This is a genomic window from Streptomyces sp. NPDC005963 (assembly GCF_040638655.1).
Classification (GTDB): domain Bacteria; phylum Actinomycetota; class Actinomycetes; order Streptomycetales; family Streptomycetaceae; genus Streptomyces.
Genome location: NZ_JBEXVD010000010.1, coordinates 113,805 through 170,623, shown reverse-complemented (window position 1 = coordinate 170,623; position 56,819 = coordinate 113,805). Strand labels below are relative to the sequence as shown.

The 56,819-nt window shown below is 70.5% G+C and carries 48 protein-coding genes and 1 pseudogene (2 of these 49 cut by a window edge); 27 read left to right on the top strand and 22 right to left on the bottom strand.

What is annotated here, in order from left to right:
• On the top strand, positions 1-339 hold the 3' portion of the coding sequence (locus ABZ348_RS16720; RefSeq protein ID WP_358933605.1) for an alpha/beta fold hydrolase. The gene continues 495 nt to the left of window position 1, outside the view; only the last 339 of its 834 coding nucleotides appear in the window; the start codon falls outside the window, past its left edge; its stop codon occupies positions 337-339.
• 78 nt (positions 340-417) lie between these two features.
• Here the strand turns inward: ABZ348_RS16720 and ABZ348_RS16715 are convergent, their stop codons facing one another.
• Positions 418-1,398, bottom strand: coding sequence for a DMT family transporter (locus ABZ348_RS16715; protein WP_358933604.1), 981 nt, complete (start codon positions 1,396-1,398; stop codon positions 418-420).
• A 231-nt stretch (positions 1,399-1,629) separates the two neighbouring features.
• On the opposite strand from ABZ348_RS16715, the gene ABZ348_RS16710 reads away from it, so the two are divergent.
• The 4 genes and pseudogenes from ABZ348_RS16710 to ABZ348_RS16695 form a co-directional block, all read left to right on the top strand.
• The gene (locus ABZ348_RS16710) at positions 1,630-3,189 is read left to right on the top strand and encodes a PLP-dependent aminotransferase family protein (RefSeq protein WP_358933603.1); all 1,560 of its coding nucleotides are present in this window, start codon (positions 1,630-1,632) and stop codon (positions 3,187-3,189) included.
• 195 nt (positions 3,190-3,384) lie between these two features.
• A complete protein-coding gene (locus ABZ348_RS16705) occupies positions 3,385-4,791 on the top strand; it encodes an SWIM zinc finger family protein (RefSeq protein ID WP_358933602.1) in 1,407 nt (468 codons plus the stop codon).
• Positions 4,788-7,820, top strand: a complete 3,033-nt coding sequence (locus ABZ348_RS16700) for a DUF6493 family protein (protein WP_358933600.1) — start codon at positions 4,788-4,790, stop codon at positions 7,818-7,820. Before ABZ348_RS16705 ends, ABZ348_RS16700 begins: the two co-directional genes overlap by 4 nt.
• 125 nt (positions 7,821-7,945) lie before the next feature.
• Positions 7,946-9,577 (top strand): annotated as a pseudogene (locus tag ABZ348_RS16695) (GNAT family N-acetyltransferase); the annotation flags it as partial.
• Here ABZ348_RS16695 and ABZ348_RS16690 read toward each other — a convergent pair.
• The gene (locus ABZ348_RS16690; protein ID WP_358933598.1) at positions 9,564-10,811 is read right to left on the bottom strand and encodes a PLP-dependent transferase; all 1,248 of its coding nucleotides are present in this window, start codon (positions 10,809-10,811) and stop codon (positions 9,564-9,566) included. The pseudogene ABZ348_RS16695 and the gene ABZ348_RS16690 overlap by 14 nt on opposite strands.
• A 59-nt stretch (positions 10,812-10,870) precedes the next feature.
• Between ABZ348_RS16690 and ABZ348_RS16685 the strand changes: the two genes are divergently transcribed.
• Together ABZ348_RS16685 and ABZ348_RS16680 are read left to right on the top strand one after the other, a co-directional pair.
• Positions 10,871-11,371, top strand: coding sequence for an Lrp/AsnC family transcriptional regulator (locus ABZ348_RS16685; protein WP_358933596.1), 501 nt, complete (start codon positions 10,871-10,873; stop codon positions 11,369-11,371).
• Between the two features lie 512 nt (positions 11,372-11,883).
• On the top strand, positions 11,884-13,566 hold the full coding sequence (locus tag ABZ348_RS16680; protein ID WP_358933594.1) for a DUF885 domain-containing protein: 1,683 nt from the start codon (positions 11,884-11,886) through the stop codon (positions 13,564-13,566).
• Positions 13,567-13,730: 164 nt separating this feature from the next.
• Here ABZ348_RS16680 and ABZ348_RS16675 read toward each other — a convergent pair whose 3' ends face one another.
• The 3 genes from ABZ348_RS16675 to ABZ348_RS16665 form a co-directional block, all read right to left on the bottom strand.
• The gene (locus tag ABZ348_RS16675; protein ID WP_358933592.1) at positions 13,731-14,582 is read right to left on the bottom strand and encodes an SDR family oxidoreductase; all 852 of its coding nucleotides are present in this window, start codon (positions 14,580-14,582) and stop codon (positions 13,731-13,733) included.
• A gap of 104 nt (positions 14,583-14,686) precedes the next feature.
• Complete coding sequence (locus tag ABZ348_RS16670) at positions 14,687-17,749, bottom strand: SMC family ATPase (protein ID WP_358933591.1); 3,063 nt, start codon at positions 17,747-17,749, stop codon at positions 14,687-14,689.
• Complete coding sequence (locus ABZ348_RS16665; RefSeq protein WP_358933589.1) at positions 17,746-18,984, bottom strand: exonuclease SbcCD subunit D; 1,239 nt, start codon at positions 18,982-18,984, stop codon at positions 17,746-17,748. Before ABZ348_RS16665 ends, ABZ348_RS16670 begins: the two co-directional genes overlap by 4 nt.
• Before the next feature lie 898 nt (positions 18,985-19,882).
• On the opposite strand from ABZ348_RS16665, the gene ABZ348_RS16660 reads away from it, so the two are divergent.
• Positions 19,883-20,911, top strand: a complete 1,029-nt coding sequence (locus ABZ348_RS16660; protein ID WP_358933709.1) for a YncE family protein — start codon at positions 19,883-19,885, stop codon at positions 20,909-20,911.
• A gap of 68 nt (positions 20,912-20,979) precedes the next feature.
• Here the strand turns inward: ABZ348_RS16660 and ABZ348_RS16655 are convergent, their stop codons facing one another.
• Positions 20,980-21,606: a YigZ family protein gene (locus ABZ348_RS16655; RefSeq protein ID WP_358933587.1), complete on the bottom strand. Its 627-nt coding sequence runs from the start codon at positions 21,604-21,606 to the stop codon at positions 20,980-20,982.
• A gap of 62 nt (positions 21,607-21,668) precedes the next feature.
• Between ABZ348_RS16655 and ABZ348_RS16650 the strand changes: the two genes are divergently transcribed.
• Entirely contained in the window at positions 21,669-22,076 is a 408-nt protein-coding gene (locus tag ABZ348_RS16650; protein ID WP_358933585.1) for a CoA-binding protein, read from the top strand.
• 72 nt (positions 22,077-22,148) lie between these two features.
• Here ABZ348_RS16650 and ABZ348_RS16645 read toward each other — a convergent pair whose 3' ends face one another.
• A complete protein-coding gene (locus ABZ348_RS16645; RefSeq protein ID WP_358933584.1) occupies positions 22,149-22,703 on the bottom strand; it encodes a YbaK/EbsC family protein in 555 nt (184 codons plus the stop codon).
• A gap of 99 nt (positions 22,704-22,802) precedes the next feature.
• Positions 22,803-23,375 (bottom strand): XRE family transcriptional regulator, encoded by a 573-nt coding sequence (locus tag ABZ348_RS16640; RefSeq protein WP_358933582.1) that lies wholly within the window; start codon positions 23,373-23,375, stop codon positions 22,803-22,805.
• A gap of 92 nt (positions 23,376-23,467) precedes the next feature.
• Here ABZ348_RS16640 and ABZ348_RS16635 point away from each other — a divergent pair, with 92 nt between their 5' ends.
• Positions 23,468-24,334: a DMT family transporter gene (locus tag ABZ348_RS16635; protein WP_358933580.1), complete on the top strand. Its 867-nt coding sequence runs from the start codon at positions 23,468-23,470 to the stop codon at positions 24,332-24,334.
• A gap of 79 nt (positions 24,335-24,413) precedes the next feature.
• Here the strand turns inward: ABZ348_RS16635 and ABZ348_RS16630 are convergent, their stop codons facing one another.
• Complete coding sequence (locus ABZ348_RS16630) at positions 24,414-25,166, bottom strand: acyltransferase (protein WP_358933578.1); 753 nt, start codon at positions 25,164-25,166, stop codon at positions 24,414-24,416.
• 560 nt (positions 25,167-25,726) lie between these two features.
• Here ABZ348_RS16630 and ABZ348_RS16625 point away from each other — a divergent pair.
• The 5 genes from ABZ348_RS16625 to ABZ348_RS16605 all read left to right on the top strand — a co-directional run bounded on the left by ABZ348_RS16625 (position 25,727) and on the right by ABZ348_RS16605 (position 30,208).
• Positions 25,727-27,394 (top strand): ATP-binding protein, encoded by a 1,668-nt coding sequence (locus tag ABZ348_RS16625; protein WP_358933576.1) that lies wholly within the window; start codon positions 25,727-25,729, stop codon positions 27,392-27,394.
• A gap of 157 nt (positions 27,395-27,551) precedes the next feature.
• Positions 27,552-27,971: a roadblock/LC7 domain-containing protein gene (locus tag ABZ348_RS16620; protein ID WP_358933707.1), complete on the top strand. Its 420-nt coding sequence runs from the start codon at positions 27,552-27,554 to the stop codon at positions 27,969-27,971.
• On the top strand, positions 27,968-28,327 hold the full coding sequence (locus ABZ348_RS16615; RefSeq protein WP_329015293.1) for a DUF742 domain-containing protein: 360 nt from the start codon (positions 27,968-27,970) through the stop codon (positions 28,325-28,327). Before ABZ348_RS16620 ends, ABZ348_RS16615 begins: the two co-directional genes overlap by 4 nt.
• Entirely contained in the window at positions 28,308-28,922 is a 615-nt protein-coding gene (locus tag ABZ348_RS16610; protein ID WP_358933574.1) for an ATP/GTP-binding protein, read from the top strand. Before ABZ348_RS16615 ends, ABZ348_RS16610 begins: the two co-directional genes overlap by 20 nt.
• Complete coding sequence (locus ABZ348_RS16605) at positions 28,919-30,208, top strand: cytochrome P450 (protein WP_358933572.1); 1,290 nt, start codon at positions 28,919-28,921, stop codon at positions 30,206-30,208. The genes ABZ348_RS16610 and ABZ348_RS16605 overlap by 4 nt, the downstream gene beginning before the upstream one ends.
• 112 nt (positions 30,209-30,320) lie before the next feature.
• Here ABZ348_RS16605 and ABZ348_RS16600 read toward each other — a convergent pair whose 3' ends face one another.
• Positions 30,321-31,547: a cytochrome P450 gene (locus tag ABZ348_RS16600; protein WP_358933570.1), complete on the bottom strand. Its 1,227-nt coding sequence runs from the start codon at positions 31,545-31,547 to the stop codon at positions 30,321-30,323.
• 212 nt (positions 31,548-31,759) lie between these two features.
• Entirely contained in the window at positions 31,760-34,831 is a 3,072-nt protein-coding gene (locus tag ABZ348_RS16595; protein WP_358933568.1) for a LuxR C-terminal-related transcriptional regulator, read from the bottom strand.
• A gap of 109 nt (positions 34,832-34,940) precedes the next feature.
• On the opposite strand from ABZ348_RS16595, the gene ABZ348_RS16590 reads away from it, so the two are divergent.
• Entirely contained in the window at positions 34,941-35,546 is a 606-nt protein-coding gene (locus ABZ348_RS16590) for an ATP-binding protein (RefSeq protein WP_358933566.1), read from the top strand.
• On the opposite strand, the gene ABZ348_RS16585 is transcribed toward ABZ348_RS16590, so the two are convergent.
• On the bottom strand, positions 35,485-36,018 hold the full coding sequence (locus tag ABZ348_RS16585; RefSeq protein WP_358933565.1) for a gamma carbonic anhydrase family protein: 534 nt from the start codon (positions 36,016-36,018) through the stop codon (positions 35,485-35,487). The two genes, ABZ348_RS16590 and ABZ348_RS16585, sit on opposite strands and share 62 nt — an antisense overlap.
• Positions 36,019-36,087: 69 nt before the next feature.
• Complete coding sequence (locus ABZ348_RS16580) at positions 36,088-36,540, bottom strand: DUF4442 domain-containing protein (RefSeq protein ID WP_358933563.1); 453 nt, start codon at positions 36,538-36,540, stop codon at positions 36,088-36,090.
• 94 nt (positions 36,541-36,634) lie between these two features.
• Here ABZ348_RS16580 and ABZ348_RS16575 point away from each other — a divergent pair, with 94 nt between their 5' ends.
• Together ABZ348_RS16575 and ABZ348_RS16570 are read left to right on the top strand one after the other, a co-directional pair.
• On the top strand, positions 36,635-37,651 hold the full coding sequence (locus ABZ348_RS16575) for a hypothetical protein (RefSeq protein ID WP_358933561.1): 1,017 nt from the start codon (positions 36,635-36,637) through the stop codon (positions 37,649-37,651).
• A 60-nt stretch (positions 37,652-37,711) separates the two neighbouring features.
• Positions 37,712-39,061 carry an MFS transporter gene (locus tag ABZ348_RS16570; RefSeq protein WP_358933560.1) on the top strand — a complete coding sequence of 450 codons (1,350 nt, stop codon included), beginning with the start codon at positions 37,712-37,714 and terminating at the stop codon, positions 39,059-39,061.
• Between the two features lie 60 nt (positions 39,062-39,121).
• Here the strand turns inward: ABZ348_RS16570 and ABZ348_RS16565 are convergent, their stop codons facing one another.
• Genes ABZ348_RS16565 through ABZ348_RS16555 form a run of 3 tightly spaced genes read right to left on the bottom strand, consistent with a single transcriptional unit; the run spans position 39,122 to position 42,279 of the window.
• Complete coding sequence (locus tag ABZ348_RS16565; RefSeq protein WP_358933558.1) at positions 39,122-40,108, bottom strand: NAD(P)-dependent oxidoreductase; 987 nt, start codon at positions 40,106-40,108, stop codon at positions 39,122-39,124.
• Between the two features lie 16 nt (positions 40,109-40,124).
• Entirely contained in the window at positions 40,125-41,438 is a 1,314-nt protein-coding gene (locus tag ABZ348_RS16560) for an activator-dependent family glycosyltransferase (protein WP_358933556.1), read from the bottom strand.
• 4 nt (positions 41,439-41,442) lie between these two features.
• Complete coding sequence (locus tag ABZ348_RS16555; protein WP_358933554.1) at positions 41,443-42,279, bottom strand: SDR family NAD(P)-dependent oxidoreductase; 837 nt, start codon at positions 42,277-42,279, stop codon at positions 41,443-41,445.
• 224 nt (positions 42,280-42,503) lie between these two features.
• Here ABZ348_RS16555 and ABZ348_RS16550 point away from each other — a divergent pair, with 224 nt between their 5' ends.
• A complete protein-coding gene (locus tag ABZ348_RS16550; protein ID WP_358933552.1) occupies positions 42,504-43,760 on the top strand; it encodes a cytochrome P450 in 1,257 nt (418 codons plus the stop codon).
• A gap of 66 nt (positions 43,761-43,826) precedes the next feature.
• On the opposite strand, the gene ABZ348_RS16545 is transcribed toward ABZ348_RS16550, so the two are convergent.
• Entirely contained in the window at positions 43,827-44,240 is a 414-nt protein-coding gene (locus tag ABZ348_RS16545; RefSeq protein WP_358933550.1) for a nuclear transport factor 2 family protein, read from the bottom strand.
• Between the two features lie 165 nt (positions 44,241-44,405).
• Between ABZ348_RS16545 and ABZ348_RS16540 the strand changes: the two genes are divergently transcribed.
• The 4 genes from ABZ348_RS16540 (at position 44,406) to rfbA (ending at position 48,218) form a co-directional block, all read left to right on the top strand.
• Positions 44,406-45,185, top strand: a complete 780-nt coding sequence (locus ABZ348_RS16540; protein WP_358933548.1) for a cyclase family protein — start codon at positions 44,406-44,408, stop codon at positions 45,183-45,185.
• A gap of 103 nt (positions 45,186-45,288) precedes the next feature.
• Positions 45,289-45,999, top strand: a complete 711-nt coding sequence (locus ABZ348_RS16535; protein ID WP_358933546.1) for a class I SAM-dependent methyltransferase — start codon at positions 45,289-45,291, stop codon at positions 45,997-45,999.
• Between the two features lie 88 nt (positions 46,000-46,087).
• A complete protein-coding gene (locus ABZ348_RS16530; RefSeq protein WP_358933544.1) occupies positions 46,088-47,197 on the top strand; it encodes a DegT/DnrJ/EryC1/StrS family aminotransferase in 1,110 nt (369 codons plus the stop codon).
• A 130-nt stretch (positions 47,198-47,327) separates the two neighbouring features.
• Positions 47,328-48,218, top strand: coding sequence for a glucose-1-phosphate thymidylyltransferase RfbA (gene rfbA, locus ABZ348_RS16525; protein WP_358933542.1), 891 nt, complete (start codon positions 47,328-47,330; stop codon positions 48,216-48,218).
• Positions 48,219-48,383: 165 nt separating this feature from the next.
• Here rfbA and rfbB read toward each other — a convergent pair whose 3' ends face one another.
• Both rfbB and ABZ348_RS16515 read right to left on the bottom strand, forming a co-directional pair.
• Positions 48,384-49,418, bottom strand: a complete 1,035-nt coding sequence (gene rfbB / locus ABZ348_RS16520; RefSeq protein WP_358933540.1) for a dTDP-glucose 4,6-dehydratase — start codon at positions 49,416-49,418, stop codon at positions 48,384-48,386.
• A gap of 110 nt (positions 49,419-49,528) precedes the next feature.
• Complete coding sequence (locus ABZ348_RS16515; RefSeq protein ID WP_358933538.1) at positions 49,529-49,963, bottom strand: ester cyclase; 435 nt, start codon at positions 49,961-49,963, stop codon at positions 49,529-49,531.
• A gap of 171 nt (positions 49,964-50,134) precedes the next feature.
• On the opposite strand from ABZ348_RS16515, the gene ABZ348_RS16510 reads away from it, so the two are divergent.
• Both ABZ348_RS16510 and ABZ348_RS16505 read left to right on the top strand, forming a co-directional pair.
• Positions 50,135-50,455 carry an antibiotic biosynthesis monooxygenase family protein gene (locus ABZ348_RS16510; protein WP_358933537.1) on the top strand — a complete coding sequence of 107 codons (321 nt, stop codon included), beginning with the start codon at positions 50,135-50,137 and terminating at the stop codon, positions 50,453-50,455.
• 93 nt (positions 50,456-50,548) lie between these two features.
• Positions 50,549-51,316 (top strand): SDR family oxidoreductase, encoded by a 768-nt coding sequence (locus ABZ348_RS16505; RefSeq protein ID WP_358933535.1) that lies wholly within the window; start codon positions 50,549-50,551, stop codon positions 51,314-51,316.
• Here ABZ348_RS16505 and ABZ348_RS16500 read toward each other — a convergent pair.
• The 3 genes from ABZ348_RS16500 to ABZ348_RS16490 form a co-directional block, all read right to left on the bottom strand.
• A complete protein-coding gene (locus ABZ348_RS16500; protein ID WP_358933705.1) occupies positions 51,309-52,622 on the bottom strand; it encodes an activator-dependent family glycosyltransferase in 1,314 nt (437 codons plus the stop codon). The genes ABZ348_RS16505 and ABZ348_RS16500 overlap by 8 nt on opposite strands.
• Positions 52,623-52,719: 97 nt before the next feature.
• Positions 52,720-53,676 carry an NAD(P)H-binding protein gene (locus ABZ348_RS16495; RefSeq protein WP_358933533.1) on the bottom strand — a complete coding sequence of 319 codons (957 nt, stop codon included), beginning with the start codon at positions 53,674-53,676 and terminating at the stop codon, positions 52,720-52,722.
• A 25-nt stretch (positions 53,677-53,701) separates the two neighbouring features.
• Entirely contained in the window at positions 53,702-54,340 is a 639-nt protein-coding gene (locus tag ABZ348_RS16490; protein ID WP_358933531.1) for a TetR/AcrR family transcriptional regulator, read from the bottom strand.
• A 118-nt stretch (positions 54,341-54,458) separates the two neighbouring features.
• Here ABZ348_RS16490 and ABZ348_RS16485 point away from each other — a divergent pair, with 118 nt between their 5' ends.
• Positions 54,459-56,288 (top strand): ABC transporter ATP-binding protein, encoded by a 1,830-nt coding sequence (locus ABZ348_RS16485; RefSeq protein ID WP_358933529.1) that lies wholly within the window; start codon positions 54,459-54,461, stop codon positions 56,286-56,288.
• 85 nt (positions 56,289-56,373) lie between these two features.
• Positions 56,374-56,819, top strand: the 5' end (the start) of a protein-coding gene (locus ABZ348_RS16480) for an activator-dependent family glycosyltransferase (protein ID WP_358933527.1). The gene runs 871 nt beyond the window's last position; 446 of the gene's 1,317 nt are visible here — the first part of the coding sequence; its start codon is at positions 56,374-56,376; its stop codon lies off the right edge, out of view.

Here is a 56,819-nt window from a genome sequence, read left to right as displayed (position 1 = left end):
GCCGGGCGCACGGCCCTGACCGGGACGATCTACGCCCGCCCCGCAAGGCGGGCACCGGATGCGGTCATCGCCGAGACCCTCGCGCTACGCGCGGCGACCGGCTTCCAGCAGACCCTGGCCGCCGGCGGTGGCGTCCGGTTCACGGACGACGTGCCGGACGTGCCCGTGACCATCGCCTGGGGCACCAAGGACCGCCTCCTGCTGCGGCGCCAGGGCGTGCGCGCCAAACGCACCATCCCCGGCGCGCGTCTGGTGCGGCTGCCGGGCTGTGGACACGTACCCATGAACGACGATCCGGCGCTGGTCGCGCGGGTGTTGCTCGACGGCAGCAGCCGCTGAACGCGGACGGGACGGAAGGCGGCGCTCCTGGCGCTCTGCGGCGGGCACACGCACCGCGGATGCGCCAGGAGCGGACGGCTAACGTCCGGTCCGATCGGCTTCCTTCGGCTCCCCCGCGGTGTCCAACGGCCGCTCCGGTGGCACCGCATCCCTTCGGCGTCGGCCGCCGAACACCCCGGACCCGAACACCGCGCCCAATCCGACGAGCACTCCGCCAGCGGCCTGCGCCGGGCCGAAGGTGCCGGCACCCACGAGCGGAGCCGTGAGGGCCGCGGTCACTGGAATCACACCGGTGAAGAGGGTGGCGCGCTCGGTGCCGATGCGCTGGATGCCCATGTACCAGGTCACAAAGCCGATCACGGTGACGACGGCAGCCTGCCAGAGCAGGGCGGCGGCTTCCGCCCCGTCCGGCATCCGAACGAAACCGGAACCATCCAGCACCAGACCGATGATCGTGGATTCGACCGCCGCGACGGCACAGACGCAGGCCGTCAGGAGCCGGGGCCCGAGCGGACGCAGCACCGGTGCGGCGAGGACCGCGAACCCCACCTCCCCGATCAGCGCGGCCACCGACCAGACGATGCCCGCGGTGTCGGTTCGCCCCCATCCCTGGACCGTCAGCGCCCCCACGGCCACCAGCAGTGCTCCCCACAGGACCGGACGGGTGGGTCGTCGACCGTCGACGAGGGGGACGAGGACGGCGACCACCACCGGGGCGCAGCCCACGAACACCCCCGGAACCGCCGGCTCGGCGGTGCGTTCGGCAGCAAGGATGGCCAGGTTGAAGCCGACCATGCCGACCCCCGCGAGCAGGGCGATGCGTCCCCACTGAGCGGGCCTCAACGCGGCCACCGGCCCGAGGGCGGCCCTACCGCCCAGCAGGGGGAGCAGCAGCAGGAAGGCGAGTGCGTACCGTACGGCCTGGCCGCCCGCGTACGGGTACTCCCCGAGCACGCTGTTGGCCGTGAACGAGGCTCCCACAAGGCAGTAGGCAAAGGAGACGAGCAGGACGCCGCGGAGGGCGTCGGAGTGGGAGCGATGCGGGGGTCGGTGGTCCATGCCCCTGACGCTAGGGAGCCGGGCGGTCCCCTTTAAGGGCCACTTTCGTGAGGTCATCGAGGACCAATTCGGGAGCCCGGTCGATCGCCGCGGTCCGTGGTGACTGTGGGGCTCCAACACGGGTCTGGAACCATCCGATGGGCGTGCGGCGTTCGGCGATCAGAGACGGCCGTCGAGGGGCGGGCGGTCTGCGCGGTCCGGAAAGACCCTAGGGAAGCGAGCACCAGCACCATGGCGGAACACCTCGAAGGCCCCGGGGGTGTGCGGTCTCCTCAGCGGGTCCCCACCGGGGACAGGCCCTGGTCGACGGCGTGGGAGCTGCTGCTTCCCGCGGCGGCCGCCCCCGCACGTCAACGCGGGCGGGTGCTCCAGTCCGCCCTGCGCGACGCGGTCAGGGCGGGCCGGCTGGCGGCCGGCACGCGGTTGCCCTCCAGTCGGGACCTCGCGGCCGATCTGGGAGTCTCGCGGGGGCTGGTGACCGAGGCGTACGAGCAGCTCACGGCCGAGGGCTATCTGCGCAGCGACCGGGGCTCGGGCACATGGGTGGGCGAGGCGGCACGCGGGGGCGTCCGTACGGCGCACGAGCCCGCACCCCGGTCCGCTGCCGTACAGATGAACTTTCGCCCGGGCACACCGGACCTCTCCCTCTTTCCTCGAAGCGCCTGGGCTGCGACGCACAAGTCCGTCCTCGCTCGGCTGCCCCACCAGTCCCTCGGCTACCCCGACCCACGGGGGCTGCCTGCCCTGCGCACACAGTTGGCCGCCCTTCTGACCCGGCGGCGCGGCGTCGTGGCGGACCCCGGGTGTCTGGTCGTCTGCTCGGGAGTCACCCAGGCGACGGCGTTGCTCGGTTCCGTGCTGTACGCCCACGGTCTGCGGAGCATGGGCGTCGAAGACCCGGGGAGCCCCAGTCACGGGCCGGTCTTCACCGGCGTCGGACTGGACATGGCGGCGCTGCCCCTGGACGCCGAGGGGTTGGCGATGGGGCCGCTGCGTGCATCGGGCGTACGGGCGGTGATGACGACACCGGCCCATCAGTTCCCCACCGGGATCGCCTACTCGGCGCGGCGGCGCATCGAACTCCTCGACTGGGCGCGCGCCGTGGACGGGTTGATCATCGAGGACGACTACGACGGCGACTTCCGCTACGACCGGGCCCCGGTGGGTGCGCTGCAGGGCCTCGACCCCGATCGGGTCGCCTACAGCGGCTCGGTCAGCAAGTCCTTGGCCCCCGGCCTGCGGCTCGGTTGGGTCGTCGTACCGCAACGGCTCTTGGAGGAGGTCGTGGAACGCAAGCGGACGATGGACCTCGGCAATCCGGCGCTGGATCAGGAACTGTTGGCGGACTTCGTCGACCGCGGAGGCTACGACCGGCAGTTGCGCCGCTGCCAGCGGGCCTACCGGGAGCGGAGGGACACCCTGGTACGGGCTCTTGACCTGCATTTTCCCGGTACTCAGGTGAGCGGTATCGCCGCGGGACTGCACATCATCGCGCGGCTGCCGGCCCGGTACGGACCCGAGGAGGCGTTCCGGGAGCGGGCGGCGCGTGCGGGTGTTGCCGTACGCCTGCTGTCGGACCAACGGATGACCGGAGGTGCCGTGCTGGCCGGGGTCGTGGGGACGGATGCGACACCTGCCCAGCGGCGGGCCGCCGCGGCAGGCACGGACAGCACGGACGGCACGGACGGCACGGACCGTACGGGTGTGGATCTGGTGTTGGGGTATGCCCATCTGTCCCCGTCCGAGATCGCCCGGGGCGTGGGGTTGTTGGCGGGTGCCTGCGCGCCGTGAGCAGCAGCGGAGCCGGAGGTTCCGGGCCCTTCCGGTGCCGTGCCGCTGCGGTCTGAGCGGATCTTGCCATCGGCTCGCGTGCCCTTGTGGATAACTCCCGTCGGTACCGTTGAACTGGGCTTTCCCCGGGTCCGGTCGCAGGTGGGGCGTTCTCATCACGGTCGATTGTCAGTGCCTGCGCCTACGGTCATTTGCATGACGCGATCCATGCAGGCGCTCGCCTACGCACGCCCGTCCACCCTTGAGTCGTCAGCCGGCGGCCCCCTTCTCGGACTGGAGACTTCGGGGGGCCTCACACCGGTCGGCGCGCAAGCGCACCCCCACTTCTTCTCGGGCTTCCTCACCTCTCCCCAGACCGCGGCGCGGGGTCTGTTGGCCGTCGCGGACGTGGCAGCAGCCCGCTATGTGGACCCCACCCCGCGCCCCCTGCTCGACCCGGTCGTGACCGGCAACGGCGATCGGCTGCGGTTCGAGTCCTTCTCGGGGTGCTGCGGGGTCTACGCCCGACTGGATGTGCTGCGCGAGGGGTTGGACGGCAGGGAGACCGGCCGGGGCACGACCAATGTGGACGTCAACAATCCGCTGCGTGAAGCCCTGTCCCGCATGACCGGTGACAGCCCCCTGCATCTGCGGGTGGGTCCCGAAGAGTTGGCCGTGACCACCCTGGAGGGGTCGGTGGTGGAGAAGAAGGTGCCCCTCCCCGACCGTTGGTTGCGGGGTTTCGCAGAAGCCCAGGTGGCGACGGCGGGTTTCGATCTACGAGCTGAACTGCCGGCGGCGGAGGCGGTGCGCTTCCTGCGGTCCCTGCCCACGTCGACGGGGCGTGCGTCCTCGGGCGCGAAGTGGGTGGTGCCCGCGGGCAGGACCTTGCGACCGACGACCCGCCCGGTGGCCGGGGCCGTCTGTCTGCCGGGACCCGAGCGACTGACCGCCCTGCGCCGGGTCCTGCGTCACGCCGTCGCCCTGCGGGTGTACGGACCGGCGACGCCCGGCGGCTCGGGCTCCCCCACCTCAACGGCCTGGGAGGTGGTGCTACCCGGCATGAGGCTGACGCTCACCCTCTCGCCCGACACCCGGCGGGGATTCTCCGGAGAGGGTGGTGTGCTCGAAGCCCTGGCCACCGAGGAGGCCGCCCAGGACGCCGAGTTGATCTCGGTGTTGCTCGCCTGGGAGCCGACCATCGACCCCGCCGATCTGGCGAGCCGCTCCGGTCTGTCGGTGGCACGGGTGCGAGCGGCCCTGGTGCGGCTCGGAACCGCCGGCCGGGTCGGCTACGACGTGACTGACGCGGCGTACTTCCACCGCGAACTCCCCTATGACGCCGACCGGGTCGAGCGACACAATCCGCGTCTGGTGGCGGCACGTCACCTGGTGTCGTCCCGGGCCGTCGCGCTCCACCCGGAAGGTGCGTCGGTGACTTCGGGCGAGCGGGTGTACCAGGTGCGCGAGCAGGACGGCCGGCTGCGGTGCACCTGTGCCTGGTGGTCCGACCACCTGGGCCAGCGCGGACCGTGCAAGCACGCGCTGGCCGTGCGCATCACCCGGCGCGAAGCGACCGTCTCCGCTCCCGCCGGGCGCGCCACGATGGACGGTGTCCGATGAGCAAGGTGCTGGAAGCCGTGGCGGCGGGCCACTTCAAGAAGGTTCCTTCGTTGCTGAAGCCGTTGGGTCCCGCCGAGCGGAAGGCGTGTCTGGCCGAGCTCAAGGCCCTGCGGGTCGAGTTGCGCCAGGACGACCGGAGCCGTTGGCCCAGTTGGCGGGAGCGCAACGACGCAGCCGCCGCACTGCTGGTCGCAGGCGCCGGTTGCCACACCGGTGCCGCAGCCGCGGCCAGTTGGCTGGGCGCCCGGGATCTGCGCACCGTGACCAACCCGCCCCGCGATGTGATCGTCGAAGTGCTCAAGGACCGGGATGCCGACTGGCTCGCCGATGTCGCCCATCGACTGGCCGCACGCGCCTCCACCGCCCAGGAGGACCACTGGCTGATCCGCCGGCTGGTGGAGCTCTCCGGGTGCCCGGTGCCCACCACCGACGGCTATGTGTACGGCTGGGTCGACGAGCTGACCAGGTCGCGGTCCGGCGCCCTGTACCGACTGCGCGATCGACTCGCGGCGGACCCGCACACGCCGCTGCTGGTGCCCCGGCTCTTCGAAACCCCGCAACTGCCCGGTTCGATGGTTTGGTTCACGGATCCCGACACGCCCGCGCACTGGCCCTCGGTGCTGGTCGGTCTCACCGAGGACGGAACCGTCGAACGCACCGTGGTGGTGGACGCTTGTGTTGCGCGGTTGCTGCGTGGGGGCAAGCCGGGCGAACTGCGCTTCTTCCTCGGCCTGCTGCGACGTCTGGAGCTGACACCTGAGGAAGAGGCGTCCCGGGTTCCCGACTGGCAGGGCATGGCCGCCGACGGCTCGACCCCGGTCGCCGCGATCGCTCAATCCGTGCTCGCCCGACTCGCCGAGACCGGAGCCCTGTCGACGCGGTCCCTCGCCGAGGTGTCGAGTGCCGTCTTCTTCCGCACCGAGAAGAAGCTGGTCACGGCTCAGCTGTCACTGCTGGGGAAGGTGTTGCGCCCGCACACCCAGCTGAGGAGGAAGGCAGGCGCCAAGGGCGCGGCGGACAAGGAGTACGCGGAGAGTTCGGCAGCCGTCCATGAGCTCCTGCCGGTGGTCGGCGAAGCCTTCGGTCATGACGACGTGATCGTCCAGGAGCGGGCGTTGAAGCTGGTGTCCCGTCATCTGCTGCCGGCGGACGACGACCTCCGTGGCGAACTGGCCTCGTCGGCAATGCTCCTGAGCCCCGTGCACCGTGCGGCGGCGACCGAACTGTTCGGCGTGGTGGCGGAGGCGTCCGACCCGAGCGACCATGTGGAGCTGCTACCCGTCGTGCCCGAGCCCGTCAGGCTCGCTCCTCCGGCCGTGTCAAGCGCCGAACTCGTGGCGGAGCTGTCCGTCGTGGTGCGGAGCGGACTGGTGGACCCGGGAGCGTTCGAACGGGCGTTGGACGGCTTGGTGCGGCTCGTGCACCGCGAGCGGGAGCCCCTGCTCGCGGAGTTGCGCAGCGCCATGGCGCACCGCTGGTGGGCCCAGCCGCACTTCTCCCGCCTCCCCCACCTCGACACCCACTTCGAACGAGGTGTCCACGGGGTGGACGTGGTCGCCGCCGCCCTGCTGGGAAGGATCTCCGACCGGGCCGTCCAGAACGCCCAGAGCATGACGCCCTCCCCGTCCGGCTGCCCGTACAGCGGCCTGGCGGAGATCACCAGGGCCCGGATCTGGGAAGTGGCCCTGCTGGTCAAGGACGGCACCGTGCCGTTCCTCCTGTCGACACCGACCTGGGAGAACGGCGTGCTCGACCCGGCCGTTCTGGTCGAACGGCTTAGGGAGTACGACCGGCTCGGCATCGAACCGGCTCCGGCGGACTTCACCCAAGCCCTGCTCCGCGCCACCACGGACGACGGCGAATGGGACCCCGGCGTGGTGGCGGAAGCAGCGGCCGGGTTGGGTACAGAGGGGGGCGACCGGCTCGCGCTCTGGCTCACGGGCGAGGGCCCGGTGCTACGGGCTCTCCAACCCGAGTTGGAGGAACAACGGGCGGAGTCCGTGCCAGCCACCGAAGGTGGTCTCCTACGGCATCCCGCCCGGGCGACGCGACGACTGCTGGACCGAGCCCGCGCACGGCGGGCGATCCAACAGGAGCTCCCCGCCGCATTCCGCTGGCTCAGCAAGGAGATCGACCCTCGCCACCAGCACTTCTACGGGTGTTTCAACAGGTACAGCTCGTGGCAGAGCGTGGTGCCGCACTGGCCGGCCGTGGTGCCGCACCATCGGGAAGCCCTCGCGAGCTGGCTGGTGCCGGGCCTGTTGGAGACGATGGTGGCCGACATCCACGGCGATAGCCTGCGCGGTGGCGCCTGGTGTCTGCCGCGGCTCGCCGAGGGCGCAGCTCCGAACGGGCCCGCAGGGTGGGCGATGCACCGGGCACTGGCAGCAGGTCTGGGGGTACGGGTCGCCGACGATCGACTGACCGCAGTGGACGCACTATTGGTGCTCGCGGTACGGGGCCAGCTGGATCCGGCCCTTCTGGGCCGTGAGCTCGGCGACTTGGTCGCCCACGGCCATGTGAAGCCCAACCGCATCACTGACGCCCTGGGGACGGCCGCGGCCACGGGTGCCCATCGCACCGTCTGGTCGGTGCTCGCCGGCGCACTACCGGGGCTGCTCGCGTCACCGAAGGCGGCACGGGCCATGGGTGGTCTCCTCGCGGTCGCCGCGAACTGTGTGGAACAGTGCGGCCCGCAGATCACGACCGCCATGGGAGCGGGACCATCGGCGCCGACCGCCGAACCAGCCGGTGCGTCTGCTGCGTTCGACGGGGAGGGGAGCACCACGATCGCGGCCGGACCGGAGGGTGTCGGTCCATCTCCCCGAGCCGGATCCGGACCGGAAGAGCCGACAGGTTCAGACGCTCAGGCACGTCCGGAAGCTCCAGCGGATCCGGAAGCTCAGGCACGTCGGGCCTCCGTCCACGGGGCCGATGGGCGGATACCGGGGCTGGCCGAGTTGGCCGGTCGAGGGGGTTCGTCCCAGGCGGTCGTCCAAGCGGCGCGGCTGTTGGGGGCGCTGGGGTAGGGAGGGCACGGCGGGCGCCCGGCGGGGTCGACACCACCGTTCGATCAAGCCCTCTCGCACCACTCTTTACCCATCGGTCACACGGCGTTCGCGGAGGAGCAATGCGACTCGGAGAGGGTGGGTGCATGACCGAGATGACGTCCGCGCAGCGCACCCGCCGTCCGCGCCACTGGCGGCGGACCCTCATCGGTCCCACGGCCGCCTTCGCTGCGGTGACGGTGGTCCTCCTCCTGGCGGTCATCAGCGCCATGACCCGCGATGCCACAGCGGAATCCGACGGCACGGCAGACGGCGCCACCGGCCATGTGGTGAGCACGGACGGAGGGGCCGCGGTCACGAGCGGTCCCACGACTGTTCCATCCGGTTCGGTGCCGAGCTTCCCGGAGCCCTCCACCGCGGCCGTGGTGACGACGGCCGTGGTCAGTACCGCTGTGCTGCTGCTCTGGTGGCTCGGCTGGTCCCGGCGTCGCACCCGCACCCGGAGCACTCCCCCGACCGCTGCCGTGGTCCTCGTCGACCGTGCCGGATCCACCACCGGCACGAGCAGGCCGACGACGCCCCTCGGCGCACCGTCCGCCGAGCCGATCCCTGCGTCGGTCCCGGTACCGGCGACGAACGCTGCCCCGGGTCCGGATCCGGTCGCACGGAAGACCGCGCAGAAGGAGGCCTCGGAGTGCCTCGCTCCTCCTGCGCCCGGCCCCACACCTGAGCAGCAGGAAGCGGTCCTCTGGCGGATGCGCACCACCGTGGCGGACTCCCCCGGCTCGCTCGCCGCGCTCTGCACGGCCCTCGCCGGACTCCGCGTGGACATCCTCACCCTCCAGACGCACCCCCTCACCGAGGGGACGGTGGACGAGTTCCTGCTCCGCGCCCCGTTTCGCCTGGAGTCACAGCACCTGGTCCGCGAGGTCACCGCTGCCGGGGGGCGGGACACCTGGATCGAGCGGGCGGATGCCCATGACGTGGTCGACACGCCGACGCGGGTCCTCGCCCTCGCGGCCCGTACCGCCGTGGACTCCGCTGCGCTCCCGCTGTCCTTGCGACGGCTGTTGGGCCGGTGCACGATCAGATCGCGGCCCGCGGTCTCGGCGTCGGGTCACCGTGCCAGGGACCTGCCGCCCGTCGAGGGCGTCCTGGACGGCACGGTGATGCGGCTGAGGGACGGCGACGGGGGCGCCATCACGGTGGAACGGCCCTATCTGGCCTTCACTCCGACCGAGTTCGCCCGGGCGCGGGCCCTGGTGGAGTTGGATGCGGTGCTCGGCGCGCGCATCCCCCGGGGCCAGGAGGTCTGCACCCTCGCCGAGGGCGACGAGATCGTCGTGGGCCGAGCCGGTCTCTCGGACCTGGACGAGGCGACGGCCCTGCACGAGCGGTGCTCCGACCGAGCCCTGCGCCAGCGGTACCACGGCCCGGTCGGCGATGCCCATCGCTATCTCAACCATCTACTGGATCCCCGTTTCGGCCAGACCCTCGCCGCCAGAACCCCTTCGGGACGGATGGTCGCCCTGGGTCACCTGCTGTGGGACGGGGACGAGACCGAGGTGGCGCTGCTCGTCGAGGACGACTGGCAGCGCCGGGGCATCGGTGCCGAAATGCTGCGTCGACTCATCGCCCTGGCCCGGGAGACCCGCTGCCGGAGCGTGTACGCGGTGACCGGTTCGTCCAACACCGGCATGGTGTCCGCCATGCGGGGGCTCGGACTGCCGCTCGACTACCAGTTGGAGCAGGGCACCCTGGTGATCACCGCGCGCCTTGGGGTGACGACAGCCGCTCTCCGTCCACCGGCCGCTCTCCGCTCATCAACCGCTCTCCGTTCATCAGCCGCGGTCCGGGACGCGGCTGCCGGGCGTCGAGGGCCTGGCTGAGGTCGTTCCAGAGGTCGTCGACGTCCTCAAGGCCCACCGACAGCCGCAGGAGTCGATCGCTGACGCCCGCCGCGTGACGGTCGGTTTCGGCCACGATGCGATGGCTGATGGAGGCGGGATGCTGGATCAGGGTGTCCACGCTCCCGAGGCTGACCGCGGGGGTGATCAGCCGGACCGCTGCGATGACGGCCTGGGGATCGCCGTCGACCTCGAAGGAGACCATGCCGCCGCCGAGTCGTGGGTAGTGGACCGCCGTGACCCGAGGGTCGGCGCCGAGTCGGCGCGCGAGTTCGCCGGCCGAAGCGGAGGCCGCTGCCACGCGGACCGGCAGGGTGGCGAGACCTCGTAGCAGGAGGTAGCCGGCCAGGGGATGCAGTACGCCACCGGTCGCGAACCGCACCTGCCGCAGCCGCCCGGCGAACTCCTCGTCGCACGCCACGACCCCGCCGAGCACATCGCCGTGCCCACCGAGGTACTTGGTCGCGCTGTGCAGGACGATCTGGGCGCCCTGCTCAAGTGGCCGTTGGAGCACGGGGGTGGCGAAGGTGTTGTCGACGAGCAGGGGGACGGCGCCGCACGCGTGCCTGACCGCCGCGAGGTCGACTTCGGCGAGCGTGGGATTGGCCGGGGTCTCCACCATCACCAGACCGGTGTCGGGGCGGATCGCCGCCGCGATGCCCGCCGGGTCCGTCCAGGTGACTTCGGTGCCCAGCAGTCCCGCGGCGAGGAGGTGATCACTGCACCCGTACAGCGGGCGCACCGCCACCACATGGCGCAGCCCCATGCTGGCGCGCACCAACAGTACGGCGGTGAGCGCGGCCATTCCGCTGGCGAACGCGACCGCGTCCGCAGCGCCTTCGAGCCGGGCGAGCGCGGTCTCGAACCGTGCCGTGGTCGGATTGTCGAGCCGTGCGTAGACGGGCGGGCCTTCCAGCCGGGCACCGGTGGTGGCGAAAGCGTCGATCCGCTCCGCTTCCCGAGCCGCGTCGTGGGACGGATAGGTGGTGGACAGATCCAGTGGAGGTGCGTGCAGGCCGAGCTGCGCGAGGTCCTCGCGTCCGGCGTGGACTGCTTCGGTGGCCAGGGCCCGGGGTGTCGGGGCGGCGAAGGCTGAGTTCTCCATGGCCGCAGGGTGAACACTTACCGGGAGGCATGGGCATGATCCCGTGTTACGTTCGGCCAATGGCCGAATCTATCGCTCTCGATCCGGTGGATCTCCGCATACTGCGCCTCCTACAGAACGATGCACGGACCACCTATCGCGATCTGGCGGCGGACGTGGGCATCGCCGCATCCACGTGTCTCGACCGCGTGGCCAGGCTGCGCCGTTCGGGCGTGATCCTCGGCCATCGACTCGCGCTCGACCCGGCCCGGCTCGGCCGGGGGCTGCAAGCGCTGCTGTCCGTGCAGGTGCGTCCGCACCGTCGGGATCTGATCAGTACGTTCGTGGAGCGCATCCGTGCCCTGCCCGAGTCCAGGGCCCTGTTCCATCTGACCGGACCCGATGACTATCTGGTCCATGTCGCCGTCGCCGACACGGCGGATCTCCAGCGGCTGGTGATCGACGAGTTCACCTCGCGTCCCGAGGTGGCGCGGGTGGAGACCCGGTTGATCTTCCAGCAGTGGGAGTGCGGACCGCTGCTGCCACCGGCCCGCAGGGATCAGCCGGCCCAGATGCCTTGAGGGTGGGCAGCGACGCCAAGGCGGGCCGAAGCCGTCGAGGCCCCTGCCTCAACCCCCCAACCCGTCACGGAGAGTAGCGTCCAGAGCAGGCGATGCACTGTGCCCGAGCGGCGGTGTCCAACCCCGCTCCCTTGCCTCGGACAGCTGCGTCCGGCCGGCGGAGAAGCGCCCGCCCGGCCGTGGGCGGAGTCTCCGGTCAGCGGCGGGGGTGGTCGTACGATTGCGCCGACTCCAGCGGAACCGACCACCACAGACCATCGGGAACCATCCGGTTTCCCCGCCTCGTGGCGACCGAATCCCAGCCGAATCCCGTCCGGATGAGCCCCCGCCGACCCCTTCCAGCAGGCGTCGGGTAACCATGTCGACTGTGACCGCAGATCGACCGTTGGGCCCGTTACCCATGACCGCTGACCGACCGCTGGCCGGTCAGTTGTGAAGGAATGGCCGGTCAGCGACACTCCCGCGACCAGACGATGGTGACGCGGGCCCCCCACTCGTATGAGGATGTGTGCATGTCAGTAACCCCCAGCAGCCCGCTGCCCCGTCAGGTCGCCGACGCGTACGTCGACGCCCTCATCGAACTGGATCCGACCGTCGGCACCTATCTGGGAGTCAAGGAGAGCTCGCCGTTCCTGCCCGACTACTCACCCGAGGGTCAGCAGGAATTCATCGAACTCGCCCGACAGACCCTGGCCAGACTCGACGACGCCGAGAAGCTTCCGGGCGCCGCAAGCGACGCCGAGAGGCGCTGCGGTCGGTTGCTGCGCGAACGGCTGACGGCCGAACTGGGCGTACGGGAGTCGGACGAGGGACTGCGCACAGTGAGCAACCTCCGCTCCCCGATCCACGAGGTGCGGGAGACGTTCACGGTGACGCCGACGGCGACCGACGAGGACTGGGCAGCGGTCGCCGAGCGGCTGCGGGCGGTGCCGCGCGCCTTCGAGGGGTACCGCGCCTCCCTGGAGCTGGGGTTGGAGCGGAAGCTTCCGGCCGGCCCACGGGCCACCCGGACGATGATCGACCAACTCACCGAGTGGATCGGCACGGACAGCAGCTGGTTCGAGGACTTCGTGGCACCGGGCCCCGCGGCACAGCGCGACGGCCTCGCGTCCGCCGCCCGCAGCGCCACGGACGCGCTGACCGCCCTGCGGGACTGGATGCGCGACGTGTACGCGCCCGCCGTCGCCGACGCTCCCGACACCGTGGGCCGCGAGCGCTACGCCCGCTGGTCCCGCTACTTCAACGGCACCGATCTCGACCTCGACGAGGCGTACGCCTACGGCTGGTCCGAGTACCACCGGCTGCTCGCGGAGATGACGGCGGAAGCGGAGAAGATCCTCCCGGGCGCCGGTCCCTGGGAGGCCCTCGCGCACCTCGATGAGCACGGCGAACACATCGAGGGCGTGGAAGAAGTGCGGAGCTGGCTCCAGGGACTGATGGACGAGGCCATCGACGCCCTGGACGGCACTCACTTCGAACTCGCCGAGCAGGTGCGCAGGGTGGAGTCCCGCATCGCCCCCGCGGGCAGTGCGGCAGCGCCCTACTACACGGCGCCATCGGAGGACTTCTCCCGACCGGGCCAGACCTGGCTGCCGACCATGGGCGCCACCCGCTTCCCCGTGTACGACCTGGTGACCACCTGGTACCACGAGGGCGTCCCCGGCCATCACCTCCAGCTGGCGCAGTGGACACACGTCGCCGACCAGTTGTCCCGTTACCAGGCCACCATCGGCGGCGTCAGTGCAAACCTGGAGGGCTGGGCGCTGTACGCCGAGCGACTCATGGACGAACTCGGCTTCCTGCCGGACCCCGAACGGCGTCTCGGCTATCTGGACGCGCAGATGATGCGCGCCTGCCGGGTGATCGTCGACATCGGCATGCACCTGGAGTTGGAGATCCCCGGGGATTCGCCGTTCCACCCCGGGGAGCGGTGGACCCCCGAACTGGCGCAGGAGTTCTTCGGCCGGCACAGCGGGCGTCCGGAAGACTTCGTGGAGAGCGAACTGACCCGCTATCTCTCCATGCCGGCCCAGGCCATCGGCTACAAGCTCGGCGAACGGGCCTGGCTGCTCGGCCGGGAGAAGGCACGGGAGGCGCACGGCGAGTCCTTCGACGCGAAGGCGTGGCACATGGCCGCCCTGTCACAGGGTTCGCTGGGGTTGGACGACCTCGTGGACGAACTGTCGCGACTGTAGGGCGCGGCTGCCGGGACCGCGCTCGACCGATGGCCCGGTCCCGGCAGGACAAGCCGCGCCTCACCACGGCGCGGCGCTCGTCCACGACGGTCCGCGGCCCGTCGTACGAATGCGGGGGGCGGGACGTTCCCCGACCACCGGTCGGCTCGCCGGGTCGGGTGGCGTCAGCGGCGGAAACCGCCTTCGGAGTCGATGACCTGGCCGGTGATCCACTCTGCTTCATCGGTGGCCAGCCAGGCGATCAACCGGGCGGGATCGTCCGGCATCCCCCACCGCCCGGAGGGAAAGCGTTCCTCCACGTCCCGGTAGTCCTGGCCGACGAGGTAGTCGGTGTCCACCGGCCCCGGGTTGACCGTGTTGACCGTCACCCCGAGGTCAGCCAGACCGGTCGCGAGTGAGCGGGTCACGGATGCCAACGCCCCCTTGGCGAGGGCATAGGCGATCTCATGGGGCATTCCTCCGGCGATGTCCTGCCCGGAGGTCATCATCACCACCCGCCCGCCGCGGGTCCCGGCCGATGCGGCGGTCCGCATCCTGGCGAACGCCTGGACCAGCAGCAGCACCGCGCGGGTGTCGACCGCCCAGTGGGCGTCGAGCATCGCCGCATCGATCTCGTCGAGCGTGCCGTCACCACCACTGAGGGCGTGATTGGCCACGAGGATGTCGATCGTCCCGCCCAGGGCGCCACTCGCGGTGGCGATCAGGGCGCCGGGCGCCGCCGGGTCGGCCAGATCGGCCGGACCGTGGCACACCCGGGCCTCCGGATCGCCGGACACTTCCCTGACGCCTGCCGCCACGGCCTCGGGCCCTCCCGGATCAGCGCCCCAGGGCTGGGTGGCATCGTGCGGAACGTGATGGTGGAGGTAGACGCTCGCGCCCAGCGCGGCCAGTCGACGCCCCACGGCGTAGCCGATGCCACTGCGTCTGCTGGCACCGGTGACGAGGGCGTTGCGCCCCCGCAGGGGCAGCGGGTCGCGGCGCAGGGAGGCGGCTTGGGGAGATGGGTACTTGGGCATGGCACACCATCTTGTGCGAGGCCGCCGGCCTTGTCTCGCGGAATACCGGCCGGCGCGCCTCGACAACCGTCCCGCCCCGGGTGTCCGCAACCGGGGAAAGGCGATCAGCCCCCCAGAGGCGCCGTGAGCAGCCGCACCCCCGAGCCGCCGCGCTGCTTGACCACTTCGAGTTGGGTGGGGATGCGGCGGCGCAGATCGGCGACGTGGCTGACGATGCCGACGCTGCGGTCCTGCTCCCGCAGGGAGTCGAGGACGTCGATGACCTCGTCGAGCGTCTGCTCGTCGAGGCTGCCGAACCCCTCGTCGATGAAGAGGGTGTCGAGCCGCACTCCCCCGGCCTCCTCGGTCACCACATCGGCCAGGCCGAGCGCCAGGGCGAGGCTCGCGAAGAAGGTCTCGCCTCCGGACAGGCTCGCGGTGTCGCGTTCGCTGCCCGTCCAGGAGTCCACGACATGGAGCCCCAGCCCGGCTCGGCGGGCGCCGGAGCGGGCGTCGGAGTGGACGAGGGTGTAGCGGCCCGACGACATGCGCTGCAATCTGGCGCTGGCCGCCGCCGCCACCTGTTCCAACCGGGCGGCCAGTACGTATGACTCCAGTCGCATCTTGCGCTCGTTCTCCGACGAGGTGCCCGAGGTGAGGCCGGCGAGCCGGGCGACCCTCCCGTACTCCTCGCGCAGCGGGCCGAGTCGTCGGACCTCGGTGTGGGCCGTCTGTGACAGGCGGACGAGTTCGGCGCAGCGTTGCCGGTCCGCGGCGAGGCGCGTCGTGGCCTCGCGCAGGGTCCGTTCTGCGCTCTCCCAGGCGGCTTCGGCCGTATGCGGGTCGGCCGGCGGGTGTTGTGCTGCGGCGCGCGTCTCCGGTTCGGCGAGCCGATCGGCCACGGCCGCGGCTTCGGTCTGCCAGGCGTCGATGCGCTGGCGCAGGTCACGCCGTTCGGCCTCGCCCACCAGTGCCGCTGCGGCGTCGCTCGGGGTGTCGAAGCCTGCTCGATAGGCGGCGTCGGCCAGCCGGTCGTCAGCGTCCTTGAGGCGTCTGGCCGTGGCGTCGTGGGCACGGGTGGCGTCGGCCGCTTCGGCGAGCCGGATCACCTGTCGTTCCCATTGGGTGGCCAGTTCGTCGATGCCGACCTGGCCGCCCTGTACCAACGCCAACTCGGCCGAGAGGGTGGTGTGTTCCTCGTCGAGGGACTCCCGCCGAGAGGTCCTGGCGGCGCCCCGCTGCTCCACCTGTTGGCGTACTGCGAGCCGCTCCTGGTGCTCGCGCTCGGCCCGGCCGAGGGCTTCGTGTGCGGCGTGGAGTCCGGAGGCGAGGAGGTGGGCCTGTCGCTGTTCCCGCTCCAACCGCTCCACGTGCGAGGCCAGTTCCGCAACGCCGGGGTGCCCGAGCGCGTCCGCGACGGCCTGGTCAGCCCCTTCGCCGTCCTCGATGGCACCCCGGGCGTCAGAGCGTGCCCTCGCCCAGGACTCGTCCAGAACGGCCAGTTCGCGCTCGGCGGTCGCCTTGGCGGCCTCCGCTGCGGTGTGCACCTCGTACGCGGCGTCCTCGGCGGCCGGTTCAACCCGGTCGTCGTCGCGGGACGCCGGGCGGGGATGCTCGATCGAGCCGCACACGGTGCAGGGCTCTCCCGGGGTGAGGTTCGCGGCCAACTCGGACGCGATGCCGCGCAGCCTGCGTTCCTTGAGGTCGAGCCAGGTCTCCTTCGCCGTCGCCGAACGGTCGCGCGCCAGCCGCAGGGCTCCCGCCGCCCTTTCTCTCAGCGGGGCCAGCCGGTCCCGTTCGCGGGCCGCTTCGAGCCTGCCGCGGACCGGGCCGATCCGGGCGGCCAGTTGCTCGGCGCGGGTGGCGGCCTCCTGCGCTGCGGTGATGCGCTCGCGACAACCGTGTCGCAGCGCCTCCCAGCCGGCGAGCCACTCCCGGGCCTCGGCGAGGACGTCGTCGTCGACCCGTGCCTGTCGGTCCAGTTCGGCCCGTTCCTCGTCGATGACGGCACGGCGGCGTTCCGCCCGGCGCGCGGCTTGCAGACCGCCCAGGTCCTGCCGGAGCCGACGCTCCCGGGCGGACAGTGCCTCCACTCCTGCGTCGCCCAGGTCCTGGGGCAGCCCGGTGCGGGCGTGCTGTCGTGCGGCGCTCGCCTCGGCGTGGTCCCGTTCGGCTTCGTCCCTCAACCGGAGTGCGGGCTCCAGTTGGCCGGCCCGTTCGGCGCGTTCCCAGCGCAGTCGGGCGGCGTCGTGCTCGGGCTGCCGCGCGGTCAGGGCGTCCTGGCGACGGCGGGCGTCGGCGTGGCGCTGCTGTCGCTGGTGCAGGTCCCGCTCGTCGTCCAACAGGGAGCGGGCCGCGCTCTGTCGGCCCTCGGCGATCCGCAGCGAGTGGTGGGCGATGTCGAGCTGCTCGGTGGCCGCGGCCCGTGCGATGGCCGCCCAGGTCAGCACGGACTCGGCCAGTCCAGGATCTCCCGGCTGTCCATCGGGGGCGGGCCAGTCGGCACCCGCCGCACCTGCCGCCTGTTCCATGCGGTGGGCCAGCGAGAGGAGCCGTTCGTCACCGGTCCGCACCCGCGCCTCGGCGGCCCGTCGGCGTTCGGCGAGGCGTTCCTCGACCGCAGCGAAGCGGCTGGTGTCGAACAGTCGACCGAGGAGCTTGCCCCGGGCTTCTGCGTCCGCGCGGAGGAAACGGGCGAAGTCGCCCTGGGGCAGGAGCACCACCTGGCAGAACTGTTCTCGGTTCATGCCGACGAGCTGGGCGATCTCCTCACCGATCTCCTGGTGGGAACGGCTGAGCGCCTGCCACGTGCCCGTGGTGTCGTCGTACTCGCGCAGCCAGCTCTGGGCGCGCTCGGGCGTGAAGCCCTTGCCGTTCTTCTTGGGTCGAAGTTGGGCCGGGCGTCGAACGATCTCCAAGCGCCGATCGGCGACGGTGAGTTCGAGGAGGACCTCGGTCAGGGTGCCGGATTCGGCATGGTCGCTGCGCAACGGTGTGCCGGGGCTCTGGCGGGCGCCGGGCACAGCCCCGTACAGGGCGAAGCACACGGCGTCGAGCACGGAGGTCTTGCCCGCGCCGGTGGGTCCGTGGAGGAGGAAGATCCCCGCCGACGAGAGGGCGTCGAAGTCGATGTGCTGCTCGCCCGAGAAGGGGCCGAAGGCGGTCACGGTGAGTCGGTGGAGCCTCATCCGGTCGCCTCACCGGAAGCGACGGCGGTCGTGCGGCCGGGGGTGGATTGCCGGGGCACCGTACGTACGCCTCCGCTGTCGTGTGCCGCCGTTGCGGCCCGGATGTCGTCGAAAGCGCCGCTCAACACGGCCTTCTCCTGCTCGTCGGGACCCTGGCCGGCGCGGACGTGGGCCACGAAGTCCTCGGCGATCTGCTGGTCGCCGCGCCCCTTGAGCCGCTCGGCGTAGGAGCGTGCGGTGGACTCGTCGGGGCCGCGATCCGGTTCGAAGACCAGGCTGAGGGTGTGCGGGAAGCGCCGGGTGAGTCTGGCCATGGGGTCGGGCGGGCGGGACGCGTCGGTGAGGGTCGCTTCCACGAACGCCTCCGCATGGCGGCTGAGGCTCTCGTCGGTGAGCAGGTCGTCGAGCGTGCCGCGCAGCCTGGCGAGGGGGCGTGGCACCGGCGTTTCGATGCGTTCGGCGTGGATCTCTCCGTGCGCACCGAGGTCGATCAGCCACATCGACTTGCGGTGCTGGGCTTCGGAGAAGGAGTACGGGAGGGGGGAACCGCTGTAGCGCACCCGGTCGGTGATGGTCTGGCAGCCGTGCAGATGTCCGAGCGCCACGTAGTCCACGCCGTGGAAGATGCCGGCCGGCACGGCGGCGACTCCGCCGACGGTGATGTCGCGTTCGCTGTCGCTCGGCTGTCCACCGGCGACGAAGGCATGGGCGAGTACGAGCGAACGGGTGCCGGCGGGTCGACCTGCGAGGTCGGCGCGCACCCGGTCCATGGCTGTGGCCAGGACCGCTTCATGACGGGCGGCGCCGGCCTGGAACTCGTCCTTCACCAGGGCGGGTTCCAGATAGGGCAGCCCGTAGCAGGCGATCTGACCAGCGGAGTCTTCGAGGAGCACGGGCGTGGCGCATCCGGACGGATCGGTTCGGAGGTGGATGCCTGCGCGGTCGATCAGCCCGGCGCCGACTCCGAGACGGCGGGCGGAGTCGTGGTTCCCGGAGATCATCACGGTGGGGACCGAGGCGGCGGCGAGCCGGTGGAGCGCATCGTCGAAGAGTTCCACGGCGGCGAGGGGTGGGACGGCCCGGTCGTAGATGTCACCGGCGACGAGGACCGCGTCGACCTCGCGCTCATGGACGGTGGTGATCAACCTGTCGAGGAAGGTCGCCTGTGCGGACAGCATGGGCACACGGTGGAGCGAGCGCCCCAGATGCCAGTCCGAGGTGTGCAGAAATCTCACGTGGCAGCTCCGACCTGCATGTTTTCTGCTTCCCCCAGATCACCGATGTGTTGTGTCGCCCCGGCATGGCGGCCGGCGCCCCCACGTTATCCCCGGTGGTCGACACACCTGGCACGGACCGGTGTTTTCCTCGCCATCGGGTGGCGAGCGGGACGCGGGCCCGCGCTCGGCCACCGGCCTGGTCCGCTCCTGCGCGGACCGCCGTGTCATGATGTCGGGATGTGTTTGTGTCCTGGTCCGTCGGCATCCATACGCTGTGTACGGCAGGTGGGATGGCTTCGGCGCCTTCTCGACACGAACCCGACCCGGGCAGCACGAACCCGGCCCGGGCAGCGGTCACACCGGGCCGGCCGACGCGGGGCAAGCGCTGACAGAGTCTGACGGGCGCTGACAGGCACAGACGGCGCCGACGGCGCATCGACCGATCGGTTGACCCGTGTGTCCACCGGTCGTCCCGCCCACACCGGCCGATCCGCGGACCGGAGCCGGGGCCCGTCGCCGGCAGGATGGAACGGAACGGCCCAACACCGTCCGGGCACCCCCGGACGCTCACCGTTCCCCGCGGTGCGCCACCTTGTTGTGCACCCGTACAGCCCGAACGCGGAGAGGCGCCATGGACACCGCTCGACACCAGCCACCGGAGCCCGCCCGATCCGGCGACGCGGGCGCAGCGCCGGGCGTCGGAGGTGACCGACCGTGGCGCACGGCGCCAACGGCTTCTTCGGGGCGCCGGACCGGAGTTCGACGGGATAGGCGTTCTGGGGCCAGGCCGCGCGCGGGAACGACAAGGGGTCGCCTGGCCCGTCCGATCGCGGCCCTGCTGTGCTTCGGCGCCCTGGTGGGGTGCTCGACCGGCCCCGACGGCGGACAGGCCGTCGAGCCGACGCCGCCCGTCCCGGTGGCGTCGGCGCCTTCGTCCCCCACGGGGGACACCTCCCGTGCGGGTACCACCGCCCGGGGCACCCTGCTCGTGGCCGACTTCGGCAGTGACACCGTCACCTTCCTGCACCCCCGCACGGGGCCCTTCGCTTCGGTGGAGGTCGGTACGGCGCCCTACGGCCTCGCCGTGGACGCCGAAGGCCGCGCCTGGGTCGCGACCGCGGAGGGGGTCGCAGTCGTGGACACGCTGACCCGGAAGAGCCTGGGTCGCATCCCGTACCGAACGGGCACCGGGCCCGTCACGGAAGGGGAGTACCGCGGCGGCGGAATGGGGATCGCACTGTCTCCCGACGGTTCACGGGTCTACGTGGGGGTGAACGTGCCCGACGGTCCCGGCGTCCTGGAGGTGATCGACACCGGGAAGCGGTCCGTCGTCGACACGGTCCCGATCGGGCGCCGACCCTTCGACGTCGACGTGGCGCGCGACGGACGAGAGGTGTACGTCACCCAGCACGACTCCTTCGACGTGACGGTCGTACGGGCGGACACCCTGGCCCCCCGTCGCTTCGAGGTCGCTCCGTATGGCACCGAGGGCGGGCTCGGCTCGTGGTTGAAGCCCCACTACGCAGCGGTCGCCGCCGACGGACGACTGTTGCTGCCCTTCGAGGGGGAGCGGCTCGCGGTGCTCGATCCGCGCACGGGCCGGGTGACGGTGGAGAGGATGACGGCCAACACCCATCAGCACGGGGCTGCGCTCACCGACGACGGCACCTTGCTGGTGGTCGGTACCGGACCGATCGGGGCCGGCGACCGGGACGCGTCCCTCACCATCAGGTCCGGGGACGGCCGGGAGCGGATCGTCCCGCTGGACGGACCCCATGAGGACGTCGCCGTCTCCCTCGACGGTCGAACCGCCTATGTGACGGGCGGCTTCACCCGGGACGGATACTGGGACGGCATCACCGTCGTCGACCTCGACCGGGGCGAGTCCCGGAAGCTGCCGGGTGGCGAGCGCCCGCTGGGCATCGCGGTCCTGACCGGCGGCTGACACGCCTTCGGGAGGAACGCCGTTCTCCGGGCGACGCGACCTGCGATGCCCTGGTCAACGGGATCGGGTCACAGCTCCCCGTACGCCTCGCCACCGAATTCCCACTTCGCCGTGCCCGCCGTGGCATCCGCCAACCAGCGCACGAAGGCTTCGGTCCGTGCGTCCGGAAGGGCGACCTCCAGGGTGACCTGCTCCGCGTACCGGACGTCCCTGACGGTGTGCCCGGTCGCGCGGAGGTCGTTCTCCAGCTTTCCCGCGCGCTGGTGGTCCACGGTGACGGTGACCAGCCGATAGCGCTGGCGAACGATCGTCCCCAGGGCGTCGAGGGCCTCCCCGACCACACCTGAGTACGCCCGGATGAGCCCGCCCGCGCCGAGTTTGACGCCCCCGTAGTAGCGGGTGACCACGGCCGCGACATAGCGGACGTCACGGCGGAGGAGCATCTGGAGCATGGGGACACCGGCCGTACCGCCCGGCTCACCGTCGTCACTGGCCTTCTGCACCGAGGCATCGGCGCCCAGGACGTAGGCGAAGCAGTTGTGGGTGGCGGTCGGATGCTCCCGCCGGATGCGGGCGACGAACGTCTGCGCCTCCTCCTCGGTGGCGACGGGTGCCAGCGCGCAGATGAAGCGCGATCGATTGATCTCTGTCTCGTGCACGCCCTCGCGGGCGAGGGTCCGGTACTGCTCCTGCATCAGCCCAGCCTATGCGGCCTCCCACGGGGAATGCGGCGTCCGGGTCGCCCGTTGTGCTGGGCATGGACGCAGAGACGGAGACCATCCGCAGGATCTTGACGACCAGCGGTGACACCTGGGCCGTGGTGGGTTTGTCGAACAACGAGTCGCGGGCGGCGTACGGCGTCGCCCGGGTGCTCCAGCGCTTCGGCAAGCGCATCGTGCCGGTCCATCCGAAGGCGGAGGCCGTCCACGGCGAACAGGGGTACGCCAGTCTCGCCGACGTCCCGTTCCCGGTGGACGTCGTCGATGTCTTCGTCAACTCCCAGTGGGCGGGGGCCGTCGCCGACGAGGCGGTGGCGATCGGGGCGAAGGCCGTGTGGTTCCAACTGGGCGTGATCGACGACGAGGCGTACGCACGCACCCGGGAAGCCGGGCTCGACATGGTGATGGACCGCTGCCCCGCCATTGAAATCCCGCAGCTCGGCTGACCCGCCGGGTGGCCACCGAGCGGGCCCGGATGTCGCTCCGGGCCCGAGCTGGATCAAGGCCCGGTGGGCGGGTCAGACTCCTAGACCCTCCAGGACCCGTGCGCCCGGGAGACCTGCGAACACCTTTCCGGGCACGATCAGCTTTCCGCGTCGGCGTCCGCTGCCGACGAGGACCCACGGGAGGTCCACGACGGCCGCGTCCACCAGGAGCGGCCAGTCCGCGGGCAGCCCGATCGGGGTGATGCCCCCGTACTCCATACCGGTCTCACCGGTGGCGGTGTCCCGTGCGGCGAACGACGCCTTGCGGGCGCCCAGCTCCTTGCGGACCAGACCGTTGACGTCGACGCGCGTACGGGAGAGCACCACGCAGGCGGCGAGGGTCGACCCGGTACCCCGTTTGCCCGCGACGACGACGCAGTTGGCCGATTGGTCGAGCAGTTCACGGCCGTGGTGTTCCACGAAGCCTGCGGTGTCCGCGATCGCCGGGTCGGAGTCGACGAAGATCAACTGGTCGACGGGGACGTCTCCGTGCCAACCGCGCAGGGCGTCGGCGACCGGCGGTGTCAGCAACTCCAGCCGGTCGATGGCAGGTCGGGCGTCGTCGAAGGTTCCGATGGGAGCGCGCATGTCGACCACGCTAACAGCGGACGCGCACCCCGCGGACCGGCGCCCGAACGGACGAGCCGTCGCGCCACCACCCCGCCCGCGGGCCATGCGGTTCGCGCGCTAACGCAGGGGAGGGACGCAGACCACCATCGTCATCTCCACGGTCTCGTCGCCCTCGTTGCGATAGCCGTGGGGCACCTGCGCATCGAAGGAGGCCGACGTTCCGGCGGCGACCGGATGGGATTCGCCGTCCACGACGAGGGTGAGTTCACCCGCGGTCACGTGCAGCAGTTCCACCGTCCCCTCCGGATGGGCGTCGGACTCGCTGTGGTCACCGGGCATCAGCCGCCACGACCACATCTCCAACGGACCGGGGCTCTCCGTGCCGATCAGCAGCGTCGTCGAGCTGCCAGTCGACGTGGACCACATGCGTACCGCTGCGTCCGGGGGGACCAGGCGGACCTGGGGGCCCTGTGCGTAGTCGAGGAGGGTGGTGATGCTGATGCCGAGGGCGTCGGCGAGCTTGACCGTGGTGCCCACGCTGGGGTTGGTGCGCGCCTGTTCAATCTGGATGATCATGCCTCGGCTGACGCCGGATCGACTGGCGAGTCCATCGAGCGTGAGGCTCCGCTGACCGCGCCAGTGCTTGAGGTTGCGGGCGAGGGACTGGGTGAGCTGGTCGAGGTCCGACACAATGAGTCCACTATCTTCAATGACAGAGTCGAATATGTTGCACTACGGTGTGCTGCACTGAATCGTTCATCACACCGTACTGCGAGGTTACGATGACGGCTTTGTTGGCCCTGGCCACGAGCCTGCTGTGGGGCCTGGCCGACTTCGGCGGCGGACTGCTGACCCGTCGGATACCCGCGCTGACCGTCGTCGTGACCTCGCAGACCCTGGCCGCGGTGGTGCTCACCGGCGCCGTCCTGGCCACCGGTGCATGGGACGAAGCGGGAGCACGCCTGTGGTACGCGGTGGCGGCGGGGGTCGTGGGCACGGCGGCGATGCTCTGTTTCTACCAGGCCCTCGCTCTGGGCCCCATGGGAGTGGTCTCCCCGCTCGGATCGTTGGGTGTGGCCGTCCCCGTGGGGGTGGGGCTGACCCTCGGCGAACGCCCCGGGCTGTTGCAGTTCGCGGGGATCGCCGTGGCCGTGATGGGCGTGGTCCTCGCCGGTGGGCCCGAGTTGCAGGGCGCATCCGTACGGCGGCGGGCGATCGTCCTGACCTTGCTGGCCGCGGTCGGCTTCGGTGCGGTGATGGCACTGATCGCCGAGGCGTCTACCTCCGTCAGCGGTCTCTTCCTCGCCCTGCTCGTCCAACGCATCACCAATGTGGCCGTGGGGGGCACGGCCCTGTACGTGTCCGTCCGCAGGGGAGGGCGCGTCCTGCCCGAGGAAGGCGGAGCCGGCGTCGTGCGCCGCTCGCTGCCGGCACTCGGCTTCGTGGGCCTCGCCGACGTCGCGGCGAACGGCACCTACTCCCTGGCCGCCCAGAACGGCCCGGTCACCGTGGCGGCGGTGCTGGCCAGCCTCTATCCGGTGGTGACCGTCCTCGCGGCATACGTCTTCCTGCAAGAACGACTGAAGGGGATCCAGGCGGCGGGCGCCGGGCTCGCCCTGGTCGGCACCATCCTGCTGGCCGCCCGCTGACCCGCCCACCGACCCGGCTGCCAACCCCGTCCGGCCGGGGAGCACCCACGATCCGACTCCGCCGGGAGCCGATCCGGAGTCAGCCGTCCTGCGACGATTCCCGTTCGGCGAGCGCCGACAACTGATCGGGGGTGACCCCTTCGGGGATGGGGACCGGGGTGGGCGTGCGCAGCGGAGGTTGCCATCCCCGCTCCGCGTCCCACGTGCGCACCACACGGGCCGGGGCACCGGCGACGACGGAGTGATCGGGCACGTGGCCGCGTACGACGGATCCCGCAGCGACCACGACGTTGCGGCCGAGTCGGGCACCGGGCAGCACGACCGCTCCGGTGCCCAGCCAGCAGCCGGGCCCTATCTCCACCGGCTCGGTGCGCGGCCACTGCTTGCCGACCGGCTGTCCGGGGTCGTCATAGCTGTGATTGGTCGACGTGATGTAGACGTAGGGCCCGCAGTAGGTGTCCGAACCGATGACGACCCGCGTGTCGGCGATGACATGGCTGCCGCGGCCCAGGACGACTCCGTCACCCAGTGTCAGGATTGCGGCCGGTCCAAGATCGAGACCGGGCATCATTCCTGCGGTGAGAGTGACCTGTTCGCCGATGATGCAGTGGTCCCCCAGTTCGATCCAGGGCTCCCCGAACACCGTGCCCTGCGGGAAGGCGAGCCTGGTCCCCCGGCCCAGCGCACGGAAGCGGAGTCGCCCGGGGTGCTCGGCGGTGACGGCTCCCGCCTCCTGCACCCAACGCCAACCGCCGTGGACAGCACGGGTCAGAGCCCGCCGCCACCAGCCGGAAGGCGATCTGGACAAGAACACGTTTCTGTTTCCGGACACCTCCACACGGTAGCCGCAAGGCTGCGGGCCCATCAGATCGCCCTGCTGTGATGTTCACCCCACGGTGGCGCGTCCGCTTCGTCCGGGGGTGCCGGGGATCGCACACCCGAGCCATGTGATGGGTTGGCTGAAAACCGCCCCTTCATCGCACAATCGCACAACCACACATAGCCCTTTCGCCTCATAGATCACAGCGATCACAGAGTCACGGGGGGCGAACGGAGCCGTGAACGGTGCAGGACCCCGTTTTGCCGCCTATCACGTTCATTGGCTCGGAGTGGTGAGTTCGGGACTAAGTACTCCAATCTGCGGGCTGTCGGCGCTGTGCGGACTTCCCCACTGCGGCGCGTGACTAGCATGAGGTCGCATACGTACGGAAGATCACCGTCAACTTTTCGGTGCCCGATCCGTACCGCCGGCCGACCCACAGAGCGGCCGGCCCGTCTGATCTCACCTTGTTCTCCCGGGGCGTCCCCCGGATTCCCCGGACTCAAGCAGCGAGGGACCGAATGTCAGTACCAGTCGCGCCGAAACCGCGCAGGATACGAACACCACAGCCGTTGCCCCTCGTCATCCCCCTGGGGTCGCTCGTGGTGGCCGGAGCGGTCGGTGGCGCCGCGGTTGCGACTGCTCCTCCCGCCGCGCGCAGTTGGGTCGCGGCCACCGTCGCGGTCGGCTGGCTCTGGGTGGCCGCGGTCACCGTCACCACCTTGCTCAACGCCCGGCGGCTACGCACCAAGACGACCGTCGCCGGTGATGAACTGCGCTCCCTCCAGTCACACGCGGCGCAGACGGGGGCGGACTCGGCCCATCTGGTGAACATCACCCTGCCCTCCCTCGTCAAGAGGTTGCGGGACGGCGAGTCGGCCGAGCGGGCGCTCGGCAGCGCCCCGGCCCCCGCGGACCCGCAACTGCGGCGCGCCGTGCAAATCTTCGCCACCGAACTCGCCGCGAGCGAAGAGCGGGCCCGGGTCTCGGGCGCCGACAGCATCACGGCCGTACGACAGTTGGCCCAGGCGGCGGACGATCTGGACCGGCTGACCACCGTCACCCTGCCCGCCGCGATCGAGCGGCTGCGCGGTGGCGCGTCCGCCGGCACCGCCCTGGCCGAACTCGAACATCCGAGCGACGCCCGGCTGCGGGTGATCCTGGACTCGATCGTGCGGGAGTTCGCCTTCAGCGAGCGCCGTGCGGCGGCGGCCCAGGGCGCCAGCGCCAAGGTGCTGAGCCGGGTCCAGGCGAAGGCCGTCAGTATGCTCGCCGACCTCCGGGACATGCAGGATCGTCACGGCGAAGAGGTCTTCGGCGACCTGCTCAAGCTCGACCACAACACCTCCCAACTGGGCCTCCTCACCGACCGGCTGGCCCTCCTCATGGGCGGTCGGGCCAGTCGGGCCTGGAACAAGCCGATCGGGATGGAGAGCATCCTGCGTGGCGCCGTGGGCCGGATCGCCGCCTATCAGCGGGTGCGACTGCACTCCTCCAGCACGGCCGCCGTCGCCGGCTACGCGGCCGAGGGCGTGATGCACCTGTTGGCCGAACTGATGGACAACGCGGCCAACTTCTCGCCCCCGATCGACGAAGTCCACGTCTACGTCGAGGAACGCACCGCGGGACTGGTGATCACCATCGAGGACAGCGGGCTGAAGATGGCCGACGCGGCCATGCGGCGCGCGGAGGAGGCCGTGTCCGGGCGGGGCTCGGATCTGGCCACGCTCCAGAGCACCCGGCTCGGACTCGTCGTCGTCGGAATCCTCGCCGTCAAGTACGGCATGAGCGTCAGCTTCCGGCCGTCGTCACGCGGCGGCACGGGCGTCGTGGTCCTCTTCCCGCCGCAGTTGCTGCACCAGTCGCGCGTGGGCAGCGACGTGCACTCCCCCGTACGTGCTCCCGAGCCGGTGGCGGACCGGTTGCCGCCCACCCCTCACACCCCCTCCGCACCGGCCGAACTCAGGCCCTCCACGGCGTACTCGACACCCCCGGCACCTCCCGCGCCCTCGCTCCCCGCTCAAGGGGGTCCGCGCATGGCGACGCCGAACGGACTGCCCGTACGGCCACCGGGGCGCACGATGGCCGCGGCCGATCGGGGCCGGAACGACAGCTCCACCGCTGACCCGCAGCCCCAGCCGCCCGCGACGCCGGGACGCGACGCCGGAACCCAGTTCGGCGCCTTCCACCGGGCCCGCAAAGCGCGGGAGGGGCAGCAGCCGAAACCGTCGGACCCATAGCTCGACGGGCCGACCCCGGGTCGGCCCGTCCACACAGCTGCCGCATACCCGCCAGCGTGCCGATATGCCGTATGCGTCCCATGCATCACCGAGTTCGGGAGACAGGAGGCACGGGTCGGTGACCGGACCGTCCGGAGACACCGACCCCATCCAGATCATGCAGACCACGGACAACAGCCTGACTTGGCTATTGGAAGGACTCCTCGAACGCACCCCGGGCACCCGCCACGCCCTGGTGCTCTCACGCGATGGCCTCAAGCTCTGCTGGACACCGCACCTCACGCTCGACCAGGCCGACCAGCTCTCGGCGATCTGCTCGGGCATCCAGGCGCTGGCACAGGGCGCGTCGGTCGAGTTCGGCGACGGCAGCGGCGGTGTGCGGCACTCGATGACGGAGTTCCACGGCGGCTTGCTCTTCATCGTGGAGGCCGGTGACGGTGCGCATCTGGCGGTCGTGGCGGCCGACGGCGCGGATCCGGGGGCGGTGGGGCACCAGATGAGCGAGTTGGTCGAGCAGATCGGCGAGCACCTACGAGCCGAGCCACGCATGCCGGCAGCGGAGAGTCCGCGCTCATGACACGCCGCCCCGTCGACATGGGTGATCCGGATCGGCTGTACACCGTCACCGGTGGCCGCAGCCGTACCGACGACGACAACTTCGACCTCGTGACGCTGATCGTCAGTGAGTGCGCGCCGTCTCCGGGCATGCAGTCGGAGCACGTACGGATCCTGGAACTGTGCCGGCATCCCATCGCGGTCGTCGAAGTCTCCGCGGAACTCAAGCTGCCGATCACGGTGGTGCGGATCCTGCTCGGCGATCTCCAGGCGACGGGGCGCATCACGGCACGCCACCCGCGGCGGAGCCGCTCCCTCATCGACCTGCCCGACTCGGCACTCCTGGAGGAGGTGCTCCATGGACTCCGCAACCTCTGAACTCACCGGCCGGACACCGCTGGTCGACTCCGCCGAGACCGGATTGAAGATCGTGATCGTCGGCGGCTTCGGGGTGGGCAAGACCACGCTGGTCAAGTCCGTCAGTGAGATCCGACCGTTGAACACGGAGGAGGTGATGACCCAGGCGGGCGTCGGAGTCGACGATCCGGCCGGGCTCACCACCAAGACCACCACGACGGTCGCCTTCGACTTCGGTCGGATCAGCCTCAACGACCGCATGGTGCTGTACCTGTTCGGCGCGCCGGGCCAGGAACGGTTCTGGTTTCTCTGGGACCGGCTCTTCTCCGGCACGCTCGGCGCTGTCGTCCTGGTCGACACCCGACGCATGAGCGATTCCTGGTACGCCATCGACCGGTTGGAGCACCACAACACGCCCTTCGTCGTGGCGGTCAACCGCTTCGACGGCGACCCGGCCGCCTTCTCGTTGGACGAGATACGTCAGGCCCTGTCGCTGCCCGCCCATGTGCCCCTGCTCGACTGTGACGCCCGGGTCCGCAACTCCGGCAAGCATGTGCTGATCAGCCTCGTCAACCACCTTCATGAACTGGCCATGGCCCGGGAGATGACACCATGAACGAGTTCACGGACCACGTGAGCGGCGGCCCCGGTCCATCCGGCGCCGCGACGGCACCGCCTCCCGGGTGCCCGGCCCACGGGGGCGCCATGCGTCTGAGCGGGCTGGAGTTCCAGCAGACTCCTTCGGAGCTCTACCGGGCCATGCGCCGGGAGTACGGTCCGGTGGCGCCGATCCTGCTGGACGGCGACATTCCGGCGTGGCTGGTGCTCGGATACGCCGAGGTCAGCTATGTGACCGGGCATGACGACCTGTTCGCGCGCGATTCGCGGCGCTGGAACCAGTGGTCCTCGATCCCCGCCGACTGGCCGTTGATGCCGTTCGTGGGCTACCAGCCGTCGGTGCTCTTCACCGAGGGGCCCGAGCACCAACGGCGGGCCGGAGTGATCACCGAGGCGCTGGAGGGCGTGGACCAGTTCGAACTCGCCCACTGGAGCCGGCGGATCGCCCATCAGTTGATCGACGCCTTCGCGGGGAGCGGACGCGCCGAGTTGATGGCCTCGTACTCGCACGCGCTCCCGATGCGGGCCGCCGTCCAGATGTGTGGCATGCCCGCCGGCGGCGACGACACCGAGGAGTTGGTACGCGACCTACGGATCACCCTGGACGCCCACGAGGGCGACGATCCGGTGGCCGCGTACGTCCGGGTGCAGGAGCGCATACAGCAACTGGTCAAGGACAAGCGGTCGGCGCCGGGACCAGACGTCACTTCGCGGATGCTGGTCCACCAGGCCCGGCTGAGCGACGAGGAGATCATCCAGGATCTGATCTCCATCATCGCCGCGGCCCAGCAGCCCACCGCCAACTGGATCGGCAACAGTCTGCGCCTGTTGCTCACCGACGATCGTTTTGCGCTGAACGTCTCGGGCGGGCGGCTCAGCGTCGGTCAGGCGCTGAACGAAGTCCTCTGGCTGGACACGCCGACGCAGAACTTCATCGGGCGCTGGGCGGTCCGTGACACCCAGTTGGGCGGTCGGCAGATCCGAGCGGGTGACTGTGTGGTGCTGGGGCTGGCCGCGGCCAACACCGATCCGCAGATCTGGCCCGAGGGCCACGTCGGCGCGGAGAACTCGGCGCACCTCTCCTTCAGCAACGGCGAGCACCGGTGCCCCTATCCGGCGCCCCTGCTGGCCGACGTCATCGCCCGTACGGCGGTGGAGACGCTCCTCGAACGACTGCCGGACGTGGTGCTCGCCGTCGAGCCTGCGGAGTTGACCTGGCGTCCCTCGATCTGGATGCGCGGGCTGACCTCGCTGCCCGTGCGGTTCACTCCGGTGGTGCGCTGACGCCGCGCATTCCGCAGGGAGCGCCTCGATGCCCTCGGAGCGCACTCGGAGCGCACTCGGCCCGCACTCCGTCCGTTCGACGGAGGGCGGGCCGGGGGCGACCGGAAGGGGTTCAGTCCGTGACCGGAGTAAAGCGGACGGGCAGGGAGCTGGGCCCCCGGGTGAACACGCCCTGTTCCGCGGGCTCGAAGCCGTCGGCGAGTCGCATGTCCGGCATCGCATCGAGGAGTTGGTTGACCCCGATCTCCACCTCGGCCTTGGCGAGCAGGGCTCCCACGCAGAAGTGTCGCCCGAGGGCGAAGGCGAGATGGTCCGCCGCCGCGGAGAACGCGGTGGTCGTGGTGAGGTCGTCCCGGAAGATGTCGAAGCGGTCGGGGTCGCGGTAGCGCTGCTCGTCCCGGTTGGCGGCGCCGATCAGACAGGTCACGGTGGCGCCCGCGGGGATGGTGCCACCCGAGACCGTCACCTCGTCCGAGGTCTGCCGCATGATCATGTGGACGGGCGGCGTGTAGCGCAGGGTCTCGGCGAACGCACGGGCGATCAGCGAGCGGTCCTCGCGGACCGCGGCGAGTTGCTCGGGGTGGGTGAGCAGATTGGCGAAGATGCTGGCGATCGCCTTGTCCGTGGTCTCGCCGCCGGCCGCGAGGAGCAGCGAGCAGAAGGCCTTGATGTCCTCGTCGCTCATCTGTACGCCGTCGACCTCGGCCGCACAGAGCGTGGAGAGCAGATCGTCGCCGAGGTTCTCCCGACGCTGCTGGATGATCGGCACCATGTACTCGGCGAACTCCACGCGGGTGCGTTCGCCCGCGGCGGTGACCTCCGGATCGCCGGACAGATTGCCCAGGAAGGCGATCACCGTGGTGTACCAGCCGTGGAAGCGGGCGTGGTCCGCCTTGTCGAGCCCGAGCATGTCGGCGATGACGTTGACGGGGAAGCGGGTCGCGAAGGAGCCGACGAGGTCGGCTTCGCCGCTGTGCTTGATGGCGTCTATCAGGTCCCGGGCATTGCGTTCGATGACGGGCAGGAACCGCTCCTGGAGGTCCCGGCCGCGGAAGGCGGGGGCGACCAGTGCCCTGCGGACCGCGTGTTCTCGGCCGCTGAGCTGGATGATCGTCCGACCGTGCACGGGTTCGATCTGCCACTCGTAGTTCTTGGTGGTGTAAGCGGATTCCTTGTCCTTGAACGCCCGCTCGACGTCCGCATAGCGCGAGATCAGATAACTCTGTGTGGGCTCGTGCCAGATGAGGGGGGAATGCTCCCGCATGGCGCGGTACGCAGGGTAGGGGTTCTGGGCGAATTCGGCGGACAGGATGTCGGGGACCTGCTGTGCGGTGGCCATGATCGCTCACTCTCAGCGGTAACGGACAATGCACACAAGGTTATTGACCGGTCATCGGCCGAGACAGATAGGTCTTGGCCGAATCCCATGCCTTCTGTCACCCCTTTCGGCCAAGCCATGATCACGAACTGTCCATTGATGAGCGGACATGTCCCTTGCCGATTACTGTCCGTATGCCCTGCAAAAGGTGGGACTACGGATACGCAGGAAAATCAGGTGTCGCGCTGGCCCCGGGGGCGGTTGAGGGGCTGGCGGGACTGCGATTCCAGTTTGCGCCGGGCGCGCGAGATGTGCTGCTCGACCGTCCGTGGCGAGAGGTGGAGGGTGGTGGCGATCTCCCGGTTGGTGAGGCCGCCCGACGCCAGGTCGACGACCTCCTGTTCGCGCGGGGAGAGCTGATCGCCGTAGCTGGGGCGGCCCCGCCTGCGGGAGTCCACGGCCGAGGGGTCGTAGGAGCGCAGGGTGGCCCGTACCCGGGCGGCGTCCCATCCGGCGCCCAGTCGGGTGAGGTGCTCCACACAGGCGGCGAGGGACTCCAGGGCGCCGGTCACGGTCTCGTCGTCGGGCCAGTCCTCGGGCCAGTCGACCGAAGCGGAGGGGGTCGCGGAGGCTTCGGCGGCGCTGTCCGTCGAGGCCGGCTGCCCCTTCGGGGTGGATCGTGCTCCCGCCGACCGGGGCGCTCCCGATGCACCGGAAACTCCCGATGAACCAGATGAGCCCGGGTCCGTGGGTCGATCGGGGCGGCCCTGCCGTTGCGCGGCTGACTTGAGGACGCACTGGTCGGCCGCCTCGGTGGTCAGCAGTGCCTCGTACGGCCGTGGCATGTCCGTAAACGCCCTGGTCGCCCGCCGGTAACAGGCCACGGCGTCGGCCGGTCTCCCGGCGGCCTCCAGCAGGAGACCACGGCACCAGTCCAACGCCGCCGCAGCCGAGGGGGCAGCGGTCCGGTCCAGGGCGCCGAGCCCCGCCTCGAACTCGGCGGTCATCGTCTCCGCCGCCGCTCGTCGATCGGCACGGACCGCGGCTTCGACCGCCCAGGGTGCGAGTTCCGCGGCCCACGCCCATACGCCCTTGTCCCGGAGGCGGTCCCACGTCTTCGCCGCTTCGCCCGACGCGACGTCCAGATCTCCCCGCGCGAGCGCGGTGCGGACCAGTCCGCCGGCCGCCGCCGCGATGTGCGGCAGTGGCGATCCCAGCGGCAGCGGGCGGGCGTCTCCCGCGAACCAGGCGGCCATCTGCTGCCACTCGCCCTGGGCGAGCCCCAGCATTCCCAGCACCAGCCTGGCATCGGCGGCCGGCCCGGGCATCACCGCCGATTCGGCGAGGAAGGCCCTGGCCCGGGCCGCGAGCCCGTCCCAGTGGCCGGTCATCCAGTCGAGCAGGAGGGAGGTTCCACGGCCGTCCTGTTCCACGTAGGCGGCGCCGGCCTTCGCCGCCAGCTCCAATCCCTCGTCCAGGAACTCGCCCACGCGCCCCGGATGCCCCAGCCAGAGAGCGGCATCGGCTGCGTTCACCAGCCCGCGGGCGACATGGGGTGCACGGGCCGGCACACCGGCTTCGCGCCGCAACCCCTCCAACACCTGCCACGCGGACGGATCGCCGGTCTCCAGCAAGATGGCGACGCTGTTGGCGGCGACGGCGGTCCGCACCTCGTCGTCCCCGCTGCGGTCCGCCACCTTCCGCACCCGCTCCAGCCAGTAGGCGTTGCGTTCCAACGGAACCGAGGACATGACGGGCATGGAGAGCGCCGCCATGGCGCGGGCGGCGAGCGCGGGCTGTCCTTCCAGCTCCTCCGCCGCCTGTTCGAGTTCGACCCAGCCCTGGAGGCCCCGGCCCGCCTGGTTGTAGAGCACGAGCCCGAGGTCAAGGCGGATGCGTCCGCGCACGGCGGGCGGCAGCGACTGTTCGTCGAGGATCTGTCGCAGTACGCGAACGGTCTGATCGGTGTGGAGGCCGAGCACCGCACTGTGGGCGAGGAGTCCGGCCAGCCGGGCCCGCGTCTCCGCCGGGACGGCCGGCCGGGAGAGCACCTGTTCGAGCAGGGCGATGGCGGTCTGGTGCTCACCGGCGGCGGCGCTCTGGCGCGCGGCGCGCTCGACCGCCTTGAACCAGCCGCGGATCTGCCCGCCGCGCAGACGATGGGCGGCCAGGCGGACCCAGTCGATCGCTTCGGGGGGCTGTCGGCGGCTGAGCACCTCGGCGGCCCTGGCGTGCATGTCCTGGCGCACCGGACCGGGAACGCGCTGGTAGGCAGCGGCGGCGGCGAGGGGTACGGGGAAGTCATAGCGGCCCTGATCGCGCTCCCGCAGGACGGCCGCACGCAGTGCCGCGAGCAATGCGCTCCGGCCGTGGTCAGCGGAGACACCGGCCACCGCGCTGAGGTCCGCGGCCGATGCCGGGTCGTCGAGGACCGCAGCGGCGAACACGATCAGCCGATCCTGCTCCTGAAGGGTTGCGATGCGTCCGGTGATCAACTCGGCGAGCCGTGGTGGAGTGCCGGTGTCGTCGAGATCGCGTGCGGTGTACCGGTCGCGCCGTCCATGGGCGTCCTGGAGTTGACGGAGCAGGTCGACGACGACCTGCGGCACCCCGGCCGAGCGCTCCTGGAGGCGTGCGATCAGCTCGGGTGGGCAGCGTTCCTCGCCCAGACGATCCTCGGCCAGTTGCCGCACCTGCTCCGCGGTCAGGGGTTCGAGGCGTACGCGCGTGACCGTCAGCCGCGCCGGGTAGTCGACGGGCCGGCCGAGTGCCAGACCGGGGGTACGGAGCTCCTCGGGACGATAGGCGAGCACGGCGGCCAGTCCGGCCGGCGGGCGCTCCAGCAGTTGTCGCACCAGATCGGCGTCGAGGGGGGCGGCCCGTTGGACGTCGTCGGCGATCAGCAGCCATGGCGTCGTGGACCCGGTCAGCCGGGTGAGGTCCCGGGCGAGGGCGGCGGGGTCGCGGTGGAGGCGTTCGGGCTCGGGCGGGCGGGACGGGTCGTTCCCCGGGGCGCCCTGGTCACTCGGTGCCGTGGGGCCATCCCCCACCGAGGTGCTGACCGGGGTACTGGCCACGATCACTCCGGCCGTGGTGAAGGTGAGCACCACAGTGGGTCGACGGGCGGCTGCGCTCTGTTCCCTCAGCTCCTCGATCAGACGGGTCTTGCCTGCTCCCGCGGCACCTTCCAGGAGCAGGAGCGCCGGGTGGGCAAGGGGCTGGTCGAGGGTCCGCCGCAGCCAGCGCGCCCAGATCTCCTCACCGGGTGTGGTCGCCACATCACCCTCCTCGAAGATTCCGGACATGTCTTTTCTTTGCGTATCCGTACTTCAGTCTCCCCAATTGCGCTCGGCACGCAGTGACAGGGAACGTGGCCGTACCGGTCCGGGCTCTCCCCGGGCAGAAGGAGCCGACGTGATCGCATCAGAGGAGACTTCAGGACGCACAGCCCCGCTCTCGGTCGGCCTTGCGCCGAACGGGGGAGCCACGGGGCTCGCCCAGTGTGCGATGTCGGCGACGCCGGAATCCGCTCGGGCCCTCCGCCACTTCGCTCGGACGGTCGCCCGGCGGTGGCGACTGCACAGCGACTGCGACGAAGCGCTTTCGGTGATCGTGACCGAGTTGGTCAGCAATGTGGTGCTGCACAGCGGCAGCTCATGGGTGGCCCTGGCCCTCAAGATGCAGGGCGACACCCTGACGACGGAGGTGCGGGACGGCGGACGGTGGAAGCACCGGATCGGCCGGCGTCAGGAACCGCTGGACGGGGGCGCCGACTGCGGACGTGGTCTGAAGCTGGTGGACGCGTTCGCGATCCACACCGACACCCGCAGGTTTCCCGCGGGCAGCGTGGTGGCGGCGGAGATCCTGGTGCGCCCGCGCGAGGAGGCCGCCCGGAGCATCGGCAGGCAGCCGACGCGCCGCGGTGACGCCGCCGATCTGCACGGCCCTGCCGGGTCCCTCAGTCCTGCCGGGTCGCCGTCCGATGTTGCTTCGCCAGGTCCAGGTACATCGCCGCATTGACCTGAATGCCTTCGCGCTCTTCTGCGGTCAGTTCGCGTCTGACCTTGGCCGGTACGCCCGCGACCAGCGAGCCGGGCGGCACCCGCATCCCCTGCGGTACGAGCGCTTGCGCCGCGACCAGGGAACCCGCGCCGATGTGGGCACCGTTGAGAACGGTGGCGCCCATACCGATCAGGACCCCGTCTTCGACGGTGCAGCCGTGGAGAACGGCGTTGTGACCCACCGACACCCGCTCACCGACCACGACGGGGTGGCCCGGATCCACATGGACGGTGCAGTTGTCCTGGATGTTGGAGTCGGCCCCGATCACGATCGGCCCCAAGTCGGCACGGAGGACCGCGTGGTACCAGACGCTGGCGCCGGCGGCCAGGGTGACGTCTCCGACGACCACGGAGGTGGGGGCGGTGAAGGCGGCCGGGTCGACGTCCGGTTCCTTGCCGCCGACGCCTGCGATCCATGCCTGAGTCGTCATCGCCCACTCCTCCCGGGGCGTCCGGACCGTCCCGCGCCCCGGGCAGCGTACCGAGCGGCTCGGGGCTTCCTAGGAGTGGGGCCGAAGGGTCCACACGATGGACATCTCCCCGGTCACCGCGTCGTCGGCGCGCCGGAGGGCGATGTGGACGGGGAACTCGGGTCGCTCGCCCACGTCTAGTTCGGCGAGGACTTCGGCGACCGGGCGGCCCAGGGTGGCCGTTGCGGTGATCTCCCCCATGGCCAGCTTCCGGTAGTCGATCTCGGCTCGGACGGCGAGGGGCACGGCCCGGTGCAACTGGTCGCCGAATGCGGCGATGACGATCGCGCCGCTGGCCGACTCGGCGAGCGTGAACATCGCACCTGCGTGCGGGCCGCCCACGTGGTTGTGGAAGTCCGGCTGGTCCGGCAGTCGAACGACGGCCCGATCGGCCGTGGTCTCCAAGAACTGCAATCCGAGGGTCCTGGCCATGGGAACGGTGGCGGCGAGCATTTCGCCGACGGACATCTGATCAGCGCTCATGGCGCCGATGTTACCCACGGGTAGAGTGCTTGGCCATCCTCAACGGCGGACGTGCATGGCAGCAGACCAGCCACCCCCCTTATGGTTACTGGCCATGTGGCAAGGACAGCAGCCGCCCGGGGGCGAGAACCCGCACCAGCAGAACCCGTACCAACAGCCGGGTTACCAACAGCCGAACCCCTATCAGCAGCCGGGGTATCAGCAGCCCAACCCGTACCAGCAGCCGACCGTGCCGCAGTACGCCGTCCCCGGGCAGCCGCCCGGGGGACCGCAGCCGCCCCGCGGCGACGACAAGAAGCGGACCACGATCGTCGCGATCGTGGCCGCCACCGCGGTCGTCGCCACCGCGGTGATCACCGGTGTGATCGTGTTCGGCAACGACGACGACAAGGAAGCCGATCAGGGCAAGGGCGGTCCCGCCGCCGCATCGACCCCGGCTTCGTCGCCCTCGGAGCCGGCCCCGGCGTCTTCCGCCCCGGTGGACAATCCGCGCGGCGCCGAGGACGCCAAGCCGACCATCGCCGGTTGGAAGGTCGTCACCAACCCCAAGCACGGCACCCAGTTCGACGTGCCGCCGACCTGGCAGGTCGTCGGTCCGGGCGTGAGCATCGGCTTCGAGGACAAGAAGAAGGGCGACGGCACGCCCCTTGTCGTGATGTCGGCACCCAGCAGCTACCAGAGCAAATGGTGCTCGGTCGACTCCGACAAGGACGGCCGGGTCGAAGACTGGGGTCTGGCGAACGCGGGCACCAAGGGCGGCAAGGGCGCGAAGGACAGCGCGAGCGCCGCGTTCAACGAAGCGGGCAACTGGGCGTGGGCCGCCTATGCACAACTGGAGCCCAAGGGCACGGTCAAGGTCGAGAAGGCCAAGCCGTACACCACCAAGTCCGGACTGGTCGGAAGCGTGTCCACGGCCACCGCGGTCGGAGTGAAGAAGCGCACCCGCTGCGACACCGACGGCAAGTCGATCGCGTTCACGTTTAAGGACGACAAGGGCGAGTTCAAGTCCTGGGTCCTCTACGGAACCAAGGGCAACCCGGACGAGCTCGCCGACGCCACGATCCAACAGATCCTCAGCACGGTCCGTTTGGCGGGTGCCTCGACCGGCTGATCGGGCCGCGGACCGCTTTATTCGTTTGGCAGCGCTCTGAGGAGCGGGGATAGTCCCTGGGTGACCTCTGCCTCCCCCCGCCGCGGACCGCTGCGCCCACCCGTCTGGGCGGGGCGCAACTACGTCCTCCTGACCGCCGGCGCGATCATCGCCAACCTGGGAAGCCACGGTGCGATGATCGCGGCGGCGTTCGCGGTGATCGAGACGGGCGGCGACGCCGGGGACGTGGGGCTGGTCGCTGCCGCCCGTACCCTGGCCCTCGTGCTCTTCCTCCTGGTGGGCGGAGCGGTCGCCGACCGGCTGCCCCGCCACCGGGTGATGGTCGCGGCCAATGCGCTCAGCTGTGTGTCACAGGCGGCGTTCGCCGTGCTGGTACTCGGCGGCGAGGCCGAGTTGTGGCAGATGATGGTGCTCTCCGCCCTCGGCGGCACCGGACAGGCATTCTTCAACCCGGCTGCCGAGGGCATGTTGCTGTCCAGCGTCAGCGGAACACAGGCCAGCCGGGCCTTCGCCTTCTTCCGGATGGCGATGCACGGTGCGGCCATCGGTGGCGCGGCGATCGGCGGCGCCATGATCGCGGCGATCGGGCCCGGATGGGTGCTCGCCGTGGACGCCGCGGCCTTCGCCGTCGCCGGTGCGCTCCGGGCCTTCCTCGACGTCGGCCACATCCGTCCCCGCGAGTCGGGCGGCGGGTTGATCTCCGACATGCGGGAAGGGTGGGTGGAGGTCCGCAGCCGGCCCTGGCTGTGGGGCATCGTGGCGCAGTTCTCCGTGGTCGTCGCCGTCGTCGCGGCGGCCGAAGGGGTGTACGGGCCGCTCGTCGCACGGGACGAACTCGGCGGAGCAGCCCCGTGGGGCCTGGCGCTCGCGGCGTTCGGCGTGGGCACGGTGTTGGGCGCGGTCCTGATGATGCGGTGGAAGCCGCGCAGGATGCTGCTCGCCGGATCGTTGTGCGTCTTCCCCCTCGCGGCCCCGTCCGCCGCGCTGGCGGTGCCCCTCCAGGTAGAGGGGCTGATCGTGGTGATGCTGGTGAGCGGCATCGCCATCGAAGTGTTCGGTGTGGCCTGGATGATGGCCCTCCACCAGGAGATCCCGGAGGACAAGTTCTCGCGCGTCTCGTCCTACGACTGGTTCGGCTCGGTGGCGATGGTCCCGTTGGCGACCGCGCTCGCAGGGCCCGCGGAGATCGCCTTCGGACGGAGCGCGGCGCTCTGGGGGTGCTCCGTCCTGGTGGTCCTGGTGACCGCGCTGGTGCTGCTGGTACCGGACGTACGGAACCTGACGATGCGTACCGGAGAAGGGGTAGTGGTCTCGCTACCACCCGAGAACGTGCCGCTGGTCAAGAACGTGCCGCTGGTCAAGAACGTACCGGTCGAAGGCGGCAAGGGGTCCGGCGACCGTTCGGGATGATCGACCGACGCTCCCGGCGGCCCCACCCCAGATCGGCCGGTGATGGGCCCAGCCCGGGCGCTACGGAAGCCGCCCGGGGCCGGTGGCCCACATGTCCCGCAGGGACTCGCGGAGACCGATCCCGGGGCGCCAGTCCAGCAGTTCCCCCGCCAGGGAGATGTCGGCACGGGTCCAGTTGCCGCCCTTGCTCTGCACCTCGGCCGTCCGTTCGCGTACCGCTTCGGACGGGAAGCCCGAGGCGTCGACGACCAGGGCGACGATCTCCCGCATCGGTACCGCTTCACCCCTCCCGAGGTTGATCACCCGACCGGTCACCGGGGCGTGCGCCGCCGCGAGGACGGCCTCGGCGAGGTCGCGGACGTCCAGATAGTCGCGTCGGGCTTCGGCGAGCGTGAGTTCCAGGCCCTCGCCCGGGTCTGCCGCGGCGATCCGGGCCATCAGTGCGCCCAGGAAACTGGCCTCCGTCGTGTGCGGTCCGCACAGGTTCACCGGGCGGAGCACCACGCCGTCGGCCTCCCCCGCTTCGGTGGCGGCGAGGACTGCGGCGGAACCGGCGTGTTTGGTCCGGGCGTAGGGCGTGACCGGGTCCGGCACGAGGGATTCGTCGATCGACACTCCCTCGTCTACGAAGCCGTACTCGTGGATGGTGCCGAGGTGGACGATCCTCGGTCGGGACGCCATCAGGGCCGTCGCGGCGAGCAGTCGGTCCACCAACTGGACGTGGGACTCGTACATCGCCTCCTCGGTCAGCACCCATCCGCCGGTGGTGTTGACCACCACGTCCGCCCCGGCGGCGGTGAGCAGTTCCGCCAACTCGGCCGGGTCACCGTTGGCGACGTCGAAGGCGGTGAACGCGATGCCCGTCGGCTGGTCGCGGCGGTTGCGGGCGATGCCCAGGACTTCGCGCCCCTCCCGGGCGAAGGCCGCGCACACCTGCCGTCCCACGCATCCGGTGGCGCCGAGAACGGCGACCGTCCCGGATCGCGGGGCCACTGGCGCGGGGGAACCGGCGCGGGGCGCGGGGACTGCGGAACTGTGGGCGCTCATGGCGGTGGGTCACTCCTCAGCGTGGGCCGGTGCGATGGGTTGCGGTGAGCCGTTCCAGTACGGGAACGAGATCGGCGGGGGCCGGGGCGGCGAGCATCTCCTCGCGCAGACGGGTCGCGTTCCGGGCGAACGAGGGTTCTTCGAGCACCCGGACCAGCATGGCCCTGAGCTCGTCGGCGGTGAACTTCTCGGCCTGTCGGTAGAGCCCGGCGCCGAGTTGCTCCACCTGCTGCGCCTTGGGGATGTTGCACCACATACGGGCGGGCACCATGATCTGCGGCACTCCGTGGGCGAGTGCGGTCGCCACCGTGCCCGATCCGCCGTGGTGGACGATCGCCGCGCAGGTCGGGAGCAGCAGGTCGAGGGGGACGAAGTCGACGACCCTGACGTTGTCCGGCACTCGGGGCAGCGAGCCGAGTTGACCGGTGTCCAAGGTGGCGACGACCTCGACGTCCAGTTCGGCGACGGCGTCCAGCAGTGCCTGGACCGATGCCCGGTCGCCGCCCACGATCTCCCGGAAGGAACGGCCGAGGGTCAGACAGACCCGGGGTCGCGCGGGCGGCTCGCGCAGCCAGTTGGGGAACGGCGACTGACCGTTGAAGGGCACGTAGCGGACGGGGGTGAAGGGCTGGTCGACCGGTAGCCGCAGGGACACCGGAAGCGGGTCGATGGTCCACTGTCCGAGCACGGCTTCCTCGGCGAACGCTCGGCCGTAGGAGCGGAGTACGGGGTCGAGCCACTCCTCCAGGGGGTCGTCCCGCAGTTCGGGCGGCCGTTGGGCGAGGTGCGCACGGTAGTGCTGTCGGGCCCACCCCATGAGGTCGAGGCCGAACAGCAGCCGGGCGTGGGCGGCTCCGGACGCCATCGCGGCCACGCCTCCCGCGTAGTACATGGTGTCCCAGATGACCAGGTCGGGCTTCCATGAGCGGGCGAAGTCGACCAGTTCGGCGATGACGGGACGGGGGTTGGTGTTCTGGTGCACCACGTGGGTCCAGGTGGTGAGGATCCCTTGGAGATGGTCGTACGTCAGCTTCTGCGGGTTCGTCTCCCCGATGTCGAGGACGTCGAGCCACTCCTCCTCGTCGTCCTGCTGCTCGGGCTCGGCCTCGGGCCCGTCCGCTGCTGCGGGGCTTTCGGGGTTCATCTGGGCCGCGACGTCCAGGGCGTCGCCGATCGGCACGGCCGTGAGTCCGGCGTCGAGGATGTCTTCGAGGACATCGGGCTGGGTGGCCATGCGGACGTCGTGACCCGCCGATCGCAGCGCCCACGCCAGCGGGACCTGCGTGTTGACGTGGGTGGTGGCGGGGAACGGTGTGAAGAGGACCCGCACGGGCTCAGCCGGCCCGGTGACTGAGCGCGGCCCACGGGGTGCGGGCCTCGATCCGCTCCCGCAGGTCGCCGAGTGCGTCGTCGTACGCGGTGCCGCCGAGCACGAGGTGCCGGGGCGGGCTGTCCATGCGGGACAGTTCCAGGACGACGGCGGCGGCCCGGTGCGGATCGGCGGCGGGCTCGGCGGCTTCGCTCCAGGACTCCATCATCCGGGCCCGTGCCTCGTCGTAGGCGTCGAGTTCCTCGGTGGCGGTGGTGCCCAGTTCGCCGAGACCGGTGTCGTACTCCCCCGGCTCCAGCAGGGTGACCTTGATGCCGAAGGGCTCGACCTCCTCGGCCAGGGCCTCGCCGAGAGCGCTGACGGCGGCCTTGCCCGCGCTGTACAACCCGGTCGAGGCGGAGCCGCCGCCCGCGCCGGCGACGGAGACCTGGAAGAAGTGTCCTGACCCCTGGGCGCGTAGGAGGGGGGTGACCGCCTGAGCGACCCAGAGCGCTCCGAAGAAGTTGACGTCGAGATGGGCGCGGGCCTGTTCCTCGGTGGTCTCCTCGATCATTCCGTAGAGGAGTTGGCCCGCATTGCTGACGACGACGTCCAGGCGTCCGAAGAGCTCGGCGGCCCGGGCGACCGTCGCCATCACCTGCTGGCGTTGGGTGACGTCGAGCGGAAAGGCCGCCAGCCGGCCTTCATGACGATCAATCAGGGTGTCGAGGGCGGAAACGTCGCGCGCCGTCGCGATGACCCGGTCCCCCGCGTCGAGCGCAGCCTCGGCGAAGGCGCGCCCGAGGCCGCGTGAGGCTCCGGTGACAAACCAGACACGGGAATCGTCAGGGGTCTGGGGCATGTCCTCACCACTCATCTCTCGAAGCTCGCCTCTCACGGTCGTTTCGCACGGGGTGTACTCGCCGGCACGGCTCCGCCGCCCGCCGCTGCGGACCGCCGGTGACGCGTTCCGGGGGCGATGTGCGGCCATGGTGACCGCCGGACATCGAGTTTGCGTTGAGTCACGCTCGAAGGGGGCCGGTCACGCTACGCGGGACCGTCGCCGTTCGAACGAGGAGCACGCAGGTGAACCCCGAAGATCACCAGCTTTCGGCCACCAGTGAAGCATCGCAGGTCCTGGGCGGACTGCTCGCCCCGGGACAGGACGACCCCTATCCGCTCTACGACTGGCTCCGCACCCATGAACCGATGTACTTCGCACCGCAGTTGGGGGGTTACGTCCTCACCCGGTTCGAGGACTGCTCGTACGTCATGAAGAACCCCGCGCTCTTCCCCGCGCCGGACGCGGAGACGTTCGCCCGGTTCATGCCGGAGCAGAGCCGGTACGACGCCTTCAAGGTACTGGTGACGTCGATCGTCAACGCCAATCCCCCGCAGCACACCCGGCTGCGGAGGCTGGTGGGCCGGGCCTTCACCCCCAGGAGGGTGGAGTCCCTCAAGAACGGTGTGATGACCATCGCGCGGGACCACGTGGCCAAGGTCGGCGCCCAGTCGGCCGACGGCGCGGTCATCGACTTCCACCACGAACTCTCCGTCCCGGTGCCCCTCCAGGTCATGGCCCGGTTGCTGGGGCTGCCGCTCGACGACGACCGGCTGCTCGCCGATCTGATTCCGCGGATCATCAACGTGGTCGACCCCAGCAGTGACACGGACGCGCTCAAGGACGCCGACGTGGCCCTGCACACCCTCCTCGACCGGCTCTGGGAGCTGGTGGAACGGCGTCGGGCGCAGCCGGCGGACGATCTGGTGTCCGCGCTGGTCGCACCGGACACCTCCGAGTCGGAGCCGCTGACCGACGACGAGTTGAAGGCGGTCTTCGTCGCCCTGCTGACGGCGGGGTTCGAAACGTCGGCGACCGCGTTGGACATCGCCGTGCACACCCTGCTGCACCGCCCCGAGCACCGGCAGGGGATCGTCGACTTCGAGGGCGCGTTGCGGTTCGTGGACGAAGTGCTCAGGTGGGACGCGCCCGCGCCCATGTCGGCCGGGTTCCGGTACGCCGCCGAAGAGGTGCGGTTCGGCGAGCACGTGGTGCCCGCGGGCTCCCCGGTGCGGGTGCTGCTCGGAGCGGCGAACCGGGACCCGGCGGCGAACCCGCGGCCGGAGGTCTTCGATCCGTCGCGCGAGGCGCCGCGCTCGTTGGCCTTCGGCAGCGGGATCCACCACTGCCTGGGGATGAACCTGGCCCGGATGGAGATCGCGGCGGTGCTGATGGCCATCGTGAAGGGACTTCCGGAGCTGCGCTTCGCCGAGGAGCCGGTGCGCCGCCGGTCGCTGCCGCTGCGGGACTTCGCCTCGTTCAAGGTGCAACTCGGAGGGTAGGCAGGGGTTGTTCCCGGCTCGCGGGCGGGTCCGCGGGCCGGGGAGGCCCACGGACCCGCTGCGGGTTCAGGGCCGGTCGTCGCGGGTGACGCGCCGCTCGCGCACCAGGAGTTCGCCGCCCTCGCGGACGAGCACGTCCTCACACACGCACATCAGGTGCAGCCTGGGCTGACCGCCCCGAGGGGTGGCGACGATCTGTGCGTAGCTGCGGACCCGGAGGGTGCCGTCCTCCTGGGGGTCGACGGCGACCATGCTGAGCAGGTGCCGGTGCACCTCCCCCGCCTCCGCGAGTCCGGCCGCCGCCTTCCGGGCGCCCGCCGCGAGGGCGTCGCGCCCGCGCACCGGCTCGGGCAGGGACGGCGGGTGGAAACTGCCGTCCTCGGTGAAGGTCCGGGCCCACTCCTCGGCGGCCCCGTCGTCGAGGTACTGCATATGGCGTGCGTAGAACTGCTGTACCTCTGCGCATAGTTGTGCTGACACCGCGTTCTCCTCCTCGGGCCGTCTTCCCGCACTCTCGGGTACGGGGACGATGCCGCACCGTCTTCGACATTCCGTTGAGGACCGGCCCCAGCGATCCTCCAACGACCTGCGGCGAAGGCCGCGCACGATCGGGCTTCAGCGTTGTCCACTGCCCGAAGGTGACGTATGCGCCTGATCGATCTGTCCTCGCCCGTCGACGCCTCGTTCGTCGAGCCCGATCCGGTGGTGCACGAGGTGCTGTCGCCGCGCGAGGGCGCCGAGCACATGAGCGCGGAGATGCGGGAGCACTTCGGCATCGACTTCGACCCGGACGAGCTGCCCGACGGCGAGTTCCTGTCGTTGGACCGGCTGTCGCTGACCACGCACACCGGAACCCATGTCGACGCGCCGTCGCACTACGGCTCCAAGACCGCCTACGGCACCGGGGTGCCCCGCCACATCGACGAGATGCCGTTGGACTGGTTCCACCGGCCCGGCATGGTGCTCGACATGACCGACGCACCGACCGGCGTGATCGGGGCGGACCGGTTGGAGAAGGAGTTCGCCCGCATCGGACGCACTCCCGAACCGTTGGACATCGTGCTGCTCCACACCGGTGCGGACGCCCGGGTGGGCACCGGGGCCTACTTCACGGACTTCGCCGGGCTGGACGGGCCGGCCGTGCACCTCCTGCTCGACCTGGGCGTACGGGTGATCGGCACCGATGCGTTCAGCCTGGACGCGCCCTTCGGGGACATCATCGCGCGCTACCGCAGTACTGGTGACCGGTCGGTGCTCTGGCCGGCGCACGTCGCCGGGCGACAGCGCGAGTACTGCCAGATCGAGCGGCTGGCCAATCTCGGGGCCTTGCCGGGTCCGTACGGATTCCAGGTCTCCTGCTTCCCGGTGAAGATCCGCGGCGCGGGCGCGGGCTGGGCCAGGGCGGTCGCCGTGGTCGACGACTGAGCACGAACGGCCGCCCCACCCCCGCCGTGCGCTCCTTCCCGTACGGACCGGACAGACCGGACAGACCGGATGAACCAACGCTGCCAACCCCAGGGAGAACGGAATGTACGGGCAGGAACTCGCCAAGGTGTACGAGATCTTCTACCGCAGCCGCGGCAAGGACTGGGCGAGCGAGGCCGAGGACGTGGCGCGACTGATCCGGGCACGGCGGCCCGATGCGGCCTCGCTGCTCGACGTCGCCTGCGGCACGGGAGCCCATCTCGCCACCTTCGACGAACGGTTCGAGCACGCCGAGGGCCTGGAGATCGCCCCTCCGATGCTGGAGTTGGCGCGGGAGCGGCTGCCGGGCGTCCCGTTGCACAGCGGCGACATGCGCGACTTCTCCTTGGGCCGCACCTTCGACGCGGTGGTGTGCATGTTCTGCTCGATCGGCTATCTCGGCACGGTCGAGGAGATGCGTGCGGCCGTCTCGTCGATGGCCGCACATCTGCCGTCGGGCGGGGTGCTGGTCATCGAGCCGTGGTGGTTCCCCGATGACCACGTCGAGGGGTACGTCGCGGGCGACCTGGGCCGGGAGGACGGGCTGACGGTCGCCCGCATCTCGCACTCCACACTCCAGGGCAGGGCCACCCGTATGGAGGTCCGATTCCTGGTGGGCGACGTCTCGGGGATCCGGGAGTTCACCGAGATCGACGTCCTCACCCTGTTCAGCAAGGAGGAGTACACCGAGGCATTCGCCGCCGCCGGCTGCTCGGTGGAGTACCTGCCGGGCGCGCCGACCGGCCGCGGACTCTTCGTCGGCGTCCGGGACTGACCCCGAAGCCGTCTGCGCGGACAGCACGGACTGTCCGCTCCAACCCGTTGACGACACGTTGCGGACGATGTGTCAGAGAGGCCATCCGATGACCACGTATGTGTGGGACTACCTGCCCGAGTACGAGAACGAGCGCGCCGACATCCATGACGCCATCGACACCGTGCTCCGCTCGGGGCAGTTGGTGCTCGGCCGGAGCGTGCGCGGCTTCGAGGAGGAGTTCGCCGCCTTCCACGGCGTCGACCACTGCGTCGGTGTCGACAACGGCACCAATGCGATCAAGCTGGGACTCCAGGCGGCGGGAGTCGGTCCTGGCGACGAGGTGATCACGGTGTCGAACACCGCGGCGCCGACCGTCGTGGCGATCGTCTCGGTGGGCGCGACACCGGTGTTCGTGGACGTGGACGACGCCACCTATCTGATGCGCGTCGACCAGGTCGAGGCGGCCATCACTCCCCGCACGCGCTGTCTGCTGCCGGTGCACCTGTACGGGCAGTGCGTCGACATGGCCCCGCTGAGGGCGCTGGCCGACCGGCACGGGCTGGTGCTCTTCGAGGACTGTGCCCAGGCGCACGCCGCACGCCACCACGGCCAGTTGGCCGGGACCATGGGCGACGCGGCGGCCTTCTCCTTCTACCCCACCAAGGTGCTGGGCGCGTACGGCGATGCGGGGGCGACCATCACCTCCGACGCCGCGATCGACGCCAATCTGCGACGTCTGCGCTACTACGGCATGGAGGAGCGCTACTACGTCGTCCAGTCACCGGGGCACAACAGTCGGCTGGACGAACTGCACGCGGAGATCCTGCGCCGCAAACTGCGCCGTCTGGATGCGTACGCGCAGGGCCGCCAGGCGATCGCCCAGCGGTACGCCGAGGGATTGGGCGATACGGATCTGGTGCTTCCGGCGATCGCGCCGGGCAACGACCACGTGTACTACGTGTACGTCGTGCGCCACCCCCGGCGCGACGCGATCATCGAGGCGCTCAAGGCGTACGACATCTCGCTGAACATCAGCTACCCCTGGCCGGTCCACACCATGAGCGGTTTCGCGCACCTGGGGTGGCGGGAGGGTTCGTTGCCGGTCACTGAGAAGGCGGCCGGGGAGATCTTCTCACTGCCGATGTACCCCTCGCTGCCCAGCGGGGTCCAGGACAAGGTCATCGGCGCGCTGCGCGACGTACTGGCCACGTTGTGAGGATGCCGCGCCGGCGTTCCGTCCTCCGGGGCGGGCCGGCGCGGCTCATCGAGGAAACACACGTCCGGCCCGGCGCTCCACGCACATCGAGGAGCCGTCCGGTTCCCGGACGGTGAGGACGGGGAATCCCATGAAGGGAATCATTCTGGCCGGCGGCACCGGCAGCCGGCTGTATCCGATCACCCTGGCGGTGTCGAAGCAGCTCATCCCGGTCGGCGACAAGCCGATGATCTACTACCCGCTCTCCGTGCTGATGCTCGCCGATGTGCGGGAGATCCTGATCATCGCGACGCCCGCCGATCTGCCGCAGTTCCGCAGACTGCTCGGCGACGGTTCACAACTCGGGCTGGAGCTCAGCTATGCCGAGCAGCCCCGCCCCGGCGGGCTCGCGGAGGCGTTCATCATCGGCGCCGACCACATCGGGGACGATTCCGCGGCCCTGGTGCTGGGCGACAACATCTTCCACGGCCACCGGTTCTCGGACGTGCTCGCGGAGAACGCGCGGGACGTCGAGGGCTGTGTGCTCTTCGGCTATCCCGTCCACGACCCCCAGCGGTACGGCGTCGGCGAGGCCGACGAGCAGGGGCGGTTGGTCTCGCTGGAGGAGAAGCCGGCTCGCCCCCGCTCCAACCGGGCCATCACGGGCCTCTACTTCTATGACAACGACGTGGTCAACATCGCCAAGAACATCGGCCCCTCGCCGCGCGGCGAGTTGGAGATCACCGATGTCAATCTGGTCTATCTGCGGCGCGGCCAGGCGAAGCTGGTGGACCTCGGCCGCGGTTCCGCCTGGCTGGACACCGGCACCCCCGAGTCCCTCCAGCAGGCCACCCAGTACGTGAGCACGTTGGAGAAGCGGCAGGGGATACGGATCGCGTGCGTCGAGGAAGTGGCGTTGCGCATGGGATTCATCGATGCGGGGGCCTGCGCCGCGCTGGGTGTCGAACTGGCAGCTTCGGAGTACGGCCAGTACGTGATGGCGATCGCCGAGGAGGTCAAGAGCGCCACCGCGCGGGGGTGAGGGCCCCACCGTCAACCGTGCACGGACCGTGGGGGACGACCGTTCGCGGCCGTCCCCCACGGGTGTTCTCGCGTCCGTGATGCGGTGTGCGTGATGCGGTGTGTTTGAGGTGGTGTGCGTGCCCGGCGGGTTCCGCCCGGATCCGTTCGGGCGCACGGGCTGGGGTCAGCGGGCTCCCGGGCTTGAGGCCGGTGTTCCGGTCGCCCACTGGCCCTCGTTGACCGGCATCCGGTCGATCAGCGGCTCCCACCAGGCCCGGTTCTCGGCGTACCAACGGACGGTCTCCCGGAGCCCCTCGGTGAAGTCGGTCCGGGGTCGCCAGCCGAGTTCATCCCGCAGGGTGGTCCAATCCAGGACGTAACGGCGGTCGTGGCCGGGCCGGTCCGGGACGATGGTCTTCATGGAGGCGGGCAGTCCGAGTTCATCCAGGACCAGATCGGCGATCTGCTCGATGGACGCCTCCTGCCCGGTGCCGACGTGGTACGTCCGCCCCACCTGACCGCGCTCCAACACGGCTTCGATGGCCCGGCAGTGGTCCAGGACGTGGATCCACTCCCGACGGTTCTCCGTCTGGGCGTACAGCTGGAGGGGCTTGCCGTCCAGCGCTGACGTGGTGAAGGCCGGAATGACTTTCTCCGGGAACTGGTGCGAGCCGTAGTTGTTGGCGCAGTTGGAGATGGTGATCGGCAGGCCGAAGGTCTCGTGGTAGGCCCGGACCGCGTGGTCGGCCCCTGCCTTGCTGGCGTTGTAAGGGGTGCGCGGCCGATACGGGGAGGACTCGGTGAACAACTCCGTTGCGTCCAGGTCCAGGTCTCCGTAGACCTCACAGGTCGAGACGTGGTGGAAACGATCCACCCCCACGCGGCGTGCGGCCTCCAGCAGGGTCTGCGTCCCGAGCACGTTGGTCAGGAAGAACTGTCCTGGTTCCAGCAGCGCATAGGAGTTGTGGGACTCGGCAGCGAAGTTGACGATGACGTCCACCGCATGGGTGCGCAGTACGCGCTCCATCGCCGTGCCGTCGGTGATGCTCGCCCCTTCGAAGACGATGCGGCCCCGCACGTCGTCGAGATTGCGGAGGTTGCCCGCGTAGGTGAGCGAGTCGACGACGACGACACGGTCCCCGGGATGGGTGTCGCACCAGTGTCTGACGAAATGTGATCCGATGAATCCGGCCCCGCCGGTGATCATGAGGGTGCCCATGCGTTCCACGCTAGGAGGGCTCGTTGGTGAACGAGCCGGATCCCGCTGGAGACGGGCGGGGCCGGATCGAGCGGCCAGGACGCGACCTGGGTCGTGTCCTGGGTCGTGTCCTAGGGGCGCCAGCCGCCGCCTTCGGGCCAGGGCTCGCCGAGCTGACGCAGGGTGCCCTGGAACTCGGGCCAGTCCCGATGGTCGCGGATCTTGCCGTCAACGAAGCGGAAGAGGTGGACCTGCTCACCGGCGAACCGCCGCCCGGTGGGGGCGAAGCCGACCAGATTGCCGACGTGCCGACCGTAGAGGACGAGGTAGGCGCGGACCCACTCGCCGTTCTCCTCGATCTTGACCTCTTCCAAGTGCGCCTCGTCGGAGAAGGTCATCTTCACCCACTTGACGATCATCTGGAATCCACCCGGACCCGGGGGGATCCCGTGCTCCTGGGTGGCCGGATTGAGATAGTCCTCGTGGAGGTACTCGGCGGCGTCCGAGGCGTCCCCGGTGTTGAAGGCGTTGATGACCCTGCGTACGGCTTCGATCTGTTCGCTCATGCGTGGCACTCCCACTGGTCCGGTCGTTGACAGGCAGACAGAACGTGGCATCCACCGATCGCCGCCCCGTCGAGATCGGCTCGAATCCGTCGGGCGGGCGTTGAGCGGGCGACGAGCCCGCTGCTCCATGCTGGCGCGCAACCCAGCGACGTCTGCGAAAGGATTTCGGACATGACCGCCCAAGTGCCCGAGGCCGGAGTCACCTTCATCAACACGTTCACGCTCTCGGCCGCTCCGGAGGAGTTCGAGGAGGCGTTCTCCCGGACCGCGGAGTTCATGGCCCGGCAACCCGGCTTCGTGGAGCACACGTTGCTGCGCCACACCACGGACGGCAGCCGCTATGTGAACATCGCCCGGTGGGACGACGCCCAGTCGCTGCGACGGGCGGTCGCCCAGCCCGAGTTCCAGCCGCACGCGGCGGCGCTGCGTGCGCTCAGCACCAGCGAGCCCCATCTGTATCTGCCGCGTACGACCGTTCGCGCCGAGGGCTGACCCCTGGCGGGGAGACCGTCCTCCGCTCCGGGCCGCAGCCCGGAGCGAGGCGGAGTCGACTCCGGTTCGAGGAGGGCTCCGCACGCTGTGCCCATGTCGAAAACCGTAGAAGAAATCCAGACACCCGTCGTCGTCATCACCGGGGGCGGCACCGGGATCGGCCGGGCGACGGCACATGCGTTCGCCGCACGAGGCGCCCGGGTGCTGATCGCCGGGCGCACCCAAGCTGCCCTCGCCGAGACGGCCAAGGACCACGACACCATGCGGACGGTGGTCGCCGACCTCACCCGGCCCGACGTCGGCGAACTGGTGGTCGGGGAGGCGCTGCGGGAGTTCGGTCGGCTCGACGTGCTGGTCAACAACGCCGCCACGTCCCGGTACGGCACTCTCGGAGATCACACCCGCGAGGACGACGAGGCGCAGATCGCCACCAATCTGCTGGGCCCGATCGCGCTGACCCGGGCCGCCCTCGACGCCTTGGCGGCCAGCGGCGGCACCGTGGTCAACGTCGGCTCCTCCGGGGCGGTGGGGTCGCGCGCCTGGCCCGGCGCCGGAGTGTTCGGTGCAAGCAAGGCCGGCCTGGACTTCCTCACCCGAACCTGGGCGGTCGAGTTGGCGCCCCGCGGGATCCGGGTCGTCGGCATCGCCCCGGGCGTCGTCAACAGCGGCATCGGTCTGCGGATGGGCATGTCGCCCGAACAGTACGAGGGGTTTCTGGCGCAGATGGCGGGGCAGTCACCGGCGGGGCGCGTCGGCACCCCGGAGGAGATCGCCTGGTGGATCACCGAACTGACGCGCCCCGAGGCCCACTACGCAAACGGCACGGTCATCCCCGTGGACGGTGGGCTCTCGCTCACCTGACGCGGGTCACAGCCCCCTGTCGATGGTGTGCGGTGAGCCCCTCCAAGGTGGGCACGATGTCGGCGGGCGCCGGGGTCGCCCGGATCTCCTGCTGGTACCGGGCGGCCCGTCGGGCGTAGGAGGGGTCGTTGAGGATCCGGCTCAGGAGGTCGCGCAGTTCTGCGGCGGTGAACTGGTCGGGGTCCTCGACCCGCAGTCCCGCCCCTGCCTCGGTCAGGAGTTCCGCCTTGCGCACGGTGTCCCAGAGCATGGCCGGAACGATGATCTGCGGTACGCCATGGGCGAGTGCGGTCTTGAAGGAGCCCGATCCGCCGTGGTGGATGATGGCGGCGCAGCTGGGCAGCAGGGCGTCCAGGGGGACGAAGTCCACCGCCCGTACATTGGGCGGCAGTTCGCCGAGGGCGGCGCGTTGGCGTGCGTTCAAGGTGGCGACGACCTCGATGTCGAGTTCGGCGGTCGCCGTGATGATCTCCTGGAGGGACGCGCGGTCCTTGCCGAACACCTCCTGTTGGGAGACGCCCATGGTGACGCAGACCCGTGGACGGCTCGGCTTCTCGCGGATCCACGCCGGAATCGTCGACGGCCCGTTGTAGGGGACGTAGCGGACCGGGACCCGGGTGGTGGCGGTGGGCAGGGCCATGGAGGTGGGTACCGGGTCGATCGTCCACTGCCCCAGGACCGTGTCCTCGCTGAACTCGCGGTCGTAGTCCCCGAGCGTCCAGTTCAGCCACTCGGCCATCGGATCGTCCCGCAGTGCGGGGTGCCGCCTGGCCAGCGCGGCCAGATGGTGCTGCCGCATCCAGCCCACCAGGTCGAGTCCGAAGAGCAACCGGGCGTGGGCGGCCCCCGACGCCTTCGCGGCGACCGGTCCCGCATAGGTCATCGTGTCCCAGACGACCAGGTCGGGCTTCCACCAGCGGGCGAAGTCGACCATGTCGTCCATCATCAGCGAGGAGAGGGAGTGGAAGATCAGGGGCCCGTAGGCGGCGAAGACCCCCTGTGCGTAGTCGTCGGTGATCCGCTCCAGTGAGGTCTCGCCGATGTCCAGCAGCTCGGGCCAGGTGTTCATGTCGACGCCGTGGGGGTCGTCGGGTCCGGGGGCCAGATCCTCGAAGATCATGTCCTCGGCCAGATTGAGCGGCTCGCCGACGCCCACGGCGGTCAGCCCGGTGGCCTGGATGTCTTCGACCAGATCGGGCTGGCTCGCCACCAGGACGTCATGCCCGGCCGCCCGCAACGCCCAGGCGAGCGGCACGAAGGCGTACATGTGTGACCTGGTGGCGAACGCCGTGAACAGGACCCGCATCCCCAACTCCTCAGCCGGTGAGACTCGTTCGCTCACGGTAGGAGGGCGGGGATGCAAGCCGCTCGCATCGCGCTCGACACCCACCGCCCCGAGGAGGTCAGCGGAAGTCGTCCACGTGGTCGCGGGCCCACTCGGCATAGGTGCGGGCCGGTCCACCGGTGATGTCGGTGCAGGTGAGCCAGGAGATGTCCGGCTCCTCCCACGTCTGCTCCTCCGCCTCGCCGTCCGCCGACTGCTCGCCGTGCTGCTGATCCGCACCGACCAGGTGGTCCGCGCCCTCCTGTTGGTCCGCGCCGGCCGCTGCCTCACCCGGGTCGGTCGTCGCCCCCGAGTAGTCCTCGAAGCCGAAGAGGAAGTCGGCGTTCTCCGCGGCCCAACCGCCTTGGGCCCGGTAGAACTCCCTGGCCTCATCGGGCTCGACCTCGTCCACGCGCAGCGGCGCGTCGATGGCAGCGGCGATCGCGGCGATCTGGTCGCGGTGGGTCAGCGCCTCGGGTCCTGCGAGGTCGTACGCCTTGCCGGCGTGCCGGTCGTCCATCAGGGCGGCTGCGGCCACGTCCGCGATGTCGGCCTCGTGGATGGGGGTGCCGGGAGTGTCGAGGTCGACGTCCACCACACGGCGCTCCGCCTTGATGGAAGGGGCCCAGAGGTAGAGGGAGTTGACCGCGAACTCACCGGGCCGCACATGGGTCCACTCCAGCCCGGAACGCTCGACGGCCTGCTCGACCGGGTAGTGGTACTCGGTGTCGTAGCCCGCGGTGACGGCCGCGGACGAGAGGACCACGATCCGGCGCACCCCTGCCTTCACCGCCAGGGCCACCACCTCGTCGACGGCTTCCCCGACCGGGAAGAGCAGCATGGTCCGCACGCCTTCCAAGGCGGGCGGCAGGGTCTCGGGGCGTGTGAGGTCGCCTTCGAAGACGCGGACCTCGGGGGGCAGTGCGGCGGCCCCCGGGCGGCGGGTCAGCGCGCGGACGTCCTGCCCTGCCGCGACGAGCCGTCCGACCACATGCCGACCGACGTTTCCTGTCGCACCGGCCACCAGTATTGCCATAACGTCGTGCTTCCTCTCGATGGGCTCACTGTTCGCGGATTCCGTTCTCCAACATGCGGACCACCGCGGTGGTGACACCGTGGCGCGGCAGGGTGCCGCGGCTCGCGGCCTCACAGCCGGTGTAGACCAGGGCCCAGATCACGTCCTGCACCCAGTCGACGTCGAGGCTCGGATCGAAGGCGCCCTCGGACTGACCGCGCCTGATCAGGTCGACGACCATCGAGGAGACCGAGTCCGGAGCGGTGTCGGACTCGGCCCCTTCTCCTGACTCCCCCGGGTCCCCCACGTCGCCCGTGCCGCCCCCGCCGTCGTGCGCTGCGAAGTCCTCCAGGACGCGCGAGTCGCCGTAGAGGAAGAGCATCCGACCTCCGGTGTCGACGATGGCCGCGATGAGGCGGCGCATCGCCTCCAACGCCGTGCCCTGGTCGACCGCCGCGTCCTGGATGGACTGCTGGATCACCAGATACGAGTCGGCCACTGCGGCGTGGATCAGCACGTCCCGGTCGGGAAAGTAGCGGTGCAGCGTGCTGCGCCCGACCTGGGCCGCCTTGGCGATGTCGGCGAGCGTGGCGGTCCTGTCCCGGGCGAGCACTTCGGCAGCTGCGCCCAAGATGGCGCGGCGCGTACGGTTCCGCGTTCCGGACTCCCCGGCGATGTCACTCACGTACCCAAAGGTAGCAGACAACTCCCATAGAGGATTGAGCACATGCTAACTTGGGACATTGGTGTCCCATTTCAATGAGGGACTTCCCCACTGCCGCTCCCCATGAAAGGCCCTTCTCGTGACCGAACCGGATGTCTCCGAGACCGAGGCACCGCCGCCGCTGCGCTGGGCCAACCTCCGAGTGCTCTGGTCGTTCGTCCATCCCCACCGCTGGACCCTGCTCGTCGCCTTCGTCCTCACCACGCTCACCACGGCCGCGATGCTCACCACGCCGATGGCCACCAAGTGGATCCTCGACGGGCTCGCCGAGTCGAAGCCGATCGCCGGGGCGATCTGGCTGCTCGTGGGGCTGCTGGTGGTGGGCGCCGTGGTGGGCTTGTTCCAAGCGGTCCTGCTCGGCAAGCTCGCCGAACAGATCGTGCTCGATGCGCGCACCTCCATGGTGAAGAGGCTGTTGCACGCACCCCTGGGAGTCCTCAGCCGGCGTTCGTCGGGCGAGTTGATCACCCGGGTCACCTCGGACACGGTGCTGCTGCGCGAAGCGGCGGCCTCCACCGCGCTGGAGTTCTTCGGCGCGGTCATCACCATCGTCGGCGCCCTGGTGCTGATGGCCTCCCTCGACTGGGTGCTGCTGTTGGTGATGCTGGGCACGCTGGTGGTCATGGCCATCGCCATCGGTCTGCTGATGCCCCCACTCGCCCGGGCCCAGGAGCGTGCGCAGGCCGCGATCGGGCGGCTCGGCGGGGTGCTCGAAGGCGCGCTGCGGGCGATCCGCACCGTCAAGGCGAGCCGCGGTGAGGGCCGGGAGGGCGAGCGGATACTCGTCGAGGCCCGTGAGTCCGCGCGTCAGCGCGTACGCGCGATCCGCATCGAATCGCTGACCTGGACGCTCGCGGGCGTCGGCTTCGAAGGCGCGATCCTGATGATCCTCTCGGTGGGGGCCTGGCGGGTCAGCGAGGGGACGCTACCGGTCTCCGGGCTGGTCGCCTTCCTGCTGTACGCGTTCTGGATCGTGGAGCCGGTGACCCAGCTGACCCAGACCGTCTCGCTCCTCCAATCCGGTCTGGTGGCAGCCGCGCGCATCAAGGAGATCCAGGACCTGCCGGAGGAGCGGCGCCCCGCCGTCATTCCGGCGGCGGACGAAGCCGTACCGACGCCGGAGCGGGCACCGGCCTCCCCCGTCCTCTCGTTCCACGACGTCGTCGCCCGGTACGGACCGGACGCCGGCACCGCCCTGAACGGTGTCTCCCTCGGCATCGCCCGCCGCGGCCACACCGCTGTGGTCGGCCCGTCCGGCGCGGGAAAGACCACGATGTTCTCGCTGATGCTGCGCTTCCTGCACCCGACCGAGGGCACGGTCCGCCTCGACGGCGTCCCGCTCGACCACTACGACCTCGACGAACTGCGCAGGCGGATCGTCTACGTCGAGCAGGACACCCCCCTGGTCCCCGGCACCCTGCGGGAGAACCTGCTCTACAACCACCAGGAGGCCAGCGAGGACGACCTCTGGTCGGTGCTGCGGGCCGTACGGCTCGACGAGCGGGTGCGGGAACTGGAAGAGGGCCTCGACACCACCCTGTCGGATACCGAGATCTCCGGTGGGGAGCGACAGCGCATCGCCCTGGCGCGGGCCCTGGTGGGCGAGCCGGAGATCCTGCTCCTGGACGAGGCGACCGCGCAGTTGGACGGCCTCACCGAGTCGGCGATCCACGACGCCATCGTCAGGGTCGCCGAGCGGGGAGCGGTGGTCACCATCGCGCACCGGCTGTCCACGGTGGTGGAGGCCGACAAGATCATGGTGATGGAGAACGGCCTCTGCCGCGCCTCCGGCACCCATGACGAACTGCTCGCGTCCGACGACCTCTACCGGGATCTGGTCGCGGCGCTGAGGATCGCGACGGTCAGTCGGCAGCACCGGCAGCTCCAGGAGGACGGCGTGGGCGTCTGACCACAGGGCCGGCCGTCCAGCCGTCGTTGAGCGGGTTGCGAGGCAGGTGACCCACGCTTCGGGGCGAAAGAAGAGGAGAGTCTTGATGCGGGTCCTGTTCACGACCTTCGCCGCGACGTCACACCTGCACATCCAGATCCCACTGGCGTGGGCGTTGCGGTCGGCGGGCCATGACGTCTGCGTCGCCAGCCAGCCGGATCTCGTGGAGTACATCAGTCACACGGGTCTCACCGGTGTCGCCGTCGGTGAGGAGCTGCGCCTGGACGAGCAGATGGACGGCATGACCCGGGAGCGGAACGAATCCGACGCTCCCCGTGCCGCCGAGGACCTCGACTTCGTCAATCTCACGGATCTGTCCGGGACGCGTCCGGAGCGACTGACCCACGACTATCTCCACGATGCGTTCGAGGCGCTGACGGCCTACGTCTATCCGAGCCTGTCACCGCCGTCCATGATCGACGACCTGGTGGCCTTCGCCCGCTCCTGGCGCCCCGACCTGGTCATCTGGGACTGCCAGACCTTCGCGGGACC

What these genes read in the sequence shown, in the direction of transcription:
- ABZ348_RS16685 (WP_358933596.1), top strand. Translation starts at nt 10,871, where the DNA reads ATGGCCGAATCTATCGCTCTCGATCCGGTGGATCTCCGCATACTGCGC.
- ABZ348_RS16615 (WP_329015293.1), top strand. Translation starts at nt 27,968, where the DNA reads ATGACACGCCGCCCCGTCGACATGGGTGATCCGGATCGGCTGTACACC.
- ABZ348_RS16595 (WP_358933568.1), bottom strand. Translation starts at nt 34,831, where the DNA reads ATGTCCGGAATCTTCGAGGAGGGTGATGTGGCGACCACACCCGGTGAG.
- ABZ348_RS16605 (WP_358933572.1), top strand. Translation starts at nt 28,919, where the DNA reads ATGAACGAGTTCACGGACCACGTGAGCGGCGGCCCCGGTCCATCCGGC.
- ABZ348_RS16495 (WP_358933533.1), bottom strand. Translation starts at nt 53,676, where the DNA reads ATGGCAATACTGGTGGCCGGTGCGACAGGAAACGTCGGTCGGCATGTG.
- ABZ348_RS16710 (WP_358933603.1), top strand. Translation starts at nt 1,630, where the DNA reads ATGGCGGAACACCTCGAAGGCCCCGGGGGTGTGCGGTCTCCTCAGCGG.
- ABZ348_RS16670 (WP_358933591.1), bottom strand. Translation starts at nt 17,749, where the DNA reads ATGAGGCTCCACCGACTCACCGTGACCGCCTTCGGCCCCTTCTCGGGC.
- rfbB (WP_358933540.1), bottom strand. Translation starts at nt 49,418, where the DNA reads ATGGGCACCCTCATGATCACCGGCGGGGCCGGATTCATCGGATCACAT.
- ABZ348_RS16680 (WP_358933594.1), top strand. Translation starts at nt 11,884, where the DNA reads ATGTCAGTAACCCCCAGCAGCCCGCTGCCCCGTCAGGTCGCCGACGCG.
- ABZ348_RS16600 (WP_358933570.1), bottom strand. Translation starts at nt 31,547, where the DNA reads ATGGCCACCGCACAGCAGGTCCCCGACATCCTGTCCGCCGAATTCGCC.
- ABZ348_RS16620 (WP_358933707.1), top strand. Translation starts at nt 27,552, where the DNA reads ATGCAGACCACGGACAACAGCCTGACTTGGCTATTGGAAGGACTCCTC.
- ABZ348_RS16690 (WP_358933598.1), bottom strand. Translation starts at nt 10,811, where the DNA reads ATGGAGAACTCAGCCTTCGCCGCCCCGACACCCCGGGCCCTGGCCACC.
- ABZ348_RS16500 (WP_358933705.1), bottom strand. Translation starts at nt 52,622, where the DNA reads ATGCGGGTCCTGTTCACGGCGTTCGCCACCAGGTCACACATGTACGCC.
- ABZ348_RS16530 (WP_358933544.1), top strand. Translation starts at nt 46,088, where the DNA reads ATGACCACGTATGTGTGGGACTACCTGCCCGAGTACGAGAACGAGCGC.
- ABZ348_RS16540 (WP_358933548.1), top strand. Translation starts at nt 44,406, where the DNA reads ATGCGCCTGATCGATCTGTCCTCGCCCGTCGACGCCTCGTTCGTCGAG.
- ABZ348_RS16610 (WP_358933574.1), top strand. Translation starts at nt 28,308, where the DNA reads ATGGACTCCGCAACCTCTGAACTCACCGGCCGGACACCGCTGGTCGAC.
- ABZ348_RS16635 (WP_358933580.1), top strand. Translation starts at nt 23,468, where the DNA reads ATGACGGCTTTGTTGGCCCTGGCCACGAGCCTGCTGTGGGGCCTGGCC.
- ABZ348_RS16580 (WP_358933563.1), bottom strand. Translation starts at nt 36,540, where the DNA reads ATGAGCGCTGATCAGATGTCCGTCGGCGAAATGCTCGCCGCCACCGTT.
- ABZ348_RS16675 (WP_358933592.1), bottom strand. Translation starts at nt 14,582, where the DNA reads ATGCCCAAGTACCCATCTCCCCAAGCCGCCTCCCTGCGCCGCGACCCG.
- ABZ348_RS16510 (WP_358933537.1), top strand. Translation starts at nt 50,135, where the DNA reads ATGACCGCCCAAGTGCCCGAGGCCGGAGTCACCTTCATCAACACGTTC.
- ABZ348_RS16645 (WP_358933584.1), bottom strand. Translation starts at nt 22,703, where the DNA reads ATGCGCGCTCCCATCGGAACCTTCGACGACGCCCGACCTGCCATCGAC.
- ABZ348_RS16565 (WP_358933558.1), bottom strand. Translation starts at nt 40,108, where the DNA reads ATGAGCGCCCACAGTTCCGCAGTCCCCGCGCCCCGCGCCGGTTCCCCC.
- ABZ348_RS16715 (WP_358933604.1), bottom strand. Translation starts at nt 1,398, where the DNA reads ATGGACCACCGACCCCCGCATCGCTCCCACTCCGACGCCCTCCGCGGC.
- ABZ348_RS16535 (WP_358933546.1), top strand. Translation starts at nt 45,289, where the DNA reads ATGTACGGGCAGGAACTCGCCAAGGTGTACGAGATCTTCTACCGCAGC.
- rfbA (WP_358933542.1), top strand. Translation starts at nt 47,328, where the DNA reads ATGAAGGGAATCATTCTGGCCGGCGGCACCGGCAGCCGGCTGTATCCG.
- ABZ348_RS16650 (WP_358933585.1), top strand. Translation starts at nt 21,669, where the DNA reads ATGGACGCAGAGACGGAGACCATCCGCAGGATCTTGACGACCAGCGGT.
- ABZ348_RS16575 (WP_358933561.1), top strand. Translation starts at nt 36,635, where the DNA reads ATGTGGCAAGGACAGCAGCCGCCCGGGGGCGAGAACCCGCACCAGCAG.
- ABZ348_RS16555 (WP_358933554.1), bottom strand. Translation starts at nt 42,279, where the DNA reads ATGCCCCAGACCCCTGACGATTCCCGTGTCTGGTTTGTCACCGGAGCC.
- ABZ348_RS16705 (WP_358933602.1), top strand. Translation starts at nt 3,385, where the DNA reads ATGACGCGATCCATGCAGGCGCTCGCCTACGCACGCCCGTCCACCCTT.
- ABZ348_RS16585 (WP_358933565.1), bottom strand. Translation starts at nt 36,018, where the DNA reads ATGACGACTCAGGCATGGATCGCAGGCGTCGGCGGCAAGGAACCGGAC.
- ABZ348_RS16515 (WP_358933538.1), bottom strand. Translation starts at nt 49,963, where the DNA reads ATGAGCGAACAGATCGAAGCCGTACGCAGGGTCATCAACGCCTTCAAC.
- ABZ348_RS16655 (WP_358933587.1), bottom strand. Translation starts at nt 21,606, where the DNA reads ATGCAGGAGCAGTACCGGACCCTCGCCCGCGAGGGCGTGCACGAGACA.
- ABZ348_RS16700 (WP_358933600.1), top strand. Translation starts at nt 4,788, where the DNA reads ATGAGCAAGGTGCTGGAAGCCGTGGCGGCGGGCCACTTCAAGAAGGTT.
- ABZ348_RS16505 (WP_358933535.1), top strand. Translation starts at nt 50,549, where the DNA reads ATGTCGAAAACCGTAGAAGAAATCCAGACACCCGTCGTCGTCATCACC.